Annotated in this window: 61 protein-coding genes and 1 tRNA gene (2 of these 62 running past the window's edge); 29 read left to right on the top strand and 33 right to left on the bottom strand. The window is 58.9% G+C overall.

From position 1 onward, the window contains the following. Nucleotides 1–1,171: the 5' portion of a phosphoribosylamine--glycine ligase gene (gene purD, locus ACR1XY_RS02410; protein ID WP_480589602.1), read on the bottom strand. The gene continues 92 nt to the left of window position 1, outside the view; 1,171 of the gene's 1,263 nt are visible here — the first part of the coding sequence; its start codon is at nt 1,169–1,171; its stop codon lies beyond the left edge, outside the window. 75 nt (nt 1,172–1,246) lie between these two features. Here purD and xseA point away from each other — a divergent pair, with 75 nt between their 5' ends. Then, complete coding sequence (xseA, locus tag ACR1XY_RS02405) at nt 1,247–2,740, top strand: exodeoxyribonuclease VII large subunit (protein WP_480589601.1); 1,494 nt, start codon at nt 1,247–1,249, stop codon at nt 2,738–2,740. Nucleotides 2,741–2,747: 7 nt separating this feature from the next. Here xseA and ACR1XY_RS02400 read toward each other — a convergent pair whose 3' ends face one another. Further along, nucleotides 2,748–3,143: a hypothetical protein gene (locus ACR1XY_RS02400; RefSeq protein ID WP_480589600.1), complete on the bottom strand. Its 396-nt coding sequence runs from the start codon at nt 3,141–3,143 to the stop codon at nt 2,748–2,750. A gap of 126 nt (nt 3,144–3,269) precedes the next feature. Between ACR1XY_RS02400 and ACR1XY_RS02395 the strand changes: the two genes are divergently transcribed. The 6 genes from ACR1XY_RS02395 to ACR1XY_RS02370 all read left to right on the top strand — a co-directional run bounded on the left by ACR1XY_RS02395 (nt 3,270) and on the right by ACR1XY_RS02370 (nt 8,068). Beyond that, a complete protein-coding gene (locus tag ACR1XY_RS02395) occupies nt 3,270–3,908 on the top strand; it encodes a lysoplasmalogenase family protein (protein WP_480589599.1) in 639 nt (212 codons plus the stop codon). 58 nt (nt 3,909–3,966) lie between these two features. Continuing rightward, complete coding sequence (gene ftsY / locus ACR1XY_RS02390) at nt 3,967–5,130, top strand: signal recognition particle-docking protein FtsY (protein ID WP_480589598.1); 1,164 nt, start codon at nt 3,967–3,969, stop codon at nt 5,128–5,130. A 3-nt stretch (nt 5,131–5,133) separates the two neighbouring features. Then, on the top strand, nt 5,134–5,721 hold the full coding sequence (locus tag ACR1XY_RS02385) for a hypothetical protein (protein WP_480589597.1): 588 nt from the start codon (nt 5,134–5,136) through the stop codon (nt 5,719–5,721). A 3-nt stretch (nt 5,722–5,724) separates the two neighbouring features. Further along, a complete protein-coding gene (locus ACR1XY_RS02380) occupies nt 5,725–6,627 on the top strand; it encodes an EamA family transporter (RefSeq protein WP_480589596.1) in 903 nt (300 codons plus the stop codon). A 16-nt stretch (nt 6,628–6,643) separates the two neighbouring features. Further along, nucleotides 6,644–7,249 carry an inner membrane-spanning protein YciB gene (locus ACR1XY_RS02375; RefSeq protein WP_480589595.1) on the top strand — a complete coding sequence of 202 codons (606 nt, stop codon included), beginning with the start codon at nt 6,644–6,646 and terminating at the stop codon, nt 7,247–7,249. Between the two features lie 150 nt (nt 7,250–7,399). After that, the gene (locus ACR1XY_RS02370; RefSeq protein ID WP_480589594.1) at nt 7,400–8,068 is read left to right on the top strand and encodes a Crp/Fnr family transcriptional regulator; all 669 of its coding nucleotides are present in this window, start codon (nt 7,400–7,402) and stop codon (nt 8,066–8,068) included. A gap of 211 nt (nt 8,069–8,279) precedes the next feature. On the opposite strand, the gene ACR1XY_RS02365 is transcribed toward ACR1XY_RS02370, so the two are convergent. The 6 genes from ACR1XY_RS02365 to rpiA form a co-directional block, all read right to left on the bottom strand. Next, nucleotides 8,280–9,770, bottom strand: a complete 1,491-nt coding sequence (locus ACR1XY_RS02365) for a DegQ family serine endoprotease (protein WP_480589593.1) — start codon at nt 9,768–9,770, stop codon at nt 8,280–8,282. Between the two features lie 131 nt (nt 9,771–9,901). Further along, nucleotides 9,902–10,096 (bottom strand): DUF2065 domain-containing protein, encoded by a 195-nt coding sequence (locus ACR1XY_RS02360; RefSeq protein ID WP_170324515.1) that lies wholly within the window; start codon nt 10,094–10,096, stop codon nt 9,902–9,904. After that, nucleotides 10,096–10,974, bottom strand: a complete 879-nt coding sequence (gene hflC / locus ACR1XY_RS02355; protein WP_480589592.1) for a protease modulator HflC — start codon at nt 10,972–10,974, stop codon at nt 10,096–10,098. Before hflC ends, ACR1XY_RS02360 begins: the two co-directional genes overlap by 1 nt. Continuing rightward, nucleotides 10,974–12,116 (bottom strand): FtsH protease activity modulator HflK, encoded by a 1,143-nt coding sequence (gene hflK, locus ACR1XY_RS02350; RefSeq protein WP_480589591.1) that lies wholly within the window; start codon nt 12,114–12,116, stop codon nt 10,974–10,976. Before hflK ends, hflC begins: the two co-directional genes overlap by 1 nt. A 71-nt stretch (nt 12,117–12,187) precedes the next feature. After that, nucleotides 12,188–13,546, bottom strand: coding sequence for a glutathione-disulfide reductase (gene gor, locus ACR1XY_RS02345; protein ID WP_480589590.1), 1,359 nt, complete (start codon nt 13,544–13,546; stop codon nt 12,188–12,190). A 148-nt stretch (nt 13,547–13,694) separates the two neighbouring features. Beyond that, the gene (gene rpiA, locus ACR1XY_RS02340; protein WP_480589589.1) at nt 13,695–14,480 is read right to left on the bottom strand and encodes a ribose-5-phosphate isomerase RpiA; all 786 of its coding nucleotides are present in this window, start codon (nt 14,478–14,480) and stop codon (nt 13,695–13,697) included. A 167-nt stretch (nt 14,481–14,647) separates the two neighbouring features. Here rpiA and ACR1XY_RS02335 point away from each other — a divergent pair, with 167 nt between their 5' ends. Genes ACR1XY_RS02335 through ACR1XY_RS02325 form a run of 3 tightly spaced genes read left to right on the top strand, consistent with a single transcriptional unit; the run spans nt 14,648 to nt 17,157 of the window. Next, the gene (locus ACR1XY_RS02335; RefSeq protein WP_480589873.1) at nt 14,648–15,349 is read left to right on the top strand and encodes a glutathione S-transferase family protein; all 702 of its coding nucleotides are present in this window, start codon (nt 14,648–14,650) and stop codon (nt 15,347–15,349) included. 1 nt (nt 15,350) lies between these two features. Continuing rightward, nucleotides 15,351–16,724, top strand: coding sequence for an L-serine ammonia-lyase (locus ACR1XY_RS02330; RefSeq protein ID WP_480589588.1), 1,374 nt, complete (start codon nt 15,351–15,353; stop codon nt 16,722–16,724). Between the two features lie 22 nt (nt 16,725–16,746). Then, a complete protein-coding gene (locus tag ACR1XY_RS02325; protein ID WP_480589587.1) occupies nt 16,747–17,157 on the top strand; it encodes a GFA family protein in 411 nt (136 codons plus the stop codon). 33 nt (nt 17,158–17,190) lie between these two features. On the opposite strand, the gene ACR1XY_RS02320 is transcribed toward ACR1XY_RS02325, so the two are convergent. Then, nucleotides 17,191–17,898, bottom strand: coding sequence for a thiamine diphosphokinase (locus tag ACR1XY_RS02320; protein WP_480589586.1), 708 nt, complete (start codon nt 17,896–17,898; stop codon nt 17,191–17,193). Between the two features lie 121 nt (nt 17,899–18,019). Between ACR1XY_RS02320 and ACR1XY_RS02315 the strand changes: the two genes are divergently transcribed. Beyond that, on the top strand, nt 18,020–19,666 hold the full coding sequence (locus ACR1XY_RS02315) for a hypothetical protein (RefSeq protein WP_480589585.1): 1,647 nt from the start codon (nt 18,020–18,022) through the stop codon (nt 19,664–19,666). A gap of 183 nt (nt 19,667–19,849) precedes the next feature. Beyond that, nucleotides 19,850–20,410, top strand: a complete 561-nt coding sequence (locus ACR1XY_RS02310) for an N-acetyltransferase family protein (RefSeq protein ID WP_480589584.1) — start codon at nt 19,850–19,852, stop codon at nt 20,408–20,410. Between the two features lie 39 nt (nt 20,411–20,449). Here the strand turns inward: ACR1XY_RS02310 and ACR1XY_RS02305 are convergent, their stop codons facing one another. The 5 genes from ACR1XY_RS02305 to nthA form a co-directional block, all read right to left on the bottom strand. Then, a complete protein-coding gene (locus tag ACR1XY_RS02305; protein WP_480589583.1) occupies nt 20,450–20,692 on the bottom strand; it encodes a DUF2842 domain-containing protein in 243 nt (80 codons plus the stop codon). Beyond that, nucleotides 20,692–21,987, bottom strand: coding sequence for an adenylosuccinate synthase (locus tag ACR1XY_RS02300; RefSeq protein ID WP_480589582.1), 1,296 nt, complete (start codon nt 21,985–21,987; stop codon nt 20,692–20,694). Before ACR1XY_RS02300 ends, ACR1XY_RS02305 begins: the two co-directional genes overlap by 1 nt. A 211-nt stretch (nt 21,988–22,198) precedes the next feature. Continuing rightward, nucleotides 22,199–22,537 carry a nitrile hydratase accessory protein gene (locus ACR1XY_RS02295; RefSeq protein WP_480589581.1) on the bottom strand — a complete coding sequence of 113 codons (339 nt, stop codon included), beginning with the start codon at nt 22,535–22,537 and terminating at the stop codon, nt 22,199–22,201. Further along, nucleotides 22,534–23,211 carry a nitrile hydratase subunit beta gene (gene nthB, locus ACR1XY_RS02290; RefSeq protein ID WP_480589580.1) on the bottom strand — a complete coding sequence of 226 codons (678 nt, stop codon included), beginning with the start codon at nt 23,209–23,211 and terminating at the stop codon, nt 22,534–22,536. The genes ACR1XY_RS02295 and nthB overlap by 4 nt, the downstream gene beginning before the upstream one ends. Next, on the bottom strand, nt 23,208–23,822 hold the full coding sequence (gene nthA, locus ACR1XY_RS02285; protein WP_480589579.1) for a nitrile hydratase subunit alpha: 615 nt from the start codon (nt 23,820–23,822) through the stop codon (nt 23,208–23,210). Before nthA ends, nthB begins: the two co-directional genes overlap by 4 nt. Nucleotides 23,823–23,973: 151 nt before the next feature. On the opposite strand from nthA, the gene secG reads away from it, so the two are divergent. The 10 genes from secG to ACR1XY_RS02235 all read left to right on the top strand — a co-directional run bounded on the left by secG (nt 23,974) and on the right by ACR1XY_RS02235 (nt 32,209). Beyond that, the gene (gene secG, locus ACR1XY_RS02280) at nt 23,974–24,342 is read left to right on the top strand and encodes a preprotein translocase subunit SecG (RefSeq protein ID WP_480589578.1); all 369 of its coding nucleotides are present in this window, start codon (nt 23,974–23,976) and stop codon (nt 24,340–24,342) included. Nucleotides 24,343–24,500: 158 nt separating this feature from the next. Beyond that, the gene (locus tag ACR1XY_RS02275) at nt 24,501–26,144 is read left to right on the top strand and encodes a CTP synthase (RefSeq protein WP_480589577.1); all 1,644 of its coding nucleotides are present in this window, start codon (nt 24,501–24,503) and stop codon (nt 26,142–26,144) included. A gap of 103 nt (nt 26,145–26,247) precedes the next feature. Next, nucleotides 26,248–27,021 carry an isocitrate lyase/PEP mutase family protein gene (locus ACR1XY_RS02270; RefSeq protein WP_480589576.1) on the top strand — a complete coding sequence of 258 codons (774 nt, stop codon included), beginning with the start codon at nt 26,248–26,250 and terminating at the stop codon, nt 27,019–27,021. Between the two features lie 122 nt (nt 27,022–27,143). Beyond that, on the top strand, nt 27,144–27,593 hold the full coding sequence (locus ACR1XY_RS02265; RefSeq protein ID WP_480589870.1) for a tellurite resistance TerB family protein: 450 nt from the start codon (nt 27,144–27,146) through the stop codon (nt 27,591–27,593). 20 nt (nt 27,594–27,613) lie between these two features. Beyond that, entirely contained in the window at nt 27,614–28,051 is a 438-nt protein-coding gene (locus ACR1XY_RS02260) for a tellurite resistance TerB family protein (RefSeq protein WP_475210207.1), read from the top strand. A 5-nt stretch (nt 28,052–28,056) separates the two neighbouring features. Then, on the top strand, nt 28,057–28,779 hold the full coding sequence (locus tag ACR1XY_RS02255; protein WP_480589868.1) for a phosphate/phosphite/phosphonate ABC transporter substrate-binding protein: 723 nt from the start codon (nt 28,057–28,059) through the stop codon (nt 28,777–28,779). Between the two features lie 146 nt (nt 28,780–28,925). Then, nucleotides 28,926–29,702 (top strand): ABC transporter ATP-binding protein, encoded by a 777-nt coding sequence (locus tag ACR1XY_RS02250; protein WP_480589575.1) that lies wholly within the window; start codon nt 28,926–28,928, stop codon nt 29,700–29,702. 33 nt (nt 29,703–29,735) lie between these two features. Beyond that, nucleotides 29,736–30,449, top strand: a complete 714-nt coding sequence (locus tag ACR1XY_RS02245) for a transporter substrate-binding domain-containing protein (protein WP_480589574.1) — start codon at nt 29,736–29,738, stop codon at nt 30,447–30,449. Nucleotides 30,450–30,518: 69 nt separating this feature from the next. Next, nucleotides 30,519–31,406 carry an ABC transporter permease gene (locus ACR1XY_RS02240; RefSeq protein ID WP_480589866.1) on the top strand — a complete coding sequence of 296 codons (888 nt, stop codon included), beginning with the start codon at nt 30,519–30,521 and terminating at the stop codon, nt 31,404–31,406. Then, nucleotides 31,403–32,209, top strand: a complete 807-nt coding sequence (locus ACR1XY_RS02235) for an ABC transporter permease (protein ID WP_480589573.1) — start codon at nt 31,403–31,405, stop codon at nt 32,207–32,209. The genes ACR1XY_RS02240 and ACR1XY_RS02235 overlap by 4 nt, the downstream gene beginning before the upstream one ends. Before the next feature lie 102 nt (nt 32,210–32,311). Here ACR1XY_RS02235 and ACR1XY_RS02230 read toward each other — a convergent pair. Beyond that, a tRNA-His gene (locus ACR1XY_RS02230) sits at nt 32,312–32,388 on the bottom strand. 47 nt (nt 32,389–32,435) lie between these two features. Continuing rightward, the gene (locus tag ACR1XY_RS02225) at nt 32,436–32,918 is read right to left on the bottom strand and encodes a GNAT family N-acetyltransferase (protein ID WP_480589572.1); all 483 of its coding nucleotides are present in this window, start codon (nt 32,916–32,918) and stop codon (nt 32,436–32,438) included. Nucleotides 32,919–32,995: 77 nt separating this feature from the next. Here ACR1XY_RS02225 and ACR1XY_RS02220 point away from each other — a divergent pair, with 77 nt between their 5' ends. Then, entirely contained in the window at nt 32,996–33,184 is a 189-nt protein-coding gene (locus ACR1XY_RS02220; RefSeq protein WP_068334412.1) for a DUF6324 family protein, read from the top strand. Nucleotides 33,185–33,188: 4 nt separating this feature from the next. Here the strand turns inward: ACR1XY_RS02220 and ACR1XY_RS02215 are convergent, their stop codons facing one another. Next, nucleotides 33,189–33,620, bottom strand: coding sequence for an MmcB family DNA repair protein (locus ACR1XY_RS02215; RefSeq protein ID WP_480589571.1), 432 nt, complete (start codon nt 33,618–33,620; stop codon nt 33,189–33,191). 114 nt (nt 33,621–33,734) lie between these two features. On the opposite strand from ACR1XY_RS02215, the gene ACR1XY_RS02210 reads away from it, so the two are divergent. Together ACR1XY_RS02210 and ACR1XY_RS02205 are read left to right on the top strand one after the other, a co-directional pair. Continuing rightward, nucleotides 33,735–34,055 (top strand): ArsR/SmtB family transcription factor, encoded by a 321-nt coding sequence (locus ACR1XY_RS02210; RefSeq protein ID WP_480589570.1) that lies wholly within the window; start codon nt 33,735–33,737, stop codon nt 34,053–34,055. Then, nucleotides 34,052–34,477 carry an SRPBCC family protein gene (locus ACR1XY_RS02205; RefSeq protein ID WP_480589569.1) on the top strand — a complete coding sequence of 142 codons (426 nt, stop codon included), beginning with the start codon at nt 34,052–34,054 and terminating at the stop codon, nt 34,475–34,477. Before ACR1XY_RS02210 ends, ACR1XY_RS02205 begins: the two co-directional genes overlap by 4 nt. Before the next feature lie 208 nt (nt 34,478–34,685). Here ACR1XY_RS02205 and ACR1XY_RS02200 read toward each other — a convergent pair whose 3' ends face one another. From ACR1XY_RS02200 to ACR1XY_RS02175, 6 genes are all read right to left on the bottom strand, one after another. Beyond that, the gene (locus ACR1XY_RS02200) at nt 34,686–36,068 is read right to left on the bottom strand and encodes a PIG-L family deacetylase (RefSeq protein ID WP_480589568.1); all 1,383 of its coding nucleotides are present in this window, start codon (nt 36,066–36,068) and stop codon (nt 34,686–34,688) included. Nucleotides 36,069–36,213: 145 nt separating this feature from the next. Next, the gene (locus tag ACR1XY_RS02195; RefSeq protein ID WP_480589567.1) at nt 36,214–36,510 is read right to left on the bottom strand and encodes a hypothetical protein; all 297 of its coding nucleotides are present in this window, start codon (nt 36,508–36,510) and stop codon (nt 36,214–36,216) included. 59 nt (nt 36,511–36,569) lie between these two features. Next, nucleotides 36,570–37,052, bottom strand: coding sequence for a transcription antitermination factor NusB (gene nusB, locus ACR1XY_RS02190; protein ID WP_480589566.1), 483 nt, complete (start codon nt 37,050–37,052; stop codon nt 36,570–36,572). Next, on the bottom strand, nt 37,049–37,600 hold the full coding sequence (locus tag ACR1XY_RS02185; protein ID WP_480589565.1) for a 6,7-dimethyl-8-ribityllumazine synthase: 552 nt from the start codon (nt 37,598–37,600) through the stop codon (nt 37,049–37,051). Before ACR1XY_RS02185 ends, nusB begins: the two co-directional genes overlap by 4 nt. Before the next feature lie 2 nt (nt 37,601–37,602). Continuing rightward, on the bottom strand, nt 37,603–38,724 hold the full coding sequence (ribB, locus tag ACR1XY_RS02180) for a 3,4-dihydroxy-2-butanone-4-phosphate synthase (protein ID WP_480589564.1): 1,122 nt from the start codon (nt 38,722–38,724) through the stop codon (nt 37,603–37,605). A 110-nt stretch (nt 38,725–38,834) separates the two neighbouring features. Continuing rightward, nucleotides 38,835–39,422, bottom strand: coding sequence for a riboflavin synthase (locus tag ACR1XY_RS02175; protein WP_480589563.1), 588 nt, complete (start codon nt 39,420–39,422; stop codon nt 38,835–38,837). A gap of 137 nt (nt 39,423–39,559) precedes the next feature. Between ACR1XY_RS02175 and ACR1XY_RS02170 the strand changes: the two genes are divergently transcribed. The 3 genes from ACR1XY_RS02170 to ACR1XY_RS02160 all read left to right on the top strand — a co-directional run bounded on the left by ACR1XY_RS02170 (nt 39,560) and on the right by ACR1XY_RS02160 (nt 44,080). Continuing rightward, a complete protein-coding gene (locus tag ACR1XY_RS02170; RefSeq protein WP_480589562.1) occupies nt 39,560–40,858 on the top strand; it encodes a capsule biosynthesis protein in 1,299 nt (432 codons plus the stop codon). Nucleotides 40,859–40,982: 124 nt separating this feature from the next. Continuing rightward, the gene (locus tag ACR1XY_RS02165; RefSeq protein ID WP_480589561.1) at nt 40,983–42,080 is read left to right on the top strand and encodes a polysaccharide biosynthesis/export family protein; all 1,098 of its coding nucleotides are present in this window, start codon (nt 40,983–40,985) and stop codon (nt 42,078–42,080) included. Beyond that, nucleotides 42,080–44,080 (top strand): capsular polysaccharide biosynthesis protein, encoded by a 2,001-nt coding sequence (locus ACR1XY_RS02160; protein WP_480589560.1) that lies wholly within the window; start codon nt 42,080–42,082, stop codon nt 44,078–44,080. Before ACR1XY_RS02165 ends, ACR1XY_RS02160 begins: the two co-directional genes overlap by 1 nt. Here ACR1XY_RS02160 and ribD read toward each other — a convergent pair. The 6 genes from ribD to ACR1XY_RS02130 form a co-directional block, all read right to left on the bottom strand. After that, nucleotides 44,077–45,177 carry a bifunctional diaminohydroxyphosphoribosylaminopyrimidine deaminase/5-amino-6-(5-phosphoribosylamino)uracil reductase RibD gene (ribD, locus tag ACR1XY_RS02155; RefSeq protein WP_480589559.1) on the bottom strand — a complete coding sequence of 367 codons (1,101 nt, stop codon included), beginning with the start codon at nt 45,175–45,177 and terminating at the stop codon, nt 44,077–44,079. The two genes, ACR1XY_RS02160 and ribD, sit on opposite strands and share 4 nt — an antisense overlap. After that, nucleotides 45,174–45,644, bottom strand: a complete 471-nt coding sequence (gene nrdR, locus ACR1XY_RS02150) for a transcriptional regulator NrdR (RefSeq protein ID WP_170324479.1) — start codon at nt 45,642–45,644, stop codon at nt 45,174–45,176. Before nrdR ends, ribD begins: the two co-directional genes overlap by 4 nt. 121 nt (nt 45,645–45,765) lie before the next feature. After that, nucleotides 45,766–46,179: a secondary thiamine-phosphate synthase enzyme YjbQ gene (locus ACR1XY_RS02145; protein ID WP_480589865.1), complete on the bottom strand. Its 414-nt coding sequence runs from the start codon at nt 46,177–46,179 to the stop codon at nt 45,766–45,768. A gap of 18 nt (nt 46,180–46,197) precedes the next feature. Continuing rightward, nucleotides 46,198–46,587: a hypothetical protein gene (locus ACR1XY_RS02140; protein ID WP_480589558.1), complete on the bottom strand. Its 390-nt coding sequence runs from the start codon at nt 46,585–46,587 to the stop codon at nt 46,198–46,200. A gap of 90 nt (nt 46,588–46,677) precedes the next feature. Further along, nucleotides 46,678–47,226, bottom strand: a complete 549-nt coding sequence (locus ACR1XY_RS02135) for a DUF4166 domain-containing protein (RefSeq protein ID WP_480589557.1) — start codon at nt 47,224–47,226, stop codon at nt 46,678–46,680. Then, the gene (locus ACR1XY_RS02130; RefSeq protein ID WP_480589556.1) at nt 47,227–47,664 is read right to left on the bottom strand and encodes a thiol-disulfide oxidoreductase DCC family protein; all 438 of its coding nucleotides are present in this window, start codon (nt 47,662–47,664) and stop codon (nt 47,227–47,229) included. 323 nt (nt 47,665–47,987) lie between these two features. Here ACR1XY_RS02130 and ACR1XY_RS02125 point away from each other — a divergent pair, with 323 nt between their 5' ends. Beyond that, a complete protein-coding gene (locus ACR1XY_RS02125) occupies nt 47,988–49,007 on the top strand; it encodes a helix-turn-helix domain-containing protein (protein ID WP_480589555.1) in 1,020 nt (339 codons plus the stop codon). Between the two features lie 185 nt (nt 49,008–49,192). Here the strand turns inward: ACR1XY_RS02125 and rpoD are convergent, their stop codons facing one another. From rpoD to ACR1XY_RS02105, 4 genes are all read right to left on the bottom strand, one after another. After that, nucleotides 49,193–51,181 (bottom strand): RNA polymerase sigma factor RpoD, encoded by a 1,989-nt coding sequence (gene rpoD, locus ACR1XY_RS02120; RefSeq protein WP_480589554.1) that lies wholly within the window; start codon nt 51,179–51,181, stop codon nt 49,193–49,195. A gap of 114 nt (nt 51,182–51,295) precedes the next feature. Continuing rightward, entirely contained in the window at nt 51,296–53,245 is a 1,950-nt protein-coding gene (gene dnaG, locus ACR1XY_RS02115) for a DNA primase (protein ID WP_480589553.1), read from the bottom strand. Between the two features lie 80 nt (nt 53,246–53,325). Next, entirely contained in the window at nt 53,326–53,622 is a 297-nt protein-coding gene (locus tag ACR1XY_RS02110) for a hypothetical protein (RefSeq protein WP_480589552.1), read from the bottom strand. A 147-nt stretch (nt 53,623–53,769) separates the two neighbouring features. Next, nucleotides 53,770–54,891, bottom strand: partial view of a Glu/Leu/Phe/Val family dehydrogenase gene (locus tag ACR1XY_RS02105; protein WP_480589551.1) — the 3' portion only. Its footprint extends 309 nt past the window's final position; 1,122 of the gene's 1,431 nt are visible here — the last part of the coding sequence; the start codon falls outside the window, past its right edge; it ends in the stop codon at nt 53,770–53,772.

Genomic DNA, 54,891 nt, shown 5'->3' with positions numbered 1-54,891 from the left:
GCAGAGTCGCGCCCCGCGCGGTGACGTTCAACACACGCCCACCCGAGGCCAGCACCTGCCCGTCCGAGGCTTTGGTTCCAGCGTGGAACACCATGTTCGAACTGTCTTCGGGCAACCCCTCAAGCCCTTTGATCACGCTGCCCTTTTCATAGGAACCAGGATACCCATTCGCCGCCATCACAATGGTAAGGGCGTGATCCTCCGCCCAATTCACCTGTGCTTCTGCCAACCGGCCTTCGGCGGCGGCGTGCATCAGGTCCATTGCCTGCGCGCCAAGACGCATCATCAGGACTTGGCATTCGGGATCTCCGAATCGAACATTGTATTCCACAAGACGCGGCTGGCCGTCCTTGATCATCAGACCGGCATAGAGAACACCCTGAAACGGCATCCCGCGCCGTTTCATCTCGGCCACGGTTGGCTTGATGATCTCTTCCATCGCGCGGGCTTCGATCTCGGCGCTCAGAACTGGCGCCGGGGAATAGGCGCCCATGCCGCCAGTGTTCAGGCCCGTGTCGCCCTCACCCACACGCTTGTGGTCCTGTGCCGTGCCCACGGACAGAATGTCATCACCGTCGCACAACACGAATAGCGATGCCTCTTCGCCTTCCATGAACTCTTCGATAACGACCTCGGCACCGGCCCCACCAAAAGCGCCACCGAACATATCGTCGATTGCATCCAGCGCGGTTTGCTCGTCCATTGCCACGATCACGCCCTTACCAGCGGCAAGACCGTCGGCCTTGACCACAATCGGCGCGCCTTGTGCGCGGATATACTTTTTCGCTGGCTCGGCCTCGGTGAACCGCGCATAAGCCGCCGTCGGAGCACCCGACGCATCGCAGACTTCCTTGGTAAAGCTCTTCGAGGCCTCCAACTGCGCCGCAGCTGCCGAAGGGCCAAACACCAGCACGCCCGCCTCACGCAGGCGATCCGCCACACCAGCGGCAAGAGGCGCCTCGGGGCCGACAATCACAAAATCAATCGCGTTTGCCTCGGCAAAGCTGACGACCGCCCCGCCGTTCTCGATATCAAGTGCGGCACACTCCGCGATCTGCGCAATCCCGGCATTGCCCGGCGCCACGATCAGGCGGTCACATTTGGGGTTCTGCATTACTGCCCAGGCCAGGCTGTGTTCCCGCCCACCACTGCCGAGAATGAGGATATTCATGACTGCTCTCCGATCTGCTTGGCCTCGCCTTGCGGGCGTTCTAAGCTGGGCGGGCATTTGACACAAGGCGCTGAAATGTCCGACCTGCTTGACGACCCCATTCCCGGCCAAAACACTCCTGAATACACTGTTTCGGACATCTCGGGCGAAGTGAAACGGACGCTCGAAGGCACCTTCGGTCGAATCCGAGTGCGCGGTGAGGTCGGGCGCGTGTTCAAGGCGCGCTCGGGGCATTTGTATTATGACATCAAGGACGACCGGAACGTGTTGGCCTGCACCACGTGGAAGGGTCAGGTTTCGGGATTGTCCGTTGTCCCTGAGGAAGGGCTAGAGGTCGTCGTCACTGGTCGGCTCACTGCCTTCGGTGCTCAGTCAAAATACAATCTGAACGTCGATGAGGTTGCGGTTGCCGGGCAAGGCGCGCTGATGGCCTTGCTGGAGAAACGCAAGAAACAGCTTGAGGCCGAAGGGTTATTCGCACCCGAACGCAAAAAGCCGCTGCCTTATTTGCCACAAATCATCGGCGTGGTGACCTCGCCTTCGGGCGCGGTGATTAGGGATATTTTGCACCGCCTGCGTGATCGTTTTCCGCGCAAGGTTTTGATCTGGCCAGTGGCCGTTCAGGGATCGAACTGCGCCCCCGAGGTCGCAAATGCGATCAAGGGCTTCAACCAAATGACACCGGGCGGAGCCCTGCCTCGCCCCGATCTGATCATCGTCGCCCGGGGTGGTGGATCGATCGAAGACCTCTGGGGCTTTAACGAAGAGATCGTGGCGCGCGCTGCTGCAGCCTCGAACATTCCGCTGATCTCGGCCGTTGGACACGAAACGGATACAACCCTGATCGACTATGTTTCCGACCGCCGCGCACCAACCCCAACCGCAGCCGCCGAACTGGCCGTGCCCGTGCGGATGGAACTGCTGGCCTGGACCGGTGAACAGGGCGCGCGCCTGTCCCGCGCTGCGACAGATGCGGTGCAGCGGAGGTCGCAGCGCCTGCGTGATCTTTCCCGTGCCTTGCCACGCCCGGACAGCTTATTGAACACTCCACGTCAACGGCTTGATTTGATTGCCGATCGCCTGACCCCAGCACTAGAGCGCGGCGTTCAAAACCGACACCTACAAGTGGCGAAAATGTCTGCCCACTTGCGCCCTTCGACCCTGCGCAACCTCGTCACTAGTCGTCAGGAAGCGGTGCGCAACCTGTCCTCGCGCCTGTCCCTGCGCCCCATTCAGCGAGAGATCGAGATACAGCACCAGACCATCACCCGGCTGGCCGAACGGATGAACGTAGCGCAGACAACCCGCCTGGATCGGATGCGTCAACAATTGACCGCGACAGACCGGCTGCGCGAAACGCTCAGCTACAAGGCAACGTTGCAACGGGGCTATGCCGTGGTACGCGCCGACGATCACGTTCTGACAACCAAAAAGCAGGCCGAGAAACACGAGGCATTGCAAATCGAGTTTGCCGATGGCGTGCTGACCACCGGGCAATCCACCACCCAACGACCGGCTCCGAAGAAAGCACCCAAAAAAGACGCACCGGATCAGGGTTCACTGTTCTGAGTGCAGATTATACTCCGACATCCGGTCCGTAGCAGATCATCTCTTCACCGATATCTTCGGCCTCGTAGAGTTCGGTCTGCGCCGGGTCGCCCTCGAACTGAGCAATCAGGCCATTCCCAGACCGGGTGAAAACCCAGCATTGCGGGGCCAGACGATCTTCGTAGATGAAACAGATCTGTTCGTCCTGCTCATACCAGACGCCTTCCTTGCAATCGCCATCCAGAAACGACCAGACGACGCGGCGATTGGGCAAATAACGCTCGACCCCGTAGACCTTTCCCTGAAAGCCATAATACAGGGTTTTTCCGCGCGTATACTCGTCGAAATCCGACGCCGTCAGCGCTGGTTGAGCCAAAGCTGAATACGCGGGCAACGAGAGGAGAATCGCTAGATATCTGAACATGATCACATTGTGTCAGATGCGGTTATCCGGTGCCATTGCCATTTCCGCACAACCACCTGCCTTGACGTCACCGGTTGAGGTGAGCCGACAACCCGTAACATGCTGCAAAAAACGGGAGAGGTATTCATGACAACTGCATTGTTCTGGCTCGCAGCTATCTGTGCTCTGGCCTATCTGCCCCTGTCGCCGCGTCCTGCCAGCGCCTTGCGGTCGCTGTTGAAAACCGCATCGGTGGCCCTGCTGGCCCTGATTGCCTTGCTGGACGCAGCACCGCTTTTACTGGTTTTGGCGCTAGCCCTGTGCGCCCTTGGCGACGCGCTGTTGTCGCGCGAGACGGGCAATACCTTCATGGCGGGTATCGCAGCCTTTGCTGCCGGACATCTGGCCTATGTCGCGCTGTTCCTGACCTATCCCGCCAGCGATCCAGCATTGATCTTCGACAAACCCGGTTTTTTCTGGTCGCTCATCATTCTTGGGATCGTTGCCGCCACTCTGCTCGCACCGCGCGCCGGCGACCTCAAGGGCCCGGTGCTGGGCTATATCCCGATCATTCTGGGGATGGGCATTACTGTCCTGGCCCTGCCAGAAACCGGTGCCCTGCGTTGGGCCCTGCCTGCGGCCCTGGCCTTTATCGCGTCCGACCTGATCCTGGCGACCGAAAAGTTCCTGTTGCCCGCAAACCACCCCGCCTTGAGGATCACGCCCTATCTGGTCTGGCCGCTTTATTGGGGTGCGCAGGCCGGTTTGCTGATTGCCTTTCTCTGACCCTTTGCAACTGCCGCAATTCCGCATTAGGTGAAGGGAACACCTGCGGAGACCAAAAATGGCGTTTTTCTCAAAGCTCAAGGACAAGCTGTTCAAATCCTCGTCCCGCCTCGAACAGGGGCTTGAGGCCATCGTCGAAGACGGTGGAGAGGAAACGACCGCCCCCGACCCGATCATCCCCGAGCCCGAGCCGCAGCCCGAACCGGTGCCGGAAGTTCCGCAACCGGTTCCCGAAGTGCCGGAACCCGCACCGGCACCACAGCCGGTCGAGGTGCCCGAGCCCGCGCCCGTCGATCCGACCCCTACGCCGCCCCCACCGGAGGATGCGCCCTCCAAGGGCGTGCTGGGCCGTCTGTTCGGTCGCAGCGAGACCAAAACCGCAATACGCCGTACACTGGATGACGACATGCTGGAGCAGCTCGAAGAGCTGCTGATCGCCTCGGACATGGGCGTCGATACCGCCCTGCGCGTCACCGCAAACATGGCCGAGGGGCGCTATGGCCACAAACTCTCGACCCAGGAAATCAAACAGCTTCTGGCGCAGGAAGTTTCACGCGTGATGGAGCCGGTCGCCAAGCCCCTACCGATCTATCCAAAACGCCCGCAGGTGGTGCTGGTCGTCGGCGTGAACGGGTCGGGCAAGACCACAACGATCGGCAAATTGGCCAGTCAGTTCAAGGCCGCTGGCAAAAAAGTCGTAATTGCTGCCGGAGATACCTTCCGCGCCGCCGCTGTCGAACAGCTTCAAGTCTGGGGCGAGCGCGCAGGTGTGCCCGTTCTGACTGCGCCCGAAGGGTCCGATCCGGCCAGCCTTGCCTTCGACGCGCTGACCAAGGCGCAAGAAGACGGCGCCGACCTGCTGATGATCGACACGGCCGGTCGTCTGCAGAACCGCGCCGACTTAATGGAAGAACTGGCCAAGATCGTACGCGTTATCCGCAAGAAGGACGAAACCGCACCGCACAACACTTTGCTCGTGCTGGACGCCACCACAGGCCAAAACGCGCTGAGCCAGGTGGAAACCTTCCGCAATCTGGCCGACGTCTCGGGTCTGGTCATGACCAAGCTCGACGGAACCGCCAAGGGCGGCGTGTTGGTGGCACTGGCGGACAAGTTCGGCCTGCCTATCCACGCCATCGGCGTCGGCGAACAAATCGACGACCTTGCCCCCTTTGACCCCGATGAATTTGCCGCCGCGCTGACTGGATTGGAAAGAAGGTAGCCTTTGGTCTTTGATAATTTGATAGCCAAATTCGGGTCTTTTGAGTTCTACTTCGATGTCACCTTACTGGTGGCAATCGCAGGCGTTGTTTGGACTTTTGCCAGGAAAATCGCTCAAGAACTTTATTTCTTACTATCCCTGCGAACACAACAAATCGAATTCGAGCTAAACCCTAAGGGCCAAGCACCGGAGAGTATCACCAACCTCAACCTGCTCGTTATTCGATACGGGAACGACAAATACCTTGAGCAGCTTGCTAGCGATCGAGAGCGTTACCACGGACGATTGCAGAACAAGATCGTTCGGGTGCCTGAACGGCCAACCAATAATGACGGTCCAATCCGAGTGAGGCTCAAGGTTCACAAACGACTTGGGACACAGTTCAAGTTTTTCGTGGACGTATCAGGAGATCCGAAATCAGCCGTCGACTACCTCGAGTCACATGACACTGTAAGTGGTGTTTTTTGCAAAGAACTCCCAAACGTTCGTGTCGGTGAAGCGACGCGACATCGTATCTTCTTTTTGGTAGATCGTTTGGACACGGTCGAAACGGTCGAAGGCATTGTCAACAATTTCATCTTCCCGGTCTAAGAATTGAGTGACTGGCTAATTTCTCTGGAAGGCACCGAAGCAGGCCACCAACTCGCCCTCGGGCTTGCACTGATGGCGGCTTTCCTGCACGCGGTTTTCGGCGCCCTGCAAAAAGGCCGCCACGATCCATGGATGTCGCGCGGCGCCATCGACGCCAGCTATTGTCTTCTGGCTGCCCCCTTTGCGTTTTTCGTGGTGCCCTGGCCCGAACCCTATATGTGGCCGATTTTTGCGACCGTATGGGTAATCCACATCGCCTACAAAACCCTTCAGGCCATGGCTTATACCAAGGGGTCCTACACGGTCGTCTACCCGGTTGTCCGCGGCACTGGCCCGCTGTTCACCGTCATCGGCGCCTATCTGCTTTTCGGAGAGACCTTCACCGGCACCCAATGGTTCGGTGTGGCCGTCCTGCTGGCCGGCATTTTCGGACTGGCCGCCTATAATTTTCGCTTCCTCGAAACCAACCGCGAAACACTGGGCATCGCATTGGTGCTGGCCGTCGCAACCGGCCTTTTCGTGGCGCTCTACACCACCTATGACGCCTACGGCATCCGCGCCACCGCCGACCCCTTCACCTTTCTGGCGTGGTTCTTCATGATCGACGGGGCGGCAATGCCGATCTACGCCTTCCTCAGATGGCGGGCGATGATCAATCGCCCGGCCATCGGCCCGCTGATGTTGCGCGGACTGGCCGGCGGCATCATCGCCCCCTTGTCTTTCGGGGCGATAATGCTGGCCACAAGGCTCGACAAGGTCGGCGAAGCCGCCGTCTTGCGGGAAACCTCGACTGTCTTTGCCGCCCTGATCGGTTGGCTGGTTCTAAAAGAAACCGTGGGCCCAAGACGGATCGGGTTGATGGCATTGATTGCACTTGGCGCCGTAATAGTTGAAATGGGCGGGTAAGCAGCAGGAAACCGTTATGACAGGCAAAAAAGAGATCAACCCGTTTCTGAAGCAGGTGCTGGAGCTTGGCCCTCCGTTGGCTTTCTTCTTCATTTACCTGCGTCTGCGTGACGACAGTTTTCTGATCGGCGGCATTGAATACTCCGGCTTTATCGTCGCCACTATCATCTTTGTCCCGCTGATGCTGGCCGCCATGGCTATCCTCTGGTACCTGACCGGCAAGCTCAGCCGGATGCAAATATTCACGGCATTTATGGTCATATTCTTTGGTGGCCTGACTGCATGGTTCAATGACGAGCGATTTTTCAAGATGAAAACCACGCTTGTCTACGGGTTCTTTTCGGTGATCCTTGGCATCGGCCTGCTGCAGGGCAAGTCTTACCTCGCTTATGTCCTGGACGAGATGCTGCCAATGCGCCACGAAGGCTGGATGATCCTGACCCGACGGCTTTGCGGCTGTTTTGCGGTTCTGGCAGTGGCCAACGAATTCGTCTGGCGCACGTTGTCGACCGACCTCTGGGTCAAGATCGAAACCTTCGGGTTCCCAATCGCGCTGATGGTGTTCCTGATGCTGCAATTCAATCTGCTGCAAAGCTACATGGATGATCCTGACCATCAATAGGGGAAAATAAGTGCCCCCTTTCGCCTCATGCGGTAACGGAATTTTGTTTATTCCCAGACGTAACACAGGAACAAACAGACAAAATCCTTGGCTAAACGCCAAAGCTGTGGAAAGTTGTGGCACCACTCACAGCCGGAGCACCAGAAACTCATGACGGCTTTTCCAGACAGCGGCTTTCTGTCCGAGGCATCTGACAGGCTCAAAGCCATGCTTTCCGCGCAGGCGACCGAAATTACTTTGGAACGTGGAGAGGTTCTGTTCGAGCAAGGCGACGAAGGCGACGCCCTCTTTGCTATTCTCGAAGGCACGCTCGAGGTTTCCTTTCTGGCTATGAGCGGCCGAAAACTGTCACTGACCCTGATGCGGCCCGGAGAGGTTTTTGGCGAGATTGCCCTGTTTGACAGCGGCCCACGCACTGCCACCATTGCGGCGGCAGAGCATTCACGCGTGTTGCGGGTGCGGCAAGGCGATGTGATGGATCAGATCCGGCTACATCCCGACCTTGCGGTTGATCTGATCCGTCTGGCCGGCCTGCGAATGCGGTGGATGGGATCACAACTGAACGAGCAGGTCTTTCTGCCGATGCCGATCCGCCTGGCCCGCAAGTTGTTGCACCTGTCCGAACTGCAAGATGATCCATCCAAACGGATTACCCTGTCGCAAAGCGAACTGGCCGAGTTCGTGGGCGCCACTCGGGAAGCGGTATCCAAAACCATTTCCACATGGAAACGCGATAACGTGGTCGAAGCGTCGCGCGGCGGGCTGATGATTCAGGATTTCGCTGCGCTGCGGGAATTGGCCGATTCCGACCTGATCTGAGCCCTGTGACCTGCTTCACAGACCATGGATGGCGTTAAGCCTATCGTCATAGTTGTTACCGTAGGAGGTCAGAGAATCATCCCCGATATCTGTCCACTGACCTCTCCCTGTACCAGAGCCACGCACCTCCCCGGTGCGTGGCTCACTATCTCGCAGCACAAAAAAGGCCGGAGCATAAGCTCCGGCCTAATCTCGTTTCTGATCAGGTTACTTACTCGCCAAGGCTCAACGCCACAAAGCGGGGTTCGCCACCGCGGCGCACCAGCAGCAGCAGCGATTTACGCCCTGCTTCGCGCGCCTCGTCCATGCGTGCTTCCAGATCTTCGATCGAGCTGACCTTCTGTTGACCGGCCTCGGTGATCAGGTCACCGGCGCGCAGACCCTTGGAAAAGGCTTCGGACGCCTCGTCCACTTCGGTCACAACCAGCCCTTCAGCATCCGCATCCAGACCAAGATCTTCTCGCAACGTATCGGTCAAAGGCGAAATTGTCAGACCAAGAACATCGGCGTTTTCCTCGGCCGGAATGTCCGGCGTTTCTTCGTCACCGTTCTCGGCGCGCTCTGCGTCCTCACGCCGGCCCAGTGTCACCAGAACGGTCTGGGTGCCACCGTCACGGTGGACCACCACGCGAACTGATTTGCCAACGGTGGTTTCGCCAACCTGACGGACCAGACCGCGCGTATCTTCGACCTCGACACCGTCAAAGCTGAGGATCACGTCACCGGCCAGCAGACCCGCCTCTTTGGCCGGACCATCCGGCACGTCACTGATCAGCGCACCGCCGGGCTTGTCCAGCCCCATCGCCTCGGCCATATCCTCGGTCACGTCCTGAATGCGCACGCCCAGCCAGCCGCGGCGGGTCTCCCCGAATTCGCGCAGCTGATCGACTACTTTGACCACCACATTGGAGGCCATCGAGAAGCCAATCCCGATCGAACCACCGTTAGGCGACAGGATCGCCGTGTTCACGCCGATCACTTCGCCATCCATGTTGAACAGAGGACCACCCGAGTTGCCGCGGTTGATGGCCGCATCGGTCTGGATGTAATCGTCATACGACCCGCTCAGCGCGCGGTTTCGAGCCGAGACAATGCCCGCCGAGACCGAAAAGCCTTGCCCGAGCGGGTTGCCCATAGCGATCACCCAATCACCGACACGCGCAATGTCGCTATCGCCGAATTTCACGTATTGCAGAGGACTCGTGGCCTCGACCTTGAGCAGCGCGATGTCGGTTTTTTCATCCGTACCGATCACTTTGGCCGGCAATTCCTTCTTGGGTTGCCCGTCACCGGGGAAGAATTCCACAAGGATTTCATCAGCTTCGGCGATGACGTGATTGTTGGTAACAATATAGCCGTCCTCTGAAATCACAAAGCCAGAACCCAGCGCGTTGCTGCGGCGCGGGCGGTTGTCGTCGTCACCGTTGCGGTCCTGAAACTCGCGAAAGAAATCCTCGAACGGAGAGCCCTCGGGCACAATCCCCTGCGGCCCCGTCTGCCCTTCGATCAGGGTTGTGGTGGTGATGTTGACCACTGCCGGACTGATCTTTTCGGCCAGCGGCGCCAAGCTTTCGCCCCGCGCCTGAGCAGCGACGGTCTGCGCCAGAACAAGCAGCATCCCCGCGAAAGCCAGCCACATCAGCCGCATGAAACCAACACTATCGTCCCGCCGGACCGAAATACTTCGTGCTTGTGCCTGCACTTGGGAACTCCTTGTCGACAATTCTTCTTTGGCCGCCCCTCGGCAACCCTTCTTAGCAACCAATGTAGTCAGTTTGTCCAAGCCCGCAACTCGGGATCGCAGGGAAATCACCGGCAATTGAAATGACTGTACTAAAACCCGACCTGATACGCGCCCCAAAGCAACACCAGACCGCTGACGACACACAGCAGCCCCGCCAGCCGACGCGCCTGTTCGGGCAGCGACCGCAGTGCTTCAAGCATACGTTCAATAAGCGAAGGGGCCAGCGCATAGGCCAGCCCCTCGACAATCAGTACCAGCCCGAAAGCCAGAAGGATCAGGCCCATTACCGGCCACCCTGTCCGGTAGGCGATTTCAGATAGTTGAAGAAATCAGAATCCGGGCTGAGTACCAGCGAGCTGTTGCCACCCTGCAGCGCCTGCTCATAGGCTGAAAGCGAGCGGTAGAATTCAAAGAATTCAGGGTCTGCGCCGTATGCTTCGGCAAAGATCGCGTTGCGTTCGGCGTCAGCCTCACCACGAATAATCTCGGCCTCGCGGTTGGCATCTGACACCAACTCGACCACGGTCCGGTCGGCCTGCGCGCGGATACGCTGTGCCGCTTCCTTACCACGGGCGCGTTCGTCAGTTGCCTCACGCTCCCGCTCGGCTTTCATCCGATCAAAGGTCGCCTCCAAGTTGGCCTGCGGCAGGTCGGTCGCTTTCAGACGCACGTCGATCACATTGACGCCCAGCGCGCGTGCTTCGGCAATCGCGCTGTTGCGGATACGCAGCATCAGTGCCGCACGATCCGAGCTGAGGATGTCACGAGATGAAACCGAACCCAGAACTTCGCGGGTTTCGGCCCGCAGGATACGGTCCAGACGATCTTCGGCCACCGGGATTCCACCGACACCAACAGCTTGGCGGAACTGGTTCAAGTCAGCGATCCGGTAACGGGCGAACGCGTCGACCACCAGACGGCGGTCGTCCAGAGGCGTGACTTCCAGCGGCTGCACGTCAATCGACAAGATGCGGTCGTCATAACGAACGACTTCCTGAATGATCGGTATCTTGAACGCGAGTCCAGGCTCTTCCTTAACGTCGACAACACGACCGAACTGCAGAACCAATGCACGTTCCCGTTCATCCACAATAAAAATCGAGGACAGGCCGATCACGCCAAGGATCACGACGAGGATGAGGATAATGGGTGACTTACGCATCAGTTGCTCTCCTCGGTCTGATTGCGGCGCAGTTCATTGAGAGGCAGATAAGGTACAACACCCTGCCCCGAACCGGTCGAGTTTTCGTCGAGGATAATCTTGTCCACATCCCCCAGAACCTGCTCCATGCGTTCCAGATACAAGCGTTTACGGGTCACGTCGGGAGCCTTGGAGTATTCTTCCAAAACAGCGCTGAATCGGCTGGCTTCACCCTGGGCGCTGTTGACCTGCTGGGCGCGATAGGCCTCGGCCTGTTCCAGAACCTGCGCGGCTTCACCGCGGGCTTCCGCGAGAACCTGGTTTGCGTACGCGTCAGCGACGTTTTGCAGACGGTCACGCTCCTGCGCTGCGGCCTGAACGTCGCGGAACGCAGCGATCACGTCTTGCGGCGGGTCGGCCTTGTCAAAGTTCACACGGACGATGTTGATGCCCGAATCGTAGCTGTCCATGGTCGCCTGTATCAGCTCCTGCAGGCGGTCCGCGATCACACCACGATCCCGGTTCAGGATCGGGGCCAGTTCGCTTTGCGCAATGATCTCACGCATCGCTGATTCAGACACGGCGCGGATTGTCTGACGCGGGTCGCGCAGGTTGAACAGAAACTTTGCCGGATCGTTGATGTTCCATACAACCTGATAGTCGATATCGACCACGTTTTCATCGCCAGTCAGCATCAGACCGTCGTCGCTGCCACGCGTACCGCCCATATCTTCGGTCTGTTCGCGTGTGACCGGGATAACCTCGGCCGTCACCAAAGGCCAAGGGGCGAAGTTCAGACCGGGATTCCCGACCGAAGAGAACTCACCCAGAAGCAGTTCAACCGATTGTTCTTCGGGTTTGACGGTGTAAAAGCTTGCAGCCGCCCATAAGCCCGCCGCAACCAGTACACCAATCGCCACGGTCCCCTTAGTAAAGATCGGACCGCCTCCACCGCCGCCCTGACTTCCGCCACGGCCACCGCCACCGCGCCCGCCCATCAGAACGCGCAGCTGTTCCTGGCCTTTTTTCATCAGTTCGTCGATCTCGGGGATCTGCGGGCCTTCGCCTTCGGGGGGCTTGCGCCCATCCCCGTTGTTACCCCGATTTCCTCCGCCACCGGATGAGCCTCCGCCCCCCCAGGGGCCACCGCTGTTGCCCGCCATATGTATCTATTCCTTGTGTTGGACCGTGTGATCACGGTTTCCCTTGTAACTTGTGTACGCGTACTTGCAAATCAAGCAGTGCGCACAGGTTGCCGCAGTGTTACCAGTTCCTCGGCCATGACCGGGTGAACGGCAACTGTGCGGTCGAAATCTTCCTTGGTTGCACCCATCTTTACGGCAATCCCCGCCAGCTGGATCATCTCGCCCGCGCCCGGCGCAACGATATGACAACCCAGCACCTTGCGGGTGGCCTGACTGACGATCAGCTTCATCAAGACACGCTGCGTCCCGCCTGCGAATGCCTTCTGCATCGGCTTGAAAGAAGTTGCATAGACCTCGATCGGTTCCTGCGCCGCGGCTTCTTCCTCGCTGAGGCCCACGGTGCCGAATTCCGGCTGGGTGAAAATCGCGGTTGGGATCAGTTCGTGATCCACGGGTGTCGGGTTGCCTTTGAACACGGTTTCGACAAAGGCCATGCCTTCGCGGATCGCAACTGGTGTCAGGTTCACGCGGTCGGTCACGTCACCGATGGCATAGATCGACGGCACTCCGGTCTGGCTGTATTCATCCACCACGATCTCGCCCTTGCGGCCACGTTCAACTCCGATTGCTTCAAGGCCCAGGTTGTCTGCATTTGGAGCGCGCCCGGTAGCGTACATGACCACGTCAAAAACCTGTTCCGTTCCGTTGGTGGCCTTGACCCAGATTTTGTCGCCTTGCTTTTTCATCTCAAGCACGTTTGTACCAAGGTGCAGATCAATGCCGTTCTGGCACATCTCCTCGCTGATCAGGCCGCGTGCTTCTTCATCGAACCCGCGCAGGATTTGCGCACCTCGATAGAACTGAGTGGTCTTCACGCCCATCCCGTTCATGATCCCGGCGAATTCGCTGGCAATATAACCACCGCCGACGATCAGGATGCTTTCGGGCAGCTTCTCCAGGTGGAATATCTCGTTTGACGTGATAGCCAGGTCCGAGCCCGGAAACTGGGGCACGACCGGACGGCCACCAGTGGCGACAAGAATGTGCTTGGCCGTCTTGCGGGTTCCATCGGCCAGTTCGACCGTATGCGCATCGACCACATGGGCGCGCTGATCAAAGCTTTCGACGCCGTTGTTTTTTAAGATGTTGCGATAGATGCCTTCCAGTCGGTCCAGCTCGGCATAAAGCTTGCTGCGGAAGATGTCCCAGTTAAACGCACCAGGTTTGACATCCCAGCCATAGGCCTGCGCATCGTTGACCATATCCGCGTATTCACTGGCAAAGACCATCAGCTTTTTGGGCACGCACCCTCTGATGACGCAGGTCCCGCCGTAACGGTCCTCTTCGGCCAGTGCCACTTTGGCGCCGTTCTCACCGGCTGCCACACGTGCCGCGCGGACCCCGCCCGAGCCGCCTCCGATGACGAACAGATCATAGTCAAAGCTCATCCTGAGTTCCTTTATTTCGTCAGGCCAAAATTCGATGATTATCTGGGGTCGAAAGACGCGCTGCCAACCCTTTTAGGTGTGTAAACTTTACTTAAGGCAGTGCCACCAAGTGTGGTTTGCGCATCTGTCGTGGCGTCAATTTCAGGTCTCAATCGGCCAAATCCGAGAACAGATTGTCGCCACTCTCAACCAACTGGTCCAATTCGGTGGTGCCAGCATTGATATCGCGCAGTTCAACCCGGCCATCGCCATGGCCGATCACAACCTTGTCGCAGATGTCGATGAACAGTCCATTTTCGACCACGCCCGGCACCTGATTGAGCACCAATGCCAACTGGCGCACGTTACCGATACGCTGCAGGTGCAGGTCCAGAATGTGGTTGCCCTCGTCGGTCACAAAAGGCGCCTCACCGTTCATCCGCAGCATCGCCGAGTTGCCCAGAACATCCATCGTGTCCAAGGCCTCTTGGATCAGGGTCCGCGTGGTTTGCCAGCCAAACGGGATCACCTCGACCGGCAAGGGGAACGCACCCAGCGTTTCGACCTCTTTGCCGGCATCGGCGATCACCACCATCTGATCGCTGGCGGTTGCCACGATCTTTTCCTGCAGATGCGCGCCGCCGCCGCCCTTGATCAGGTTTAGCTCACCATCGAACTCATCAGCGCCATCGATGGTCAGGTCCAGCCATCCGGCCTGATCCAGCGAGACCACCTCGATTCCGACCTCGCGGGCCAGTTGCGCGGTGCGGATCGAGGTCGGAACCCCCTTTAACCGCAGCCCCTCGGTCTGCACCCTCTCACCCAATCGGCGCACCATCCAGGCGGCGGTCGATCCGGTCCCCAGCCCGACACGCATCCCATCCTGAACCATATCGGCGGCACGGCGGGCGGCGACAAATTTGGCTTTGTCGATGGGGGACATATCTCGGGTCATGGCAGCGTTTCCCTGTATTGCTGCAGGGTTTATACGGAATGCAATCGCCAACTGCGAGAGCCAAATCGACCCACTGGCGCGCAAACATATCTCGAAAATACGCGTTTCCGATTGGAAACGTCGCAATCGAGGCTTCCTGTGTGGTTCCGGCGATGTACATAGATTTTATGAACGCGCCGTATCGTCTGCACTATGCCCCCGACAACGCCTCTCTGGTGATCAGACTGGCGCTGGAAGAAATGGGCCTGCCTTATGATGCTGTATTGGTGGACCGCCGCCGGAACGAGCAAGACAGTGCGGCCTACCGGCTGTTGAACCCGAACGGGTTGATTCCGGTGCTGGACACCCCACAGGGACCAATCTTTGAAACGGCGGCCATCCTGTTGTGGCTGGCTGATATGCATGGGCACCTTGCCCCGTCGCCCGAAGCCCCAGAACGGGCGGCATTTCTGAAATGGCTGTTCTTTGCATCGAACACTCTGCACGCGGACCTCCGCATTCTGTTCTACGCCGAGAAATACATCGACGCCGCGCAGGCCGACAATCTGCGCGCCGGTATCCGCCCGCGCCTGCGCCGACATTTGCAGGTATTGGATTCTGAGGCGGAGAACGCACCAACCTGGCTGCACTCTGAGCAGCCCTCGGTTCTGACCATTTATCTGGCCTGCCAGATGCGGTGGATGGCGCTGTACCCCGCCAGCGCCGACCGCAGCTGGTTTCAGTTGTCGGATACCCCTCATCTGCAAGCGATCCTGACACGGCTTGAAAACCGCCCCGCAACCCAAGCCGCAATCGCAGCCGAAGGGTTGGGGGTTACACCATTCACATCCCCGAGTTACGCTACTCCTCAAGAAGGCTCAGCTACCTGACATGTTTCTATCTGTCTTCGATATGTTCAAAGTGGGCATCGGCCCGTCTTCGTCTCATACCATGGGGCCGATGGTGGCCGCCGCGCGTTTTCTGGACATGATGCGCGCGTCCCCGTTCGAATTTACGGGGCTACGCGGCTCGCTGCATGGATCGCTGGCTTTTACAGGGGTCGGTCATGCCACCGACCGTGCCACCATTCTGGGATTGGCCGGATTTGTGCCCGACACCTATGACAATGATAAGGCCGAGGCCGCACTGGCCGAGATTTCCGAGACGCACTCGGTGACGCCCGAAGGGTTGCCGACGCTGCAGTTCAACCCAAAGGCCGATCTGATCTTTGATTATGAAAACAATCTGCCCGGTCACGCCAACGGCATGATCTTGATGGCCACCGACGCGCAGGGCGATGTGATCCTGCGGCAGGTTTACTACTCGGTCGGCGGCGGCTTTGTCCTGACCGAAGAGGAACTGGCCGAGGGCAAAGACACCAATGACGGCCCGCCCGTGCCCTACCCGTTCAAATCGGCGGCAGAGATGCTGGAGATGGCAAAAGCCAGCGGCAAGAGTATCGCCCAGATGAAACGCGAAAACGAAGTCGCGCGCGGCTGCCCGATCAGTTTCGCCAAGGGTACTGCACGCCTTTGGGAAGTCATGAACGACTGCATCGAACGCGGCCTGAAAACCGATGGCATCCTGCCCGGCGGCCTGAATGTGCGCCGTCGCGCCAAGGGCATTCACGATGCTCTTCTGTCTGAACGAGGCATGAACCTGAACGCGCCGCACACCATCAATGACTGGATGAGCGTCTATGCCATGGCGGTGAACGAGGAAAACGCTGCCGGCGGACAGGTCGTCACTGCCCCCACCAACGGGGCCGCAGGAACGATGCCTGCGGTTTTGCGCTATTATCTCGACCACGTTCCCGGTGCTTCGGAAAGCCATATCGAAGATTTCCTGCTGACCGCTGCCGCCATCGGCGGTCTGGTCAAATACAACGCCTCGATCTCTGGCGCAGAGGCTGGGTGTCAAGCCGAGGTCGGCAGTGCCTCGGCCATGGCTGCGGCAGGTCTGTGCGCCGTGATGGGCGGCACACCGGAACAGGTGGAAAACGCCGCAGAGATTGCATTGGAGCATCATCTGGGCATGACCTGTGACCCGGTCAAAGGACTGGTGCAGGTGCCTTGCATCGAGCGCAACGGGCTGGCGGCGATCAAGGCGGTCTCGGCCGCCTCGCTGGCGCTGCGCGGTGACGGTCAGCATTTCGTGCCGCTGGACGCGGCGATCGAAACCATGCGCCAGACCGGGCATGATATGCACGAAAAGTACAAGGAAACGTCTCTGGGTGGCCTGGCGGTGAACGTACCCAACTGCTGACGCTATAAAAGGAGGGGATATCATGCGGGGTCATTGTCTGTGCGGCGCCATACGATACGAGGTTAATCCTCCGACCCTGTCCTGCGTCACCTGCCATTGCGACAGTTGCAGACGGCAGTGTGCAGCTCCGATAACGACCTATTTCGGCGTACGCGACGGCCAGTGGCGCTGGACCGGCGACGCGCCGAAAACCTTCAACTCCTCCCCCGGGGTCGAGCGCAGCTTTTGCCCGAACTGCGGTACGCCTATGTCATTCCGCTCACAATCGATGTCGGGCGTGTTGCACCTGTACGTGGCGACACTAGAGGACCCGAGCCAGTTGGAACCCACGTTGCACGTGGCGCATGAGGAAAAGCTGCGCTGGCTGAAACTGGGTGACGACCTGCCCACCTGCATCGGGCCCGACTATACCAAGGTCCAGCCCCTGCCCTAAGCGCGGTCCGCAGCAAGGCGATCTGCCCCGACATCAATCAGCGCGAGCGGGCCAGCGCCGAGTCTGACTCGACAGAAATGCCTGAATGACCTGATCCAAAGCTTCGCGCGGGACCATCACCAACAGTCCCGGCCCGTCCACGGTCAGTTCCACATCCGCCATGACCCGGTTGGACGTACCAACGCGGCCATTCGGTTCCAGCACCAGATCGTCGATCGGCCACTCCAACCCGGTGCAGTGGCCGGTTACGCGCTGAAACGGAAACAATGAAATCACATCGCCGGGCGTAAGGTTTAACCCGATCTGCGGGGGCGCGTGGAAAACAACCTCATGCTCTCCTAACAGGATGCACGGCCGATCCCGCAACCGTACCAGAGCATTGAGCACTGCCATCTGGTGATCCAGCCGACCGCCGAGAAACCCGATCCCCAGCACAAGGGGGGCGTCGATGCTGCGCAGGGCCTTGTCGAAATCCGTGCTGTCCTGTTCACGTATCGGAAACAGGCGGTCTGCGGGTATCCGGTCAAGATACGTGCCGCTCAGCGAATCAAAGTCACCGATCACCGCGTCCGGCATCCGCCCCGAATCCAAAATTGGAATCGCTCCGCCATCCGCTGCCACGACAGTATTGACGCGAACAAGCATCAGATTCAGGTCGTCGGGACCGATTTCACCACCCCCGACCAGCCCGATTGGCGCCTCAGAGAGCACAATTTGGATATTTTTTTGAAGATTGATCATTTTTCCCGGATTTGGACACATTGAGACCACAAAATGATAGGTTCATGCTGAGAGTTGCGAGCCATGGGTGTGCCCTTCGCCGGGTGAATGGCTCTTGTAGTTTGTAAAGGACGTGCGTCTGATGGTACAGAATAACAAAGTATTAACCGTCTCCTATGGAACCTTCTCGTGCACTTTAGAAGGTTTTGACGATTCCTTTGAGACGATGAAAGCGATTACGGAATACTTTCGCGATCTTGCCGCCGATGATCGGTTTTTCGGTTCTGAACCTCCGCAACCTGACACAGAAATGCTGACGAAAATCGCGCAGCGCGACGCGTCCCGCAAGGTCGAAGCCAGCCAGAGCGACGCTGGCCTGCTGATCCGTGCCACAAACGAACCCGCAACCAACACGCCGGACCTTAACATTATCAACACTCCCCCCCCCTCGCCCCCCACTCACCCCGTGTTCACCGACGCCGAAGCCGTCGAGGACGCGCCTCCCCCTGCCGGTGACAGCATCGCCGCCAAGCTACAGCGCATCCGCGCCGTCGTATCCCATTCCGAGGAAAACTCGGTCATTTACACCGAGGACGAGGAAACGGCCCTGATGAAAAGCACGGCTGGTCCGTCAGACGCGGTCGCCGCGGCTTTTGCGGCCGGTTCGCTGAACCCGACCGATCTGGAAACCACCGAAGAGGTCGACGCACTTTCCGAAACATCCGAAGCTGAACCGGCAATGTCAGAGGCCGAAGAGCCAGCCGCTCGGCCCTTGGCAATCAAACCGGAGTTCTCGGCCGTTGAAGTCGAGGGCGAGGTCGAAGAATCTGCCGCTCCAGCTCTGGAAACCCAACCCGAAACTCCGGCTGTGGCAATAGAGGAAGAAGTCGAAGATGAAGCGACCGCACCGGATGCCTTGTTCTCTGATCTCGACGAGAGCGACGAGAGCGAACCCGAAGGCGATGAGGTGACCAACATACTCAGCGATGCCGGCGCTGACGCAGACCCCGTTGAGGCCACTCCTGAAGGTGTCATGACGGAAAAGGACGAGATCCTTCTGCTGGATGAGATTTCCAGTGTGGAATCCATCTTGGCCGATAGTGCCGGCACCTCGGGCGCAGAGAAGCCGGACTTGGAACATGATGTTTCGCGCCTGATGGACAAGGTCGGCGAGCATCTGGACAACCCGGACACAAGCAACAATCGCGAAGCCTACTCTCAGTTGCGTGCAGCGGTTGCGGTAACCGAGGCCGAACGCAGTGAAAAAGGTCAGACCGATCAGAAGGATGGTGATCAAGACTACCGCGGCGATCTGTCCTCGGTCGTCAGCCCGCGCCGTCCAGAAGTTGAAGTCACCAGCAAACGCCCGACCAATGATACATCGGCGCCGCTCAAGCTGGTGGCTGAGCAGCGCATTGACAACCAGACCAAGGATGCCGGACCAGTGACCCCCCGTCGCGTGACATCCGAGACCGAGGACGAGGAAGGTGCTGCGGAAGAAGGTGGATTTGCCCAGTTCGCTCAGGAACAAGGTGCGCAATCACTGCCGGATTTGCTGGAAGCGGCGGTCGCCTATCTGTCCTTCATCGAAGGGCAGGAGCAGTTCTCGCGACCGCAACTGATGAACAAGATTCGGTCGCTCAAGCAGGATGAATTCAATCGTGAGGAAAGCCTGCGTTCGTTCGGTCAGTTGCTGCGCGACGGCAAGATCGAAAAGGCAGGCGGCGGGCGTTTCGCAGCCTCGACGCAGATCGGGTTCCGCCCGGATGACGCGCGCGCCGCAGGTTAATCCCAACTAAACCAATTGACGATGGGCCGGAGATTTCTTCGGCCCATTTTTCTTGCACAAAAGTATCGCTTTTCCCTTTTTCTTCTTTTGCAGGCGCGCCCGCTATGCCGCAGCGCAGAAAAATGGTACGGTCAGGCGTAGGGTGACAGCTTATCCAGCTCCCGTTCAAACAAGGGCCACACCATGTATGAACTGCCTATTCGACGCCTCAGAGTATACGACAGATCAAAAATAGAGAGTCATTTCAACAGCCTGGACACCGAAGCTCTGACATCACGATTTGGTGCTCCGGTCAGTGCCGCATTTGTCCAGACCTATTTGTCCAATATGTTTGGCAACGCGGCATTGATCTTCGGCGCTTTCCCGGATTCCTATCTGCGCGGCGTGGGGGAGTTGCGCGTTCTGCCGGATAATCAAGCGCATGTGGCCGAGGCCGCTTTTACTGTCGAAACCCCGTGGCAGGATCGCGGCATCGGGGATGCTCTGTTTTCGCGGATAATAACAGCAGCCCGGAACCGCGGAATTCGAGAAGTGCACATGGTCTGCCTGGCCACCAACCAGAAAATGCGCCGCTTGGCCGCAAAGCATGATGCAGACCTGAACCTGGTGACAGGGCAGATTCAGGCAACTCTGACCGCTCCCTGGCCTACCCCGCTCAGCGTTGCTGAAGAGATTTCCGGCGAGTACCACGCAATGGCGCGCGCAATCCTTAGCTGGCCCGGGCCGGATCGGAATCCGGGGTGAACTGTCCCAAGCTGTCGCTCCGGGCAGCGTCCGGACCTGTTACTCTAGCGGCTGATCCGGATCTTCTTTGCCGACGCCTTTGAACACGAATTTGAACGGCAGCGCCCAGACAATACCCAAAGCGATGTAGACCAGCAGTTCCAGCCAGATCGGCGGGCGGTCGAGCCAATTCACAATTGTAACAACCGCCACGATATAGACCGGCAGCCCGATCAACAGCAGCACCAGCGACCAGCGGCGCCGGGCCTTGTAGCTGAGGCCGGTCTTTCTGTCGTCACTCATCAGTCAGCAAACGGGTCAGTCACCAGAATGGTGTCGTCCCGCTCCGGGCTGGTGGACAGAAGGGCTACGGGGCATTCGATCAGTTCTTCGACGCGGCGCACATATTTGATCGCGTTGGCAGGAAGGTCAGCCCAGCTGCGCGCGCCTTCTGTGGATTCGCTCCACCCCGGCATTTCTTCGTAAATCGGCGTGCAGCGCGCCTGCTGATCGGCCGCAGTGGGCAGATAGTCCAGGCGTTCACCATCCAGCTGATAGCCGACACAGATCTTCAGCGTCTCAAACCCGTCCAGTACGTCCAGCTTGGTCAGAGAAATCCCGTTCACGCCACTGGTCGCACAGGTTTGGCGCACCAGGCAGGCATCGAACCAACCACAGCGACGCTTGCGCCCGGTAGTGGTGCCGAACTCATGCCCGCGCTCACCGAGGCGCTGGCCGTCTGCATCGTCCAACTCGGTCGGGAACGGGCCTTCACCCACACGGGTCGTGTAGGCTTTGACGATGCCAAGAACGAAATCGATCGACCCCGGACCAATACCTACACCTGTTGCCGCCTGACCGGCGATCACGTTGGACGAGGTAACAAACGGATAGGTGCCAAAATCGATATCCAGCAACGCGCCCTGTGCCCCTTCGAACAAGATGCGTTTGCCCGCCTTGCGTTTCTCGTTCAAAACCTTCCAGACCGGAGCGGCAAAGGGCAGGATTTGCGGCGCGATTTCTTTCAACTGAGCAATCAGCGAGTCCCGGTCTACAGGTTCGATCCCCAATCCCTTGCGCAGGGGATCATGGTGCTGCAATGCACGGTCCACGCGGGCCTCAAGCGTGGCCTCGTCGGCAAGATCAGCGACACGAACAGACCGGCGCCCTACCTTGTCTTCGTACGCTGGGCCTATGCCACGGCCAGTGGTTCCGATCTTGGTGCCTTTGCTGGCGGCCTCTTCGCGTGCGCGATCCAATTCACCATGGATGGGCAGGATCAACGGCGTATTCTCGGCGATCATCAGCGTTTCAGGCGAGATATCGACGCCCTGCGCGCGGATGGTTCCAATTTCCTTGATCAAATGCCACGGGTCCAGCACAACGCCGTTTCCGATGACGCTCAGCTTGCCACCGCGCACCACGCCCGAGGGCAGCGCATGCAGCTTATAGACCTCACCGTCAATGACCAGCGTATGACCGGCATTATGCCCGCCCTGAAAACGCGCGATCACGTCCGCTCGCTCGCTGAGCCAGTCGACGATCTTGCCTTTTCCTTCGTCACCCCACTGGGCGCCGACAACAACCACATTGGCCATATCCGGTCCTTTTGCGCTGAATTACCAAACTCGGCTCGTATAACGAGGACAAAGCGACAGGGAAACCGGTATTTCGCCGCAGATAGGAACCGCGCTGCGCATGGTGCCACGGGCTGGGACACTATTGGCCAGATGAATAAAGTACACCCAGTTCATCTGACCCCAAAATATCCCGGCAGAGTCGCCCGGGAAGTGCTGCGGGGGCAGCCCCCTAACCGCTTGTGGCCAAACGCACGGGCTTCCCATGAGGTGTTGTCAGGTAAGCTTCTTCCCACGCATTTCTATAGTGCACGACTTCCCCCGCAACCGCTGCGCCCAGTTCGTCTAGCAACTGCTCGAGAGTGACCAGCCACGCATGGAAATAGTCGTTGCCTCCGTCCAGATCCCGTTCCAGCCCGTGGCGCCTTAGCGTCTGCGAAAAACGTGCGGCCCAGTCGGGCCAATCGAAGCGCCCAGCCTCGTTCAAGGCCACGGTTACCGCGAACACGTGGGCGTGCCAAGGTTCGGCAAAAACAGGTTCAGGTGCGGAATAATTGGCGCAATCGTTCATGCAGGTTCCAGGTAGCTTTGCCAAAGGTCCAGTACGACTTCGTCCTTTGGGTTTTCCGGGTCCGCCCACAATTCCGAAGCAGGAAAGACTACCGCATAGAGCGGCTCTGGTGCCTCGCCAAACCCGTGCGCATTCGAGTCCGGCAGCACATGCGTGCCGTGCCGCCGCATGATCTTCCCCATCGCACCAGATGCGTAAATCGGCAGGCGCGTATGCCCGCCATCAACCAGTCGATTGGCGGCCGGGTGCAGGGTGCGTACACTCTGCCCAAGCTCGTACCGCGCAGGTATATCTGACGACCGATCTGCAGGCCCGCCCTTGGCAAGGGCCGCAGCAACAGATTCGGCTTTCAGAACGCGGGTCGACAATGGATGCACATCGTCCGAACTTGCCCCGGACAGATCATCCACAGTCAGAACACCCGATTCCACAAGCAGATCAGCAAGGCCCGATATCCATTTTTCATAATAGGAAAACCGCGCGTAGTCCTTGGGCGACAATCTTTCGCGCGCATGGCGCAAGACGTCGATATTCCATTGCCCCAGAAACCCGGCGGCCAACGTCACCGCCAGCGCCCGTTTGTGCCAGTCCTCGGTAAAGACCGGAGCATCTGTAGCCTCGGGCTTTACCGCGCCATCGCCAAAGCGGCCGCCCATATCGTGCACACGAGTCACGAGAGAACCCCGGGCAGGCCCGTGCCGATCATGCTGTCACGGGTAACGAGAGCAGCCAGATCATCCTCGCCCAGCCCATCGGTGTCTTCGGGGCGCATGGGCAGCACCAGATAACGAATTTCGGCGGTTGAATCCCAGACGCGAACAGCCGTCTCGGGCGGCAGCGTTACCCCAAATTCGGCGAGAACCTTGCGCGGCTCTCGCACGGCGCGGGCCCGATATGCGTCGGACTTGTACCAACCCGGCGGGATACCCAGCAAAGGCCAAGGGTAGCAACTGCACAGGGTGCAGACGACCATGTTGTGCAAGTCGGGCGTGTTTTCCACGGCAACGATATGTTCGCCCTGACGGCCGTAGAATCCGAGATCAGCGACAACCGGTGTTGCGTCTGCCAGCAGAGCTTTCCTGAATTCCGGATCTACCCATGCTTTTGCAACGACACGCGCGCCGTTCTGAGGACCGATCCTGTTCTGATAGGTGTCGATGATCTCATCTAACGCAGCCGGGTCGATCAACCCTTTGCGGGTCAGAATCGTCTCAAGCGCCTTGACGCGCAGCGCAGGGTCAGGCGGCAACAAGGCGTGCGGGTGTTCGGGATCGTCATGCGGCATGGGTCGCAGCCTGCGTCAGCAATTGCCCACCTGTCCAGTCTCTTTGATGTGATATGGCCCATCACATGTTATGATGCGAACTCATCCCTTGCCCCCGCTGGCAAACTTGCATAAGTACCACGCGATACACGCCACGCTGTACAGGACCACCATGGAAAACGTCGTTCTCATCATCCACCTTCTCTTGGCTCTGGGCCTGATCGCCGTTGTTCTGATGCAGCGGTCCGAAGGCGGTGGCCTGGGTATGGGCGGTGGCGGCGGTGGCGCCATGACAGGCCGCGCGGCGGCAACCGCGTTGGGGAAAGTCACATGGATTCTGGCGGCGTGCTTTATCGTCACCTCGATCACGCTGACAATTCTGGCGGCGCAGAAATCCTCGGGCAGCTCGGTGATCGACCGTCTGGGCGTTCCTGCCCCGGCAGCGACCGAAGAGAGCACACCGGCAACAACCCCGTCGGCGGATGATCTTCTGCCTCCGGCTCAGGGCGACAATGCGCCGCTGATCCCTCAGGCCGACTGATTCACTACACTTAGAAATCTGAAAGAGGGCTGCAACAGCATCTTGCGGTTCTCTTGCGCTATGCGCGCGAATCCTTTATACGTGAAGTCCCGTGATGCAGCGGTTTTTCGGAGCCGCCGGGCAGCTGATTTTGACGTCTCACGGGAGCAGCCGAAAACATGGCGCGTTTTATTTTCATCACTGGTGGTGTGGTTTCGTCCTTGGGCAAAGGACTGGCATCGGCGGCCTTGGGAGCACTGTTGCAAGCCCGGGGATATTCGGTGCGGTTGCGCAAGCTGGACCCCTACCTGAACGTCGATCCGGGCACAATGTCGCCATTTGAACACGGCGAGGTGTTTGTCACCGACGATGGCGCTGAGACCGATCTGGACCTTGGGCACTATGAGCGTTTCACCGGAGTGGCGGCGCGCAAGACCGACTCGGTCAGCTCGGGGCGGATATATTCGAACGTGCTCGAGAAAGAGCGCCGCGGCGATTACCTGGGCAAGACCATTCAGGTGATCCCGCACGTCACAAACGAGATCAAGGATTTCATCGCCATTGGTGAAGATGAAGTCGATTTCATGCTCTGTGAAATCGGCGGCACCGTCGGCGACATCGAGGGCCTGCCCTTCTTCGAAGCCATCCGTCAGTTCAGCCAGGACAAGCCGCGCGGGCAGTGCATCTTTATGCACCTGACGCTGCTGCCCTACATCAAGGCATCCGGAGAACTGAAAACCAAGCCGACCCAGCACTCGGTAAAAGAGCTGCGTTCGATCGGCCTGGCCCCCGATATTCTGGTTTGCCGGTCCGAAGGTGCGATCCCGAAGAAAGAGCGCGATAAGCTGGCCCTGTTCTGTAACGTCCGCCCCGACAGTGTGATTGCGGCGCAAGACCTGAGCACCATATACGATGCCCCGCTGGCCTATCATCGCGAAGGTCTGGATCAGGCGGTTCTGGACGCGTTTCAGATCAGCCCGGCCCCCAAACCGGACCTGGCCAAATGGGAAGACGTCAGCGACCGTATCCACAACGCCGAAGGCGAAGTGAAGGTGGCCATCGTCGGCAAGTACACCCAGTTGGAAGACGCTTATAAGTCGATCGCCGAGGCGCTGACTCATGGCGGTATGGCCAACCGGGTCAAGGTCAAGGTCGAGTGGGTCGATGCCGAGGTTTTCGACACCGAAGACGCTGCACCGCATCTGGAAGGTTTCCATGCAATCCTCGTACCTGGTGGGTTTGGCGAGCGCGGCACCGAGGGCAAGATCAAGGCTGCGCAATACGCCCGCGAGCACAAAGTGCCTTACCTGGGAATCTGTCTGGGTATGCAGATGGCGGTGATCGAAGCTGCCCGCAACGTCGCAGGCATCGCGGAAGCGGGGTCCGAGGAATTCGACCACGAAGCCGGCAAGAAACGCTTCGAACCAGTCGTGTATCACCTGAAGGAATGGGTACAGGGCAGCCACAAGGTCGAGCGCAAAGTGGGCGACGACAAAGGCGGCACCATGCGTCTGGGTGCATACAATGCGGTGCTGACCGACGGCTCGAAAGTGGCCGAGGTTTATGGCGGCACTCAGATCGAAGAACGCCACCGTCATCGCTATGAGGTCGACATCAAGTACCGAGAAAAGTTGGAAAAGGCGGGCCTGAACTTCTCGGGCATGTCGCCGGACGGGCGTTTGCCGGAAATAGTCGAATGGTCGGATCATCCGTGGTTCATCGGTGTGCAATATCACCCGGAACTCAAGTCCAAACCGTTCGATCCGCACCCCCTGTTCCGCGACTTCGTGCGCGCTGCGAAGGACAGTTCGAGACTGGTCTGATCGCGAACCAGTCACCGCAATGTGACGGCGGGTGCAAAAAAACCTATACGCGCCCGTCCTTTCCACGGTTAACTGTCCGCAACCCAGCGACAGGAGGCCGTCCATGACCAGTCAGATCACCCAAGCGGAGACATTTGCAGCCCTGCACAAAAAGGGCGAGCCGGTCATTCTTTACAACATCTGGGATGCAGGCAGTGCCGGTGCTGTGCGTGATGCCGGGGCCAAGGCGATTGCAACTGGCAGCGCTCCGGTCGCGATGGCGCAAGGGTTCGGTGATGGCCAGAATATCCCAATAGATACCGCCCTGGACAACGCGCGCCGGATCGTCGCGGCGGTTGATCTGCCGGTGACGCTGGATTTCGAAGGGGCTTATACCGAGGATGTGCTGGGCGTAGCCGCAAATGTTCAGCGCGCGCTGGAGACCGGTGTAATCGGCTTCAACTTCGAAGATCAGATTGTTGGCACCAGCAACCTCTATGACATTGAAACGCAGGAAGCCCGCGTCAGGGCCATGCGCGAAGGCTGCGATGCCGCCGGTATTCCCGCCTTTATTAACGCCCGCACGGATATCTTCCTGAAGGCCAAGCCGGAAACCCACTCCGACGCCATGTTAGACGAGGCGATTGCCCGGGCCAAAGCCTATGCCGATGCCGGTGCCAGCGGCTTCTTTGCGCCGGGACTGAAGGACGAGGCAATGATCGCAAGATTGTGCGAATCGACCATCCTGCCGGTCAACATAATCGCCCTTCCCGGCACGCCCGATACGGCCACTCTAGCCGGGTTGGGTGTGGCACGGATCAGCTATGGCCCCGTTCCGTATCGGCTGATGCTGGGATGGCTGCAAGAGCAGGCGAAACAGGCCATTCAGGCCGGTTGATCCTTTCGCCCGGGGATCATGCTCAGCGTGTTTTTGCCGCTTTGGGAAACCCACCTCTAATTTGCTGCTATGACAGGTAGTCCGCGCTTGGCGGGCTACAAAATATGGAATATCCTCACGGCATGTTGAAGAAGTTCTTGCAGGCTTTTCGCCCACCGCAACACGACACCCTTGCTGACCCGGATGCCGAACTGGCGCTGGGGGCGCTTATGGTGCGCGTGGCGCAGGCGGATCGGGATTATAAGCTTGAGGAAATCAGCCTGATCGACCGTATCCTTGCCCGGCTGTATCAGCATAATGCGATCGAGGCCGCCAAGGTCCGCGCCACCTGTGAAAAGCTGCACGCAGCCGCGCCCGACACCGACACGTTCGGCAAGCTGATCCGAGAAACCACCGACCTGCACGAACGTCTGGCCGCGCTGGACGCCTTGTGGGAGGTTGTTCTGGCCGATGGCAATTCCGACGAGGGCGAAATGAAGATCGTGGAAGAGGCGCGTGTTGCCATGGGGCTGAGCTATAACGACAGCCAAGCCGCGCGTGAACGGGTGCAAAGGCGCTTGGAAGAGCGTTAGTCCCCCTCTATATCTAATTCATGTTCAGTGATTTTTTGGCCCGGCTGACACAGCCCGCCCCCGATCCGCTTGCCGATGATGATGCCCGCCTTGCCCTGACGGCCCTGCTGGTGCGCATTGCGCGGTCCGACAACGACTATGCCGACACCGAGATGGCCCGAATCGACAAGATTTCCGCCGAACGCTATGGTCTGTCTCCGTTCGAGGCCGCCGCCCTGCGCGCCCGGGCCGAGGATCTTGAGGCCGAAGCCCCCGACACAGTCCGCTTTACCCGCGCGATCAAGGAAGCCATTGCCTATGACGACCGGCTCGCCGTGGTGCAGGCGATGTGGTCAGTTGCACTTGCCGACGGGCACCGCACCGGCGAGGAAGACTCGCTGTTGCGACTAGTGGTCAGCCTGTTGGGCGTCAGCGACGTGGATTCTGCTCTGGCCCGCCAAAAGGCTGCCAAATCGTGATCGCGATGCTGGGCATGTATGACATGCCCGCGCTGCAACCGGCGAATGACCGGTTCTGGACGTTGATTCGAAACCACCTTGGGTATGGCCCCGACCACCTGACCCGAGATACGGATGTCTGGCACGTCTGGCTGAACCCCGAGTTGACCTTTGCCCAGACCTGCGGAATGCCCTATCGCACCCGCCTTCACGGCAAGGTTCAACTAGTCGGAACGCCCGACTACGGGTTGGCAGGCTGCCCGCCCGGCTATTACCGATCCATTTTTGTTTCTCGTCAGGATGACTCCCGCGATCTTGGTCAGCTGGCGAGGGGCACCTTTGCCTATAACGAGAATCTGTCACAATCGGGCTGGGCGGCGCCGATGGTTCATCTTGAAACGCGCGGCCAGCAACCCAACGCCATCATCGCAACCGGTGGCCATGCGCAATCGGCATACGCAGTCGCAGAAGGTAAGGCAGATTTCGCCGCTCTGGACGCGCTGACTTGGGAACTGCTCAAGGCACACACCAACCTTGGCGCGGTACTGCGCGAAGCCGGAAACACGGTCCCGACACCCGCCCTGCCCTATATCACCGCCACGGGCCAGGACGCCGCTGCAATCGCCCGTGCCGTTCGCGCCGCGATTGGCGACCTGCCACAGCCAGATCGCGAATTGCTTCATCTTCGCGGTCTGATCGACATCCCGGCGGGTGACTACCTGTCGGTTCCAAATCCGTCTCAGGTTTAGACAACCGGGCTTGCTTGCTGACCGATTTGGTCAATACCTATGGTCAATTTGGCCGTTTCAGCCCCCGATGATGTCAATTGCGCATTGCATTGCCCCGATTTTTAAGCCCTAGTACCGCACCAACACAGACAACACATGGGCCATCCGTGACAGATTCCACTCCCGTCATCGAAATCAACAATCTCCACAAGAGTTTCGGCAATCTGGAAGTGCTGAAAGGCGTCGATATCACAGCAAGACGCGGGGATGTTGTTTCGCTGATCGGGTCGTCCGGTTCAGGCAAATCTACTCTGCTGCGTTGCTGCAACCTTCTGGAAGACAGTCAACAGGGCGAGATTCTGTTCAAGGGCGAGCCGGTGCGCTGGTCCGGCAACGCGCACCACCGCCGTCCTGCTGACCCGAAACAGGTGATGCGCATCCGCACAAACCTGTCGATGGTGTTTCAGCAGTTCAATCTGTGGTCCCATATGACCATCCTGCAAAACGTGATGGAGGCCCCCGTCACCGTGCTGGGCCGCGACCCGAAAGAGGTTGAAGACAGCGCCCGCAAATACCTGGAAAAAGTAGGCATCGGTGACAAATGCGATGTCTATCCGGCGCAACTGTCCGGCGGCCAGCAACAGCGCGCCGCCATCGCCCGCGGCCTGTGTATGGAGCCCGAGGCGCTGCTGTTCGACGAACCGACCTCGGCGCTGGATCCCGAGCTTGAGCAGGAAGTCATCAAGGTGATCAAGGATCTGGCCGCTGAAGGCCGCACCATGATCATCGTGACCCACGACATGAAAATGGCCGCTGACATCTCGAGCCATGTCGTCTTCCTGCATCAGGGCCTGATCGAAGAAGAGGGTCTGCCGGAAGATATATTCACGTCCCCCGAATCCGAACGACTTCGGGGCTTTCTCTCCGCCACAAAGGCGGCTTAACTTCAGGACAGAAAACAAACTGGGGAGTATCCAATGAAAAAACTGATTCTGACCACTGCGGCTCTGGCGCTTGGCGCTGGCATGGCTATGGCGGACACCATCCGTCTGGGTACCGAGGGGGCTTATGCACCTTGGAACTTCATCAACGACGCGGGCGAGATCGACGGCTTCGAGCGCGAGTTGGGTGATGAGCTGTGCAAACGCGCCAGCCTGGAATGCGAATGGGTCAAGAACGACTGGGATTCGATCATTCCGAATCTGGTGTCCGGCAACTACGACGCGATCATCGCAGGCATGTCGATCACCGACGAACGTGATGAGGTCATAGACTTCACTCAAAACTACACGCCGCCAGATCCGTCGGCCTATCTGGCCATGTCCGATGGTGTAGACGTGACCGGCGGTGTAATCGCGGCACAAACTGGCACCATTCAGGCTGGTTATGTTGCGGATACCGGCGCCACTTTGGTTGAGTTTGCAACTCCCGAAGAAACCATCGCTGCCGTGCGCAACGGCGAAGCAGACGCGGTTCTGGCGGACAAGTCCTTTCTTGTGCCCTTCAGCGAAGATGGCTCGGGTCTGATCTTCGTAGGTGACGACGTTCCGCTGGGCGGTGGCGTCGGCATGGGCATTCGTGAATCCGACGGTGAGCTGAAAGAAAAGTTCAACGCAGCTATCCAGTCAATGAAGGACGATGGCAGCCTGAACGAGCTGATCGCCAAGTGGGAAGTGTCCTCGACCTTCTAATACACTCTGCGGCGCGCCTGCCCCTAGGGCGCGCCGCTTCTGAGCCCTCGCCAGTCAAAGAGGCCCGCCATCTTCTCGTTCTGTACTGATCCCGAAACGCTCGGCACGTTCCGTTGGTTCTCCTGCTATCTGACCAACGGCGTGCATTGGGCGTTCTACCTGTCCTTCTTCAAGGTTTTGCTACTGCTTGCGATTACCGCTCCGGTCGCATTGAGCTTTGGCTTTTTGGGCGCCATGGCGGCCCGGTCGCATTTCCCGCCGCTCGGCCTGTTGGGCAAGGGCTATATCGCCATCGTTCGCGGCGTGCCGGATATTGCCTTCTTCATGTTCTTCGTGATCGCGCTGGATCAGGCGTTCGAATGGACCCGTCACAAGGTTCTGTGCCCGGAATGGACTGACCCAATCCGGCAGGGCAATGACTTCATCGTCTGTCAGGCTGCCAAACTGCCGCTGGGGACCGCCCCGGAATGGGTGCACGAAACCTACGGCTTTTTTCTCGCTGTTATTACTTTTTCCATCGTTTTCGGCGCCTTTGCGGCCAACGTCCTGTTCGGAGGTATGCGCGCCGTCCCGCACGCCCAGCTGGAAACGGCCGAGGCCTACGGCATGACCCGCCGCCAGACCTTCTGGCGCATCCTGGTGCCGCAGATGTGGGTCTATGCCCTGCCCGGCCTGTCGAACCTGTGGATGGTGCTGATCAAGGCCACGCCGCTGCTGTTCCTGCTCGGCATCGAAGATATCGTCTATTGGGCGCGCGAGCTGGGGGGGTACAAGAACCCTAAATTCACCCAATACCCGCATGGCGACTGGCGCATGTGGTATTTCCTCGCCCTGCTTGTGTTCTATCTGGGCATGACCCGCGTGTCGGAGATTGGTCTTGAACGGCTGATGCGCCGTCTGTCTCACGGTCAGGCGACCTCGGGCGGGGAAATGTTGCGCAAGGAGACCACCGCATGAGCTGCTTGCAAACGATCCAAGACTATGGCTTGCGCTCGGTCGGAATTGGCGAACGTCTGCTGCCCCGAAACGATTTCACCCTGTGTGAGCAGTTCACCCTGATCGGTTCAGGCATGATCTGGAACATCTATTTCGGAATAATGGCGCTGGCGACTGGATTTTTTCTGGCCACCACCCTCGCCCTTGGCAAAGCATCCACGAACAAATGGCTACGCAAACCGTCGGAATGGTTCATCTTCCTCTTCCGGGGCTCGCCGTTGTTTATCCAGTTCTTCTTTGCCTACTTCCTCTTCCTGTCGCTGAAGCAGAGCTTTCCGTTCTTCGACGCGCTGACCTCAGCCTGGCTGGGTGCACTGATCGTGCTGTTCTTCAATACAGCAGCCTATTCGGGTGAGATCTTCTATGGCGCGCTGCGATCGATCCCCAAGGGCGATATCGAGGCCGCAGATGCTTATGGCATGACCGGCTGGTTCCGTTTCCGCCGCATCATCTGGCCGACCATGCTGCGACTGGCGTGGCCTGCCTATACCAATGAAGCGATCTTCCTGTTCCACGCCACCACGCTGGTCTTCTTTTCGGCTTTCCCGGTGTGGCAGCAACGAGGTGATGCGCTGTACTACGCGGGCTATTTCGCGGACAAAACGTTCAACCCGTTCATCCCCTACCCGATTCTGGCTTTCTACTTCATCCTGCTGACCCTCGTGGTCATTTGGGGGTTTGGTGTGGTCAATAAGCGTTTGAACCGGCACCTGCCTGCGGCTAAACGAACCAAAATGAAGCTGAGACTGAACCTGGCGCGCTGATAACGGGCGCGCCACCGGTTTCTTGGACCAGAACAATCTGAAAAAAGAAACAGCAAACCCATGCGCGTCACACGCGCTGTATCAAGTGCCGATGGAGGAAGATGGTACCGCCTCCCTGGCTTGAACAGGGGACCTCTGGATCCACAATCCAGCGCTCTAACCAACTGAGCTAAGGCGGCACTCGTGAGGGGCGATGTACCGAACGCGCCGGGGGAATGCAAGAGGATTAAAGCTCAATTCTCCAGCTTTGTTCGACAAGATCGACCCCAAACGAATGCACAGATTTGCTGTCCAGTAACTGCCATCCCTTCGCCCGATACAGCGCACAAGCCGCCCGATGGCTTTCGTGGGTCCACAGCCGCATTTCCGTATACCCGGCACTGCGTGCAAAACCCATGCAGGTATCCAACATCCGCTTTCCCACCCCCTGCCCCCGGACCTCTGGCAGAAGCAGAAAGAGCCGCAGTTTTGCAGTTTGGTCATCCAGCGCGACACAGAAGATGCTGCCCAACCTTTGCCCAGCCTTCTCCGCGATCCAGCCGCGCTCGCGCGTCGAATCGTGATTGGCGGTAAAGTCGTCCAGAATGCGCTGGACCAGAGCACCGAACGAGGCATCGAACCCTTCGTCCCGCATGTAAAGCCGATGGTGCTGCTCTACTAACCAGGGCGTGTCTGTGGCGCGAAAGGGTCTGATCCGAACGTTCTCCATGACGCATCTGACCGCAAAGGCAGCTTGATTCTCAACCCTTTGCGCGCTAGCACGAACACTCAGTCCCGGAGGCGAACATGGGCATCAACACCGAACGAGACATTCAGGCAAACCTGCAGATCGGCCCTACCGATCAGGGCATGATACGGTTGTTCATCGAGGCCGATGGCATTGAGATTCCGATGGATTTCGACCCCGAAGAAGCCGAGGAAATCGCGGACGAAATCCGCGCAGCGGCGCAAGCGGCTCGCGCAGTAAAAGGCTGAGCCTTCAGACCCGGGGATCACGCAGCGCCTGCAACCGGCGGGCGGCATCACCTGCGAATTTCTGGATCATCTTCTTTCGCCGGGACGGCGCAAGCTTATCTTCCGGCGCCATGCGCACGATCTCGGCATCATAGGCGTCAGCAATAATCAGCCCGGTCTCGGACGGCAACAGATCGGTCGGGAAATCGGTATCGACGGCCCAGAAAAACCGATCGCACCACTCAAGATATCCCTGCCACTTGGAATCCGACTGATAATCCGCGCGGCTGGACTTGCATTCGACCACCCACAGCTCGCCTTTGGGGCCCAACCCCATGACATCGACGCGCAGGCCGCGGGTCGGCACAAATTCTTCAACAGAAACAAAACCATGTGCCCATAAATGGCGCGCTACGCCACGGGCCAGTTTCTGTCCGGGTTGCAGATCAAGGGTCATATGAGCAATGTGAACAATTCGTGAACATAAATCAAGAACCACTTCACGCTTGACATGATACCATTTGGTACTCCAAATATATGATACCAAAAGGTATCTCTACTGGTGACGCAAATGCAGTCTCAAACCCAAAACGCATTTCGTGCGCTGGCCGACCCAACCCGCAGGGACATCGTACAGATGCTCGCTGTGCAGGACATGACCATCGCACAACTGACCCAGCGGTTCGATATGACCCGTGCCGCAGTCAAAAAGCATCTGACCGTCTTGTCAGATGGCGGTCTGATCACGGTCGAGACGCGCGGGCGGGAACGTATCAACCGACTGGAACCGCAGGGCATGGCCCCTGTTCTGGACTGGCTCAGCTATTTCGACCAATTCTGGGACGAACGCCTGAACAACCTGAAAGAAGCCATTGAAAGGAAAGACAGATGACCCATGCCGTTCTGCAAAAAACGATCTTTCTACGAGCTGAACCGGAAACTGTCTGGGCTTACCTGACCGATCCCGACCGGCTGGCCGAGTGGTTCCACAAACCCGAACGCCCCCTGACTGCCGGTCATAAGCTTGAAATGTTCGGAACGACCAGTGGCGACTTGTTGATCTGGGGCGAGGTGCGTGTTGCCCGGCGGCCGGAGTATCTTGAATACACATTCACCATCAAACCCATGGGCGAGGCTGTCAGCGTAGTTAAATGGACGCTGCAACCGGTCGCAGGAGGAACCCGGCTGGCCCTGCACCACGAAGGCCTGCCACAGGGGGCCGAGGCCTTTGGCCTGATCCTGTCGCTCGATAGCGGCTGGGATGAGCATTTCGGCAAAATGCGCACCGCCTTGCACGAAACAGTTGATGCCTGACCCCTTGTGCAAACCCGCCGCAACCCCTACTTAGGCGCGTGGCGGGTTCTGCCCTTCTTGTGACCGGTAGCATTCTGGTGGCCTTAAGCAATTCCGAGGGGGCTGGCTCTGTTCAGGTCCTGGCCTGATTACCTGGCGCCCACCTGTACATACAGGTCCTCGGGAATCACACCGCACGGTTGACTGGTGGTCCCGCCACATCACCACCCTAGTCGTCGACCGACAGGTCCTGTTTGGCAAACCCCTCGTCCGACAGCGCAAAATCATAGAGATTGCGCCCCTTCCACTGCGGCATGTATTCGTCGAAAAGCTGGTTTTTTCGCTCGGGCCAGGACGGCACGACGAGATCCACATCGGGTAACCCGACACCAAAGCTCAGGACATTTGCGCCCTGATACCGTCGTGCTGCCTGAAGAACCGCATGATGCAACAAGACATGTTCGATGTGACCGTATTCCCCCACGTGGTTGTGAGTGATGATGGTCGATGGCCGGACTTGCTGCATAAGGGCGAACGCCGATCCGCTCAGCAGCTCAAACAGAGGGTGGCGGCGCAAAGGCCGCAGCAGTTTAGGAGGGTTATCCGCAGGCTCGGACGGCATCTGGATAAAGCGCCGCAACCGCCTGTGATCCTCTTCGACGGCAAAGGGAAACTGAACCCTCCGAGCCCCGACCGCATCACATACGCGCTGCATGGCTGCCTCGCGCGTGTTTGTATCACGGCGGTTGAGCGCGGGTCGAAAGAAGCTGGCAACCGTCACATCCGCCTTGCCCTTCAGGCGTGACAGGGTCGAGCCACAGAACAACGTCTCGTCATCCTGATGGCAAACACAAAGCAATATCCGTTGGCCCATAAGGTTTTCGAGACTGACCTCACCCGCGATAACATCAGGACCGATCATCAACACATCATAGGTGGCACTTTGAATATCCTCAAAGGTTGAAGAGGTAATCCGGCGCGCGCGCCCCTCTGCAATCATTTTTTCGGAGCTGGCCTGAACATGGCCGTTCTTATTGTCGCCCTGCAGCAGCAAGCACCGTCCAGCCAAACCAGGCCATACAGCCTCGACTTCCTGAACCCTGGTTTTCTTCAAGGCATCCAGGTGCAATAAGTCAACCTGACCAAATGGTTGTTCTGCTGCCACCTGACGTAACCCGTCTATGGCGTCTGACATGTACAGTTTTACCCGCCCTGGAAACCTGTCTTCCAACCACTTGAAGACAATTGGAACATAGATATCGACCGGCGGCCAGGACGCCCTTAGCCGTTGCCCAAGATCAATTCCGATAAACGTGAGAGCGGGATTGGAATGCAACGCCAGCAAGGCTGCATGTCCCCCGGCAACGCCGACCTCGACAAAACAGGAACTGTCCTGAGCCAACAGGTGCAGAGCGCGCCGCTTGGGTTCCATACCGGGCTCCAGATCACGCAAATGGAAGTCCCGCTGCATATGGCCGTAGCAAACATTTCCATTGATGGCGACAGGTTCACCTGCCTGCGTCAGCCCCTCTGCAATGGCATGGTTCAGGTCTGTAAGATCCTCGCGAAAGGCCCGAGAGTCGATGACCTCTTCGTAAGTTCTGGTGTTCACAGGATATGCTCTTTCGCTGCCGGTTGGTGTGTTTGGCCGACATCAGATGGCAACATGTTCCGACATTCAAGTGATTTGAACCCGATCAGCGCGTAAAGGTCGGCAAGGCAAACAAGCTCTCAGCCCGTCAGCCCTGTTTCGGGTGTCAGTTGTTTTCTGCCTTGACCGTAACGGGTTCGAATTTAACGGCCACCGGTGTTCCGCGGCGCGGACCCTGCGGTTTCTCGGCCATGCTCATGATCGCATAGGCGAATTGCACCCCGGCGAACACGATCCCGTTCATGAACCAGATCATGCCAAGCGCGACCAGGCCCATTTCCGAGCTTGTGATCAGATGGCGCAGATTTGCGACGTTCAGAGCCAGAAGAACACCGACAAACACTGCCGAGATCACAAATCCCCAGACAACCTGAGTGATATACAACCGGATCAGTTTGGGCATGGCGACTCTCCTTGCGCTATAACATTCAGTTTAGCGCATGTAAGTCCGAGGTAAAGGCGTCAGAACGCCTCGGGCTGGGCCTCGCGCGCCATGTGATCCAGAACGGCATTGACGAACTTCGGTTCCTTGCCTTCGGGAAAGAAGGCGCGGACCACATCTACGAATTCTGTGATCACCACCTTGGGTGGCGTATCGCTTTGGGTCAGTTCTGCACCTGCAGCGCGAAAGGTGGCGCGCAGGGTTGGGTCGATGCGCGCGATGGGCCATTTGGCCACCAGCGCGCGGTCCGTCATCTGGTCGATCGGGGCCTGATAGTTCACGGCATCCTCAACCAGCTTGCGGAAGACGCGGGTATCGCCGTCCAGCATTTCCTCGCCTTCATAGACAGCGCCAAACCGGTGATCCAGAAACTCGTTCACAACCTGTTCGGTCGTCTGGCCCGACTGTTCCATCTGGAACAGCGCCTGCACCGCATAAAGCCGGGCGGCGGATTTCATCAGGCGTTTCTGGTTGGCCGGTTTCGGCGCGTCTGTCTGGGTCATGCTGTCGTGGGTCCGTTGCTATCGCCCGCCACAAGGATGGACTCGGACGGGGGCTTGAAGCCGACGCCCTTTTTCGAAGCGCCCCACTTACGGCTGAGTGCGATCAGATGCAAGGCCGCAGCGGCTGCTCCACCACCTTTATTCATCTTTTCGGGATTTGCGCGGACTTCAGCCTGATCGTCATTTTCCACGGTCAGGATGCCATTGCCGATCAGCAGGCCCTGCAGGCCCATCAGCTGAATGGCGCGGCTGGAGTCGTTGCAGACGGTTTCGTAATGCGTGGTCTCGCCGCGGATAACGCAGCCCAGCGCGACATAGCCGTCGAAATTACACTGACGGTCAGCCATGGCTATGGCGGTGGGGATTTCCAGCGCGCCGGGAACTTCGACCACCTCGCAGGTGCCGCCTGCGGCCTCGATCTCGGCCGTGGCACCGGCAACCAGATTGTCGGCGATTGCGCGATAGAACGGAGCCACCACGATCAACAGTTTCACCGGCTTGCCAAAGGTCGGAGTTCGCAGAACCCCGTGTTTGTCTTGTTCAGCCACGATCAGTCATCCTTGAGAATGGAGCGGGTACCGACGATGGACAGGCCAAACGCGTCGAGCCCCAGATATACGGTTTCCGGAGAGTCGGTCAGCAGCACCAGTTCCTGAATGCCCATCTTGGACAGGATCTGTGCGCCAAGGCCGGTTTGTTTGATGGTACGGGGGCCTTCGTCCTCGGCCGCGTACAGCGAGTTGCGCGGCTGGCGGAAAAGGCAAACGATACCGCGGCCCTCTTCAGCGATCTTTTCCATCGCGCGCGGCAGTTCGCGTGACGACTTGGGACCAAGGCCCAGAATGTCCGGCGCTTCGTGCAGGGCGTGGGTACGGGTCAGGACCGGCTCGGGCGTAGTGATATCGCCCTTGATCATCACGACGTGCTCGATGCCGTGGGTCTGGTCGGTGAACAGACGCATTTCCCACTCGCCACCGTACTCCGAGGTGACGGTTTCACGAGACGTCTCAACCACCAAGTTGTCGTTGCGCGAGCGGTAGGTGATCAAATCACTGATCGTACCGATCTTCATGTCGTGTTCTTTGGCGAATTCCACCAGATCAGGCAGTCGCGCCATGGTACCATCTGGCTTCATGATCTCACAGATCACACCGGATGGGTTCAGCCCAGCCAAGCGCGAGATATCCACGGCAGCCTCGGTATGGCCCGCGCGTACCAGCACCCCGCCCCGCTTTGCGCGTAAGGGAAAGACATGGCCGGGAGTGGCGATACGCGCCATCGTGTTCTGTTCGTTGATCGCTGTCGCTACGGTCAGGGCCCGGTCGGCAGCAGAGATACCGGTCGACACGCCCTCGCGCGCTTCGATCGACACGGTGAATGCAGTCTCATGGCGGGAGGAGTTGTTCACCGCCATCATCGGCAGGCCCAGCGCCTCTATCCGCTCGGCAGTCATAGGCAGGCAAATCAGCCCGCGCCCGTGGGTTGCCATGAAGTTGATCGCCTCGGCATCCGCAAATTCAGCGGGGATTACCAGATCGCCTTCATTCTCACGATCTTCATGGTCAACCAGAATATACATCCGGCCTTTGCGCGCCTCTTCAATAATCTCTTCGATCGGGCTGATCGCGTCGCGCAGTTGCGCTTCGACGGGTCCGGGGGTTTCAAAGCTCATGAGGCAGCCTTTCGCAGAGCATGTTTGAACGGGTGGATAGACCACGACGCGCCCAAAGGCCAGCCCGCAGACGGCAAGGCCCGGTCAGGACGCGACGTTGCTCTGGTGCTTCAGGACATCTCGGCCAGACGCGCGACGTAGCGGGCCAGCGTGTCGATCTCGAGATTTACTTTGTCGCCGACCGAGACATCACCCCAGGTGGTGACCTCTTTGGTATGCGGGATAAAGTTGATCCCGAAGTCGCATCCATCCACATCGTTGACGGTCAGCGAGGTCCCGTTCAGTGCAACCGATCCCTTGGGCGCAATGAACCGGGCCAGTTCCTTGGGCGCGCGCAGGGTGACACGAGTGCTGTCGCCCTCGTCCTGAACGGTGACTACATCAGCCACGCCATCAACGTGCCCTGACACGATATGCCCGCCCAATTCGTCACCAACTTTCAGCGCGCGCTCAAGGTTTACACGCTTGCCGACCTGCCAACTGTCCAGATTGGTCTTCGAAACTGTCTCGGCGCTGATCTGGACGTCGTACCAGTCATCACCCAGCGCGATCACGGTCAGGCAGACACCATCGCTGGCAATTGAAGCGCCGATATCGATGCCCGCCGTATCATAGTCCGTCTTGATCCGGGCCCGCAGATCGCCCTGTTGATCCAACTCGGTGACGGTGCCGATATCGGTGACGATCCCTGTAAACATTCCGCTAACCCTTATTCCTGACCTGGTCCAATGTTCCCCGCCGAGGTAAGCCCAACCAGCCTTACGAGCAAGCCCCACCTTGCCGCGAAAACCCGAAACAGGCATAATTTCATCAACAAACGGCCAGAGCAGTATTAATGTCATCCCCCGCAACAGCCCCGAAACGCCGTGCCTTCCTGTTTCTACAGGGGCCGCATGGTCCGTTCTTCAGCGGGCTTGGCAGGATGCTGCGATCTACCGGGGCTGACGTCTGGCGCGTCGGCTTCAATGCCGGCGATCAGGTCTTCTGGTTTGACAAGTCATCTTACATCCCTTTTCGCGACACGCCCGAGCTATGGCCGGACAGGTTGTCGGATCTGATCGACGAACGGAGCATCACGGATATCGTCCTTTATGGCGACACGCGTCCAGTTCATGCCAGTGCGGTGAAGGTTGCGCGGGCCAAGGGCGTCACTGTCCATGTCTTCGAAGAAGGTTATTTGCGCCCTTGGTGGATAACCTACGAGCGGCACGGCTCGAACGGCAACTCGCGCCTGATGTCACTGGACGTCGGTCAGATGCGGCGCGCTCTGGATCAGTCAGTTTTGCAGGTACCACCACCACCGTCGCATTGGGGGGATATGCGGCAGCATATTTTCTACGGTGCGCTGTATCATTGGTTCGTGCTGTTCCTGAACCAGAGCTACCGCAGCTTTAGGCGGCACAGGGACCTTCCCGTCTCAAAGGAATTCAGGCTGTATTTCAAACGTCTGGCCCTGATGCCGTTTCATCGAATTCAACGCCGTTGGGCTACAGCGCGAGTGTTGGGCAACGGTCATCCCTACCATCTGGTTTTGTTGCAGCTGGGACATGACAGTTCGGTTCAGGCGCATTCGGATTATTCCTGCATGTCCGATTTCCTAGAGGACGTGTTCCGGGGCTTCGCTGATGGCGCCCCCGTGCATCACCGGCTGGTGGTTAAGGAGCATCCGCTGGAAAACCATCGCGAACCCCTACACCGCCACGTGCGTCAGTTGGCAAAGGTGCATGGTATCGCAGATCGTGTGCATTACGTGCCCGGAGGAAAACTCGCGAAACTGCTGGATGGGGCCAACTCGGCCGTCACAATCAACTCGACCGCCGGGCAGCAGGTTCTGTGGCGCGGCATCCCGCTGCGCATTTTCGGCAGGTCGGTTTACGACAAGCCCGAATTCGTGTCGCGCCAGCCTCTGGCCGCGTTCTTCGCTGATCCGATGCCCCCGGACCGGGGGGCCTATCAAAGCTATCGCCGGTTCTTGCTGAAAACCAGCCAACTGCCCGGTGGATTCTATTCGCACAGAGGTCGGCGGCAACTGCTTCGGGGCGTGGCGGACATGATGCTGGATTCCAAGGACCCCTATCAATCGGTCCTGACCCGCAAAGAGGCGCTGGCGCCACAGTTGAAACTGGTTGAGTGAATTAAACTGGTTGGCGCTAGAAGTTATCGTGCGAACCGGATAGCCTGCGCCAAACAAAAGACCACACAAAGACGACTGAGGATAACCGGCAGTGCAGCGTTTTCCAATCCGATGGATACGGGGGATGTCCCTTGTGGCCGCAATTGGCCTGTTGGCCGCATGCCAACTTCCCAAAGCGGGCCCCAACAAATCCGAGATTCTGTCGGGTTCGACGGCGAATGGCGGTAATGCCTTCGTGGTCGAGGTCGATGACCGGGTTGCACAGGCAACGTCCGCTATCCCCAAATACGGGTTCTCAGCCGCCTTCAGCAGTGCTCCGAACCTGACTGCGGACACGGTGCGCGCTGGCGACATTCTGGGACTGACGATCTGGGAAAACGTCGATGATGGTCTGCTGTCCGGCGAACTCAGCGCAGCCACTGCGCTTGAGCAGGTACAGGTGGACAGCGACGGTTTCATCTTTGTGCCCTATGCCGGACGAATTCGCGCCGCCGGCAACACGCCCGAGCAACTGCGCCAGCTGATCACCAGCAAACTGCAGGATCAGACACCCGACCCACAAGTCGAAGTGCGCCGCACCGCAGGCAACGGATCGACCGTCTCGCTGACCGGAGAAATCGGTGCGCCCGGTGTGTATCCGATCGAACGGCCCAGCAGAACCTTGCTTGGAATGCTGTCGCAGGCCGGCGGCGTCGCTGTTGGATCGGACATCGCGCTTGTGACCCTGATCCGTGGAAATGACCGCGGCACCGTCTGGTATGACGACCTGTTCCGCAACCCGAGACTGGACGTAGCGTTGCGCGGCGGTGACCGCATTCTGGTTGAAGCGGACAGCAGATCCTACATCGCGCTGGGCGCAACGGGCCAATCCCGCGTGGCCTTTGACACACAAGACCTTTCCGCTCTTGAAGCCCTGGCACAGGTGGGCGGGTTGCAATCGCTGTCCTCTGACCCGACTGGCATCTTCGTTTTGCGCAACGAACGGCAAGACATTGCCCGTTCGGTCATGGGGCGCCAGGATTTGCGGGGAGATCAGCGCATGATCTACCTGCTGAACCTCACCGCGCCCAACGGGTTGTTCATCGCCCGCGATTTCGTCATTCGGGACGATGACACGATCTATGTCACCGAAGCGCCTTATGCACAGTGGAGCAAGTCGATTTCACTGATCGCAGGTGGCCTGACACCGCTTGCAAATGTCACCACTCTGACGGGCGGCTGATGCTACCCGAAGCGACAGCTGGGGCTCAGCGTACCCGGCTGTATGTCTATAACGGTGGTTTTCTGACCCAACGCCGCGTCCGGCGTATTCTGAACCTCTCCGGCTATGACATTCGTCTGGGCTTTCCCGGCGACGGGGATGTTGTCGGCGTTTGGGGCATCAGCCCGACGGCCCATCGCGGTCTGACTATTGCGGCCCGGCACGGGTGGCCCATCCTGCGGGTCGAGGACGCATTTCTACGTTCGCTGCATCCGGGGCGAGCCGGCGAGCCTCCGATGGGTCTTCTGCTCGACCGGTCCGGGGTACATTTTGATCCGGCACAGCCATCCGATCTTGAAACGTTATTGATCACCCACCCGCTGGACGACACTGCATTGTTGAACCGTGCCAGAAATGGCATTGACCGGGTGCGCGAATTGCACCTGAGCAAGTATTCGGCCGTCGACCCCACCTTGCGGCCACCGGATCCCGGCTATGTTCTGGTGGTCGATCAGGCCCATGACGATGCCTCGGTGATTGCCAGCAACGGCGACCACGCGCGGTTCCGCGAGATGCTGGTCATGGCGCAAGAGGAAAACCCCGGCGCCCACATTCTGATTAAAACACATCCGGAAACCGTTGCCGGATACCGAAGTGGATATTTCTCGGATCAGGACCTGTCCGACAGGGTCTCGTTCATAGATACGCCCATCAGCCCCTGGACCCTGCTGGAAGGCGCAACGGGCGTTTACACCCTGTCGTCGCAATTAGGGTTCGAGGCGATTTTGGCCGGGCACAAACCGCGTGTCTTTGGCCAGCCGTTCTATGCCGGGTGGGGCCTGACACAGGACGAGGTGCACTTTCCACGTCGCCAGCGCAATCTGACCCGGGCGCAGTTGTTTGCGGCAGCAATGATCCTCTATCCCACTTGGCACGACCCATTCGGGGACCAGCTTTGCGAACTGGAGACCGTTCTGGACACGCTCGAGGCGCAAACGCGTGCGTGGCGGCAGGATCACAAGGGCTGGACTGCGTCGGGAATGCGCCTGTGGAAGCGTAAGCACCTGCAACAGATGTTCGGGCGTGAGAAGAAAATCCGATTCACGTCTGAACCGCCAGAAGTATCTGGCCGCCCGCATATGGTCTGGGCCAGCCACGCCCGTGGCGCCGAAGACGCGACCCGGATCGAAGACGGGTTTCTGCGGTCTCGCGGGCTGGGCGCCAGTCTGGTGCCGCCCCTGTCGCTGGCGACTGATGATCTGGGCATCTACTACGACCCGACACATCCCAGCAGGCTGGAAGAACTGATCGCCATGCGCGAAACCCTGCGCCCGGATCAGGAGCTGCGGGCCGAGCGTCTTGTGGCGCAAATACTTGCGGGCCAGCTCAGCAAATACAATACCGGAGGCGCAGTCCCCGACCTGCCCCTAGGACACCGCATTCTGGTGCCGGGACAGGTTCACGACGATGCCTCGATCCTGTTGGGCACTACCACGGTGCGCACCAACACTGACCTGCTGTGTGCAACGCGCGAGGCGAACCCGAATGCGATCCTGATCTACAAGCCGCATCCCGATGTCGAAGCCGGGCTGCGCGAAGGCGAGATCGAAGACGAAAGCCTTGCCGACGTGATCGCCAGCAACACCGATCCTGCGTCCCTGCTGCCGCAGGTGCAGGAGGTCTGGACCATGACCTCTCTGCTTGGGTTCGAGGCCCTGTTGCGCGGAGTTCGCGTTACCACGCTTGGCGCGCCTTTCTATGCTGGCTGGGGTCTGACGCAAGATCTGGGAACGGTCCCGGTGCGGCGGGGGGCGCGACCGTCGATGCTGGGATTGGTGCACGCGGCCCTGATCGACTATCCGCGCTATTTGGACCCGATCACCGGGCAACCCTGCCCCGTCGAGGTTGCGGTGAAACGCCTGACCGAAGGGTTTGAGCGCCAAGGGGGCCGGCCCCTCCGTCTGCTTTCAAAATTGCAGGGCGCACTTGCCACGCACGCGCATCTGTGGCGCCGCCGCTAGCGCAGCGACCGCGCCCAACGATGCAGAACGTCCGGCCCGACGGCTCGGGCTTCGATCAACTCAAACCTCGGGGCCGCGTCCAGTGTTTCCAAGCCCAGCGATCCGATGGCAGACAGACCCTCGGCCCCGATTGTCAGACCCGCACTGAATCCCACCAGTTCGTCCACAAGATCATCGGCCAGCAAGGACGCAGCAAGCGCCGATCCACCTTCGCAAAAGACGCGCGTCAGCCCGGCCTGCCCCAACTGCTGCAGCAGGTCGGCGGCATCAATGTGATGCTCTTCCAATGCACAAGGGATCAGACGTGCGCCCAGCCCTTCCCACGCGCGGGCGCGCTCGGGGTCCGGGGACGGGCCATGGCAGAGCCAGACCGGTATTTGCGACGCTGTACGGGCCAGTTGCCCCATTAGCGGGATGTCCAGATGGCGCGAGACGACAACCCGCACCGGCTGCACTTCGATCCCCAGATCGCGGACCGTCAGCGATGGGTCATCCGCCCGCGCCGTTCCTGCCCCCACCATCACCGCATCATGCCGCGCGCGCATGGCGTGGACCTCGCGACGCGCTTTTGGCCCGGTGATCCATTTGCTGTAACCGCTGGAGGTTGCAATCCGCCCGTCGAAACTGCTGGCCAACTTGAGCGTTACGAATGGCCGCCCCTGTTCTGTCTTCAGAAAGAACCCCGCATGGTCACGCGCAGCCTGCTCGGCCAGAACGCCGGTAGTGACCTCGATCCCGGCCTCGCGCAGCATGGCAAAGCCCTGCCCGGCCACACGCGGATCGCTGTCCTCAATCGCCGAAACCACGCGCGACACGCCGGCCTTGATCAGCGCCTCGACGCAAGGGGGGGTCTGACCGTGATGGGAACAGGGCTCCAGCGAGACATAGGCCGTTGCCCCGCGCGCAGCCTCGCCGGCCTGCGCCAGCGCCTGAGTTTCGCCATGCGGACGACCTCCGGGCTGGGTCCAGCCGCGCCCGATAATCCGGCCGTCACGCACAATCACGCAGCCCACGGCCGGGTTGGGCCAACACGTGCCCTGACCGCGCTGACCCAAAGACAAGGCCAGCGCCATGTATCGCTTATCAGTTTCGCTCACTCGTCCGTCGAAGGCTGCGGCGGGCGCAGTTCGTGGACAAACTCCTCGAAATCATCGGCCGCCTGGAAATTCTTGTACACACTCGCAAAGCGAACATAGGCCACGGTGTCGATCCGCGCCAGAGCTTCCATGACGATCTCACCGATCTTGCTGGAGGGGATGTCGGTCTCGCCCATGCTTTCCAGACGGCGGACGATGCCGGAAATCATCTGGTCGATCCGATCTGGTTCAATCGGGCGTTTCTGCATCGAAATCCGGATCGAGCGTTCCAGCTTGTCCCGGTCGAAGTCTTCGCGTTTTCCATTGGTTTTGATCACCACCAGATCGCGCAGCTGTACGCGTTCATACGTGGTGAACCGCCCCCCACATGCGGGACAAAACCGGCGTCTGCGGATCGCGACGTGATCCTCTGCCGGGCGTGAATCTTTGACCTGAGTGTCGATATTTCCGCAAAACGGGCAGCGCATCCGCCGTCTCCTCGTCCCTGGTTCGGCCTCTTTTTGTAAGCTATGCCGCTTACTTATCCACAACTATAGGGTAGCCGCTAGGATTTGGGTAGTCGGAATTTTTCACCGCTATATCGTGAATCTATGCGAAATGCGCCGCAATCTTTCGGTGATGTGGCGCGGTGCGGTGCTCGAACAGGTAGACACCTTGCCACGTACCCAGAACCGGCTGTCCGGACACAACGGGGATCGACAGCGACACAGGTAAAAGCGCGGCCTTGATATGAGCAGGCATATCATCCGGGCCTTCATAAGTGTGCCGTAGATACGCCATCGCCGGGTGGTTCGACGGCGGCACAAGTCGATCAAAAAAGGCGCGCAAGTCCGTCTGCACTTCGGGGTCCGCGTTTTCCTGAATAACCAGCGAGCAGGAGGTGTGCCGCACGAACAGTGTCAGCACGCCATCACCTCCGGCCGATTTCATCCAGTGACGCACATCCGAGGTGAATTCATAAAGCCCCGAACCGTGCGTTGAGATTGTGAATTCGGTCTGCATCAGGCGAGCAGCCATGTATCAGTCGAAGAAGGGGCGGATGTTGCACCGACCATTGGCGGCTGAAACGGACATGCTGAAACCCGGCTGAAACCCTGCCGAGAAAACACCACTGCTTTGCTGCGGCACCCCTTCTGGCGCCGAGAGCGAGAACTGCACGGCCGTTCTGCGGCCCGTCGCCTCACTAGGGCCGTAACCACGCTTGACGTAGATACGCTGCTGCCAGCTCGCCCCCAGCGTTCTTCGCGCAAAGTCGGATGCTGCACACCAATACCCGTCCACATCTGTACGCCCTCTTGGAATCACTTCAAATTCTGTTTGGTTCAAAGCAACGGTCTGATACCCAAATCGGGCGAACGAGGCCGATGCCGAAGAGCCCAATACAATCGCGGCAAGCGCCACGTAAGTCATAACCTTTTTCATAACCATACTCTTTCCTGTTTCGAGGTAAGTATTGACCTAGTTTACTTTAAAACCAGACAAAGCCGCTTCACGATGAATTCAGCCCAAGTTCTGCGGGTCGTGAACGGGTGCCAGCCAGCCGCGATACCGGATCAGCAGTCCCAGCACGGGCATATCAGCCGACACGTCAAAACAAAAAAGCCCTGTTTCGTCCTGCCATTCCACGGTGGAAGATCGCGGCAGCAGGAAAGCGGGGCAGCGCAGCCCCAAGACACTGAGGCGCCGTATGTGGATCAGCAGACGTCCGTCAGAAATCTCGGGCATCAGCCAAATGGACAACCAACTCAGTTGCTCACGAACACATTCGGCACCGTGATCAAAAGTCAGCCGAGACCGCGTGGTGTGACCGTCAAAATCCCGCACCCATCGCCATTCCTGCCCATCACGGTCGATCCTGATCTGCACCGGAATATCTTCGGCGCCCCGGGGGAAACGCCCAAGACGCAAGGCCAGAGCGATCAGCCACCCCCTGCCCTCGACAACACTGCACCGTCCAGCATAGATCCCCGGAGCATCGTGCAAGCGCCGAACAGCCCTAGGCACGTCAGCCCCCAAAGGCAGGGCTTGCAAAAAGGGGTCGGGTCGCACTCAGAACCCCTCGGGCAAAAACCTGGCCCGCAGTGCGGGATCCGGGATCAAGCAGGCCTGCGTGCGGCCAAAGATCTTGTATCTGTTGCGCGCAATCAAGTGGTAGAGCGGGTCTTTGACCCATCCTGGTAGGAACCTGCACAGAGACAGAGTTGGCCAGCATCCCGGCAAGCTTTTCATTGCAGCGGCAAAAGCATCAAGGCGCTGATGCACTCTGCCATTCACAATGACCAGATTGGTTTCGAAATCCCGCGTTGGCAGACCAAGATCGCGGTACAGCCGTTGCCCTAGAGGGGATTGTGCCGTCGCAAACTTAAAGCGCTGCGCTTTGTCCCGCACCAGCATAAAGTGAAAGAACCCCGAACACAGGACACATTCCCCATCGAATACAATGGCATCCTGAATGCCCTTGAAGTCTGCAGAAACAAGGATAGGCATATCTTTCGGGTCCGCTAAATCTTGACTTCAACCCTTTCACCCCGGCCTTGACCCGGCAATGCGACAAGAGGACGTCCAGATAATCACGAAGTTGGAACGTGCCGGGGAGCCACCGGACTGGTGAGGTTTCCAGGGCTCTGCCCCCATCCCCGGCAAGGCGCTGACCCGACAACGGGCGAAAAATAGTGTATTGCTGACCTTGGGTCTTGTGTTCATACGCCAAAACCATTCGAATTCCAGACAACAGACATTTGCTTTGGACAGGATCTGCGCATCCTGTCACTTTGGCGTAAAAGCACATTGAACATACGGTGGGAAAGGCCATGGAAGTTGATATCGCCCGCATCCAGTTGCTGACCCGAGCGCTTGATCAACGAACGAACGGCACTGAAGTGTCTGACCACATCCTAAGAAAATGCAATCTGACGCGGGAAACCATCTCGCCTCCAGCCACCACCTATACCGCGCATCAAGAGGCTCTTTTCGTGCGTTATGCCTGCGACGCGTTGGGGGACATCACATTTGCGGCTCAGGCCGGGTTGCAGTTCAAATCCGCCTCAAGCCTCACCGCCTATATCAGCAAATACTCACGGGACCTGCGGCAGGTCATGGAGAATACGTCCCGGTTTCACAGGATCATTGACCCCGCGCTGATGTTTAGCCTGCGGCTTGCCGGTAACTTCGCCACCATCGAAGCCGATTGGAAAGACGCCAGCTTTGCCCGCTACCATCGCAGAACCGAGTTCCTTATGTTCAGCGGTTTGGCCCGGATGCGAGCCCTGACGCAAACGAATTTCTTTCCCATAGAAATCAGATTTCAGCACGAGATTGGCGGAAACCAGAAGAGTTTTCAGAAACTTGCCGGGTGCCCTGTTGTATTTGGCTCGGAACGGCTTGAGATCGTCGTTGCGCCCTCGGCTCTGGATATGCCTGTTCCGACTTATGACCCGAACCTGCGGGCGCATCTTCTGGAATACGGAGAACGCGTTCTGACCGAGCGGCGCTCGCCCAAGCAAAAACTACGCGCGCAGGTCGAAGGGCTTATCACCCGGTCGATGCCCGGTACGGTCATTAATGCCGACGAAGCCGCCGCCAGCCTGGGAATGAGTCCGCGCACCTTTGCCCGGCGGCTCAAGGATGAGGGCGTCAGCTATCGCGATATCGTCGATGATTTGCGCTGCGATTTGGCTCAGACTTTCATCACTAACGGAATGCCCCTGTCAGAGATCGCCTTTTCCCTAGGCTATTCAGATCAACCAGCATTTTCGACTGCCTTCAAACGCTGGACCGGGCGGGCACCCAGCACGTTCCGCAGCCGTTTGGATCCTCCGGAAATCCCCTGAGCCGGGTGGCCGGGGGTCATCGGCGTCGCCACCTCGCCCCGGCCTGTCCCATGAGTGGACGCCAAAGATATAAAGGTGCATATGGGGTGGGACTTGCGAGTTGCCGCCAAATTGATCGCTGAACCAGCCAACGTGAAGGTTTCAGCTGCCAGAAAAAAGGCGCCTCGTCTGAGGCGCCTTTGACTTTACTGATCCAGGAAAGATCGCAACTTTCGCGACCGGCTGGGGTGTTTGAGCTTGCGCAGCGCTTTCGCCTCGATCTGGCGAATACGCTCACGAGTCACACTGAACTGCTGGCCTACCTCTTCCAGCGTATGGTCGGTGTTCATGCCGATGCCAAAGCGCATCCGCAGAACTCGTTCCTCACGCGGAGTAAGCGAGGCCAGAACCCGTGTGGTCGTTTCCTTGAGGTTCTCCTGAATGGCGCTGTCCAACGGCAGCACAGCATTCTTGTCCTCGATGAAATCGCCCAGTTGGCTGTCTTCCTCGTCGCCAATTGGCGTTTCAAGGCTGATCGGCTCTTTGGCGATTTTCATCACCTTGCGAACCTTCTCAAGCGGCATCTGCAGCTTTTCGGCCAGTTCTTCCGGCGTCGGCTCGCGACCGATCTCGTGCAACATCTGACGGCCGGTCCTGACCAGCTTGTTGATCGTCTCGATCATGTGGACCGGAATACGAATCGTGCGCGCCTGATCCGCAATCGAGCGCGTGATCGCCTGACGGATCCACCACGTCGCATATGTCGAGAATTTATAACCGCGGCGGTATTCGAACTTGTCCACCGCTTTCATCAGGCCGATGTTGCCTTCCTGAATAAGATCAAGGAATTGCAGGCCGCGGTTCGTGTACTTTTTGGCAATCGAAATCACCAGGCGCAGGTTGGCTTCGACCATTTCCTTCTTGGCCTGCCGCGCCTCTTTCTCGCCCTTCTGAACCTGCTGCACGATGCGGCGGAATTCGGGGATGTCGAGACCGACATACTGACCGACCTGAGCCATATCGTTGCGCAGTTCCTCGACCTTCGCGGTCGAGCGTTCGATGAACATCTGCCAACCGCGACCAGGCTTTTCTGCCATCTCGGCCAGCCAGTTCGGGTCCAGTTCGCGACCGCGATAAGCGTCAATGAACTCACGACGGTTGATACGAGCCTGATCAGCCAGTTTCACCATCGAGCTGTCCAGCGACATGATCCGGCGGTTGATGCCATAAAGCTGGTCAATCAGCGCTTCGATCCGGTTGTTGTGCAGGTGCAACCCGTTTACCAGCTCGACAATCTCGGCGCGCAGCTTCTGATAGGTGTCTTCATCCTTTTCGCTGAATGATCCGTCCTCGTTCAGCGTGGCAGATATCCGGCTGTCCTGCATCTCCGACAGCATCGAGAAGTCGGTCGAGATGCGCTCCAGCGTGGTCAGCACCTGATCCTTCAGGGCCGCTTCCATCGCGGCAAGCGACATGTTGGCCTGATCGTCGTCGTCATCGTCATCGTCATTGGCAATCGGATTACCATCAGCGTCGAGTTCCGGCCCTGTGTCTTTGGCTGGTTTGGCAGTCTGAACAGCCGAAGTGTCAACGACAGGTTCCTCGACACCGCCGTCTTCGTCCATCTGGTTGCCGAATGTGGCCTCCAGATCGATGACGTCGCGCAGCAGAATGTCTTCAGACAGCAATTCGTCATGCCAGATCGTGATCGCCTGGAACGTCAGAGGGCTTTCGCACAGGCCGGCAATCATGGTGTTGCGACCGGCTTCGATCCGCTTGGCGATGGCGATCTCGCCTTCGCGGCTCAGCAGTTCAACCGAACCCATCTCGCGCAGGTACATGCGAACCGGGTCATCAGTGCGATCCAGTTTCTCGGTTGCGGCTCCGGCCAGCGCAACCTCGCGGTTGCTATCAGTGGTGGTCAGTTCGGTCGAGCCTTTATTCTCTTCCTCTTCGGCCTCTTCATCTTCGATGATGTTGATGCCCATTTCGGAGAGCATCGACATAACGTCTTCGATCTGTTCCGAGCTGACCTGATCCGGCGGCAGCACCTGGTTGAGCTGGTCGTAGGTGATGTAGCCTTTCTCGCGGGCCTCAGCGATCATCTTCTTGACCTGGGCCTGGCTCATGTCCAGCGAGATTTCCTGTTCCTGCTCGTCGGACTTGCGATCTTCGGTCGTGTCTTTGGCGGCCATTCAATGCTCCTGCAGGGATGGGTGATTCGTTTGCACCGAATCATTAGCGCGTAGAAGTGATTCGGCCACCCGTTTACCTGTTTTTCTTTTCCAGTGCCTTACGAAAACACCAGTTTAGCGGCGTTTCCGTTCGAAATTGATCCCGGACATGATTGCCTTGAACGCGTCTTTCTCGTCGCGGTTGATTCTCGCGCCGTTGTCGGCGATGTCGAAAACGGCCCTGTCCTCGTTCTGGCTGCGGCTCGTGCGGTTGCGCTCTTCGGCGGCCTGCGCCAGCCGATATGTCAGCGCCTCATCAGCCAGATCGGACAGTTCCTCTGCAGCTTCGGCAATCTCAGCATCCAACCCCCGGAGCGCTTTGATCTTTGCGAGTTCCTCAGCCAGTGTCATCTCGGCCTTTTCAACGTCGCCTGGTTTGTACACACAGGGGATTACTGCGACATGGCGAAGGGCCAGCAGGTTTTCAAGGGCTTCGGGCCCCAAAGTTTCGGCAATGTGGTCCTGCAGATGATCCGGATCATCAATCGCGTGACGCAGAATGGCATGGCGCAGAGCCGCGTGGTCTGGGTCGCGGCACTCCATCTCTTCCAGCTGGTGCTCGAATTGCACGACGACCCGTGGGTTCAGCGCTGCGATGGCCAGTATGGCCGCTTCACGCAGCTGGATTTCCGCCCCCTCGGATGAGGCCAGGAAAGAGGATCGCGCACCGGGTGTTGCTGGCTGTTTCTGCGGTTGCCACTTGCCGCGTGGCTGCCACTGGCGGTTCTGCGGCTGCCGCTGCGGACGGAAAAGCCGCCAGCGCAGGTCCTTGATCTCTTGCCCATAATGCGACCGGATCGAGGGATCGCGGATCAGCTTGATTTTGTCGCGTAGCACCTTGTCCAACGCTGCCTTACGTTCCGGACTGTCGAACACTTTGCCTTCGGTTTCGCGCTGCCACAACAGTTTGACCATGGGGATGGCCCCATCCAGCACAGCCTGAACCGCCCCGGCCCCTTCGGCCCGCAGCAGGTCATCCGGGTCCTTACCTTCGGGCATCAGGGCAAAGCGCAGAGATTTCCCAGCCTCGAGCAGAGGCAGCGCCAGATCAACAGCGCGCATCGCGGCGCGCAAACCGGCCGTGTCACCATCCAACGCGATGATCGGCTCATCCGCTATGCGCCACAGCAGTTGTAGCTGGTGTTCCGTGATCGCCGTACCCAACGGTGCGACCGAAGCGCCGAACCCGGCCTCGGCCAGAGCAATCACGTCCATATACCCCTCGGCCACGATCAGCGGTTGCCCCTTCCCCGCCGCCTGACGTGCTGGGCCGTGGTTGTAAAGACTGCGACCCTTGTCGAACAACTCGGTTTCGGGCGAATTCAGATACTTGGCGTTGTCACTTGGATCCATCGCCCGGCCGCCAAAGGCAATACACCGCCCGCGCGGGTCGCGGATCGGGAACATGATCCGATTGCGGAAGGTGTCATAGGGATTCTTGCCCTTGTTTGACGGCTTGGCCAAACCAGCCCCGAGGATCAGGTCCTCGGCGACATTCTTGCCCCGCAGATGATCCCACAACGCCTGCCAGCCGTCCGGAGCAAATCCGATCTCCCACCGCTCCAACGCCCGAACGTCCAGACCCCGACGGGTCAGGTAGTCGCGCGCGACTCCGCCAGCTCCGGTCTTGAGCTGCAGGCGGAAGAACTGCGCCGCCTGCTCCATCACCTCGGCCAACTGCGCACGACGATCCTGCTTCTCCTGCGCCTTAGGATCACGGGCAGGCATCGGCATTCCGGCTTCACGCGCCAGAATCTCTACCGCTTCCATGAACGAGACATTTTCGGTTTCTTTCACGAAACTAATCGCGTCCCCTTTGGCGTGGCAGCCAAAGCAGTAATAGAACCCCTTTTGGTCATCGACATGGAAGGATGCAGTCTTTTCGTGGTGAAACGGGCACGGGGCCCACATGTCGCCCTTGCCTTGATTGGACTTGCGCTGGTCCCACATGACTTTGCGCCCGACAACCTGAGACAAGCTCAGCCGAGTGCGCAGTTCATCCAGAAATCCGGGGGGCAAAGACATTCGTCAAACCTGCCAGAAATGATAACCCGCGCCAAGGGGATGACGCGCGGTTGTCCACAGGGAAATGACGGGCCTGTGGATTATTGCTGCAGGCACAACTCCAGCCACGCCGCACCCAGATCCTTTTTGCGGACATCCCGCATCTTTTGCTCGTAAACCCAAGGCGTGATCAGCGGAATGGCGTTATTGTAGCTTTCAGGCCATGTCGGGCCTGTGTCGGCCACCGCCTGTGGCACGTCGCGCTCTTTTACCCTGTCCAGGCGCGCTTTCTGAATCGCCGCAACGACATCGGCCTGATACTGGCAGCTTTGTTCTTTGGTTTCCTGAGCTGCCAGAGGTGTGGCCAGCAACAGGGCCGCAACGGCGATACGCAACATGGGGGTCTCCCGGAATCGTTTCTTTCGCGGCAGCTTACCCGGCAGAAGTATCGCCCGCTATCACCCTTTTCACCGCGCGCGGTCGTTAGGGGCAGAGCGGCAACAGGGGCGACCGGGCCGCAACCCGACCGCCGCCAACGCCGAAAGTTACAAACCCTTGGCGCGATAGCTTTTCGCGACGCGGTCAATGGCCACGATATAGGCCGCCGTCCGCAGATCCTCGACATCGTCGCGACTGTGCCACACCTCGCGCATAGACTGGTAGGCAATGCGCATGGTGTCATCCAGACCTGAACGCACCAGTTCCAGCTCATCCGCGCCGCGAAGGTACTTGGCCTTGAAGTTTGGAGACATCGACCATGCGTCACCCAGATAACGGTCCAACCGCTCCAACTCACTGACGATCAACTCGTGCCGCGCCTCTTCCTGACGGCGCTGCATCCGGCCAAAACGAATATGGCTGAGGTTCTTGACCCACTCAAAATAGGAAACCGTCACACCGCCCGCGTTTGCATACATATCCGGAATGATCACCGTTCCTTTTTTGCGCAGGATTTCATCCGCGCCTGCCGTTACTGGACCATTCGCCGCCTCGATGATCAGAGGCGCCTTGATCCGCTCGGCGTTGGACAGGTTGATCACCCCCTCAAGCGCAGCCGGGACGAGGATATCGCATTCCGCTTCAAGAACATCGGCCCCCTCGGCCGAATGTGTCGCATCCGGGTAGTTGCTGACCCCGCCATGCTTCACAATCCACTGCCGAACGGATTCCACGTCAATCCCGTCGGGGTTATACAACGCGCCATCCCATTCGATGATACCCACAATGCGCGAGCCGTCCTCCTCGCTCAGGAACTTCGCCGCGTGGTATCCCACGTTGCCCAACCCCTGCACGACAATACGCTTGCCATCCAGCTTGCCCGACAGGCCCGCCTTCTGCACATCCTCGGGGTGGCGGAAGAATTCGCGCAGAGCGTATTGAATGCCCCGTCCGGTCGCCTCGACCCGCCCCGAGATACCCCCGGCATTCAACGGCTTGCCGGTCACACTGGCGCGCGCATTGATGTCGGTGGTGTTCATGCGGGCATATTGGTCGGCCATCCAGGCCATCTCACGCTCACCTGTCCCCATATCCGGCGCGGGCACGTTCTGAGAAGGGTTGATCAGATCGCGCTTGGCCAGTTCATAGGCAAAGCGCCGGGTGATCTGCTCCAGCTCATGCTCTTCATATTGGCGGGGATCGATGCGCAGGCCACCTTTCGAGCCGCC

Source organism: Ruegeria sp. AD11(2025), assembly GCF_056542405.1.
This window is presented reverse-complemented; position numbering and strand designations above follow the sequence as displayed.

Bases quoted from the DNA above. Each gene is read 5' to 3' on its own strand.
- hflK (WP_480589591.1), bottom strand. From the start codon at position 12,116: ATGGCGGGCAACAGCGGTGGCCCCTGGGGGGGCGGAGGCTCATCCGGT.
- xseA (WP_480589601.1), top strand. From the start codon at position 1,247: ATGTCCGACCTGCTTGACGACCCCATTCCCGGCCAAAACACTCCTGAA.
- rpiA (WP_480589589.1), bottom strand. From the start codon at position 14,480: ATGACCCGAGATATGTCCCCCATCGACAAAGCCAAATTTGTCGCCGCC.
- ACR1XY_RS02210 (WP_480589570.1), top strand. From the start codon at position 33,735: ATGCAGTCTCAAACCCAAAACGCATTTCGTGCGCTGGCCGACCCAACC.
- ACR1XY_RS02165 (WP_480589561.1), top strand. From the start codon at position 40,983: ATGTCCCTTGTGGCCGCAATTGGCCTGTTGGCCGCATGCCAACTTCCC.
- ACR1XY_RS02315 (WP_480589585.1), top strand. From the start codon at position 18,020: ATGGTACAGAATAACAAAGTATTAACCGTCTCCTATGGAACCTTCTCG.
- ACR1XY_RS02235 (WP_480589573.1), top strand. From the start codon at position 31,403: ATGAGCTGCTTGCAAACGATCCAAGACTATGGCTTGCGCTCGGTCGGA.
- ACR1XY_RS02125 (WP_480589555.1), top strand. From the start codon at position 47,988: ATGGAAGTTGATATCGCCCGCATCCAGTTGCTGACCCGAGCGCTTGAT.
- dnaG (WP_480589553.1), bottom strand. From the start codon at position 53,245: ATGTCTTTGCCCCCCGGATTTCTGGATGAACTGCGCACTCGGCTGAGC.
- gor (WP_480589590.1), bottom strand. From the start codon at position 13,546: ATGAGCTTTGACTATGATCTGTTCGTCATCGGAGGCGGCTCGGGCGGG.
- ACR1XY_RS02295 (WP_480589581.1), bottom strand. From the start codon at position 22,537: ATGAACGATTGCGCCAATTATTCCGCACCTGAACCTGTTTTTGCCGAA.
- ACR1XY_RS02275 (WP_480589577.1), top strand. From the start codon at position 24,501: ATGGCGCGTTTTATTTTCATCACTGGTGGTGTGGTTTCGTCCTTGGGC.
- secG (WP_480589578.1), top strand. From the start codon at position 23,974: ATGGAAAACGTCGTTCTCATCATCCACCTTCTCTTGGCTCTGGGCCTG.
- ACR1XY_RS02140 (WP_480589558.1), bottom strand. From the start codon at position 46,587: ATGACTTACGTGGCGCTTGCCGCGATTGTATTGGGCTCTTCGGCATCG.
- ACR1XY_RS02270 (WP_480589576.1), top strand. From the start codon at position 26,248: ATGACCAGTCAGATCACCCAAGCGGAGACATTTGCAGCCCTGCACAAA.
- ACR1XY_RS02300 (WP_480589582.1), bottom strand. From the start codon at position 21,987: ATGGCCAATGTGGTTGTTGTCGGCGCCCAGTGGGGTGACGAAGGAAAA.
- rpoD (WP_480589554.1), bottom strand. From the start codon at position 51,181: ATGGCCGCCAAAGACACGACCGAAGATCGCAAGTCCGACGAGCAGGAA.
- ftsY (WP_480589598.1), top strand. From the start codon at position 3,967: ATGGCGTTTTTCTCAAAGCTCAAGGACAAGCTGTTCAAATCCTCGTCC.
- ACR1XY_RS02220 (WP_068334412.1), top strand. From the start codon at position 32,996: ATGGGCATCAACACCGAACGAGACATTCAGGCAAACCTGCAGATCGGC.
- ACR1XY_RS02335 (WP_480589873.1), top strand. From the start codon at position 14,648: ATGAACGCGCCGTATCGTCTGCACTATGCCCCCGACAACGCCTCTCTG.
- nthA (WP_480589579.1), bottom strand. From the start codon at position 23,822: ATGCCGCATGACGATCCCGAACACCCGCACGCCTTGTTGCCGCCTGAC.
- ribB (WP_480589564.1), bottom strand. From the start codon at position 38,724: ATGAGCTTTGAAACCCCCGGACCCGTCGAAGCGCAACTGCGCGACGCG.
- ACR1XY_RS02160 (WP_480589560.1), top strand. From the start codon at position 42,080: ATGCTACCCGAAGCGACAGCTGGGGCTCAGCGTACCCGGCTGTATGTC.
- ACR1XY_RS02255 (WP_480589868.1), top strand. From the start codon at position 28,057: ATGCTGGGCATGTATGACATGCCCGCGCTGCAACCGGCGAATGACCGG.
- ACR1XY_RS02205 (WP_480589569.1), top strand. From the start codon at position 34,052: ATGACCCATGCCGTTCTGCAAAAAACGATCTTTCTACGAGCTGAACCG.
- ACR1XY_RS02175 (WP_480589563.1), bottom strand. From the start codon at position 39,422: ATGTTTACAGGGATCGTCACCGATATCGGCACCGTCACCGAGTTGGAT.
- ACR1XY_RS02330 (WP_480589588.1), top strand. From the start codon at position 15,351: ATGTTTCTATCTGTCTTCGATATGTTCAAAGTGGGCATCGGCCCGTCT.
- ACR1XY_RS02310 (WP_480589584.1), top strand. From the start codon at position 19,850: ATGTATGAACTGCCTATTCGACGCCTCAGAGTATACGACAGATCAAAA.
- ACR1XY_RS02370 (WP_480589594.1), top strand. From the start codon at position 7,400: ATGACGGCTTTTCCAGACAGCGGCTTTCTGTCCGAGGCATCTGACAGG.
- ACR1XY_RS02305 (WP_480589583.1), bottom strand. From the start codon at position 20,692: ATGAGTGACGACAGAAAGACCGGCCTCAGCTACAAGGCCCGGCGCCGC.
- ACR1XY_RS02145 (WP_480589865.1), bottom strand. From the start codon at position 46,179: ATGCAGACCGAATTCACAATCTCAACGCACGGTTCGGGGCTTTATGAA.
- nusB (WP_480589566.1), bottom strand. From the start codon at position 37,052: ATGACCCAGACAGACGCGCCGAAACCGGCCAACCAGAAACGCCTGATG.
- ACR1XY_RS02360 (WP_170324515.1), bottom strand. From the start codon at position 10,096: ATGGGCCTGATCCTTCTGGCTTTCGGGCTGGTACTGATTGTCGAGGGG.
- nrdR (WP_170324479.1), bottom strand. From the start codon at position 45,644: ATGCGCTGCCCGTTTTGCGGAAATATCGACACTCAGGTCAAAGATTCA.
- ACR1XY_RS02225 (WP_480589572.1), bottom strand. From the start codon at position 32,918: ATGGAGAACGTTCGGATCAGACCCTTTCGCGCCACAGACACGCCCTGG.
- ACR1XY_RS02260 (WP_475210207.1), top strand. From the start codon at position 27,614: ATGTTCAGTGATTTTTTGGCCCGGCTGACACAGCCCGCCCCCGATCCG.
- ACR1XY_RS02395 (WP_480589599.1), top strand. From the start codon at position 3,270: ATGACAACTGCATTGTTCTGGCTCGCAGCTATCTGTGCTCTGGCCTAT.
- ACR1XY_RS02130 (WP_480589556.1), bottom strand. From the start codon at position 47,664: ATGCCTATCCTTGTTTCTGCAGACTTCAAGGGCATTCAGGATGCCATT.
- ACR1XY_RS02170 (WP_480589562.1), top strand. From the start codon at position 39,560: ATGTCATCCCCCGCAACAGCCCCGAAACGCCGTGCCTTCCTGTTTCTA.
- ACR1XY_RS02110 (WP_480589552.1), bottom strand. From the start codon at position 53,622: ATGTTGCGTATCGCCGTTGCGGCCCTGTTGCTGGCCACACCTCTGGCA.
- ACR1XY_RS02400 (WP_480589600.1), bottom strand. From the start codon at position 3,143: ATGTTCAGATATCTAGCGATTCTCCTCTCGTTGCCCGCGTATTCAGCT.
- ACR1XY_RS02215 (WP_480589571.1), bottom strand. From the start codon at position 33,620: ATGACCCTTGATCTGCAACCCGGACAGAAACTGGCCCGTGGCGTAGCG.
- ACR1XY_RS02195 (WP_480589567.1), bottom strand. From the start codon at position 36,510: ATGCCCAAACTGATCCGGTTGTATATCACTCAGGTTGTCTGGGGATTT.
- ACR1XY_RS02375 (WP_480589595.1), top strand. From the start codon at position 6,644: ATGACAGGCAAAAAAGAGATCAACCCGTTTCTGAAGCAGGTGCTGGAG.
- ACR1XY_RS02325 (WP_480589587.1), top strand. From the start codon at position 16,747: ATGCGGGGTCATTGTCTGTGCGGCGCCATACGATACGAGGTTAATCCT.
- ACR1XY_RS02320 (WP_480589586.1), bottom strand. From the start codon at position 17,898: ATGATCAATCTTCAAAAAAATATCCAAATTGTGCTCTCTGAGGCGCCA.
- hflC (WP_480589592.1), bottom strand. From the start codon at position 10,974: ATGCGTAAGTCACCCATTATCCTCATCCTCGTCGTGATCCTTGGCGTG.
- ACR1XY_RS02245 (WP_480589574.1), top strand. From the start codon at position 29,736: ATGAAAAAACTGATTCTGACCACTGCGGCTCTGGCGCTTGGCGCTGGC.
- ACR1XY_RS02265 (WP_480589870.1), top strand. From the start codon at position 27,144: ATGTTGAAGAAGTTCTTGCAGGCTTTTCGCCCACCGCAACACGACACC.